Annotated in this window: 41 protein-coding genes; 20 read left to right on the forward strand and 21 right to left on the reverse strand. The window is 41.5% G+C overall.

From position 1 onward, the window contains the following. A partial coding sequence (locus I8751_RS18600; RefSeq protein WP_214440604.1) for a hypothetical protein occupies positions 1–247 on the forward strand: 247 nt, incomplete at its 5' end. Beyond that, complete coding sequence (locus tag I8751_RS18605; protein ID WP_214440605.1) at positions 213–2,555, forward strand: glycoside hydrolase family 31 protein; 2,343 nt, start codon at positions 213–215, stop codon at positions 2,553–2,555. The genes I8751_RS18600 and I8751_RS18605, both read left to right, overlap by 35 nt. Before the next feature lie 105 nt (positions 2,556–2,660). Here the strand turns inward: I8751_RS18605 and pgsA are convergent, their stop codons facing one another. Next, a complete protein-coding gene (gene pgsA, locus I8751_RS18610) occupies positions 2,661–3,188 on the reverse strand; it encodes a CDP-diacylglycerol--glycerol-3-phosphate 3-phosphatidyltransferase (protein WP_214440606.1) in 528 nt (175 codons plus the stop codon). Between the two features lie 95 nt (positions 3,189–3,283). On the opposite strand from pgsA, the gene I8751_RS18615 reads away from it, so the two are divergent. The 8 genes from I8751_RS18615 to I8751_RS18650 all read left to right on the forward strand — a co-directional run bounded on the left by I8751_RS18615 (position 3,284) and on the right by I8751_RS18650 (position 10,819). After that, on the forward strand, positions 3,284–4,720 hold the full coding sequence (locus tag I8751_RS18615) for an aspartate ammonia-lyase (RefSeq protein WP_214440607.1): 1,437 nt from the start codon (positions 3,284–3,286) through the stop codon (positions 4,718–4,720). Between the two features lie 72 nt (positions 4,721–4,792). After that, entirely contained in the window at positions 4,793–5,770 is a 978-nt protein-coding gene (locus I8751_RS18620) for a DUF362 domain-containing protein (protein ID WP_214440608.1), read from the forward strand. 1,090 nt (positions 5,771–6,860) lie between these two features. Continuing rightward, positions 6,861–7,049, forward strand: coding sequence for a hypothetical protein (locus I8751_RS18625; RefSeq protein ID WP_214440609.1), 189 nt, complete (start codon positions 6,861–6,863; stop codon positions 7,047–7,049). A 341-nt stretch (positions 7,050–7,390) separates the two neighbouring features. Beyond that, on the forward strand, positions 7,391–7,903 hold the full coding sequence (locus I8751_RS18630; protein WP_214440610.1) for an inorganic diphosphatase: 513 nt from the start codon (positions 7,391–7,393) through the stop codon (positions 7,901–7,903). A gap of 99 nt (positions 7,904–8,002) precedes the next feature. Beyond that, a complete protein-coding gene (gene panD / locus I8751_RS18635) occupies positions 8,003–8,431 on the forward strand; it encodes an aspartate 1-decarboxylase (RefSeq protein ID WP_214440611.1) in 429 nt (142 codons plus the stop codon). A gap of 174 nt (positions 8,432–8,605) precedes the next feature. Further along, positions 8,606–9,505 (forward strand): MBL fold metallo-hydrolase, encoded by a 900-nt coding sequence (locus tag I8751_RS18640; RefSeq protein WP_214440612.1) that lies wholly within the window; start codon positions 8,606–8,608, stop codon positions 9,503–9,505. A gap of 231 nt (positions 9,506–9,736) precedes the next feature. Next, complete coding sequence (locus tag I8751_RS18645) at positions 9,737–10,426, forward strand: SDR family NAD(P)-dependent oxidoreductase (protein WP_214440613.1); 690 nt, start codon at positions 9,737–9,739, stop codon at positions 10,424–10,426. A gap of 117 nt (positions 10,427–10,543) precedes the next feature. Continuing rightward, positions 10,544–10,819, forward strand: a complete 276-nt coding sequence (locus I8751_RS18650) for a BrnA antitoxin family protein (RefSeq protein WP_214440614.1) — start codon at positions 10,544–10,546, stop codon at positions 10,817–10,819. A gap of 232 nt (positions 10,820–11,051) precedes the next feature. On the opposite strand, the gene I8751_RS18655 is transcribed toward I8751_RS18650, so the two are convergent. From I8751_RS18655 to I8751_RS18695, 9 genes are all read right to left on the reverse strand, one after another. Further along, complete coding sequence (locus I8751_RS18655; RefSeq protein ID WP_214440615.1) at positions 11,052–12,122, reverse strand: anthranilate phosphoribosyltransferase family protein; 1,071 nt, start codon at positions 12,120–12,122, stop codon at positions 11,052–11,054. A gap of 56 nt (positions 12,123–12,178) precedes the next feature. Then, positions 12,179–13,111 carry a LysR family transcriptional regulator gene (locus I8751_RS18660; protein WP_214440616.1) on the reverse strand — a complete coding sequence of 311 codons (933 nt, stop codon included), beginning with the start codon at positions 13,109–13,111 and terminating at the stop codon, positions 12,179–12,181. 223 nt (positions 13,112–13,334) lie between these two features. Next, complete coding sequence (locus I8751_RS18665; protein ID WP_214440617.1) at positions 13,335–13,502, reverse strand: hypothetical protein; 168 nt, start codon at positions 13,500–13,502, stop codon at positions 13,335–13,337. Between the two features lie 103 nt (positions 13,503–13,605). Then, a complete protein-coding gene (locus I8751_RS18670; RefSeq protein WP_214440618.1) occupies positions 13,606–14,856 on the reverse strand; it encodes a ribulose bisphosphate carboxylase small subunit in 1,251 nt (416 codons plus the stop codon). Between the two features lie 240 nt (positions 14,857–15,096). Beyond that, positions 15,097–15,300, reverse strand: a complete 204-nt coding sequence (locus I8751_RS18675) for a type II toxin-antitoxin system HicB family antitoxin (RefSeq protein ID WP_214440619.1) — start codon at positions 15,298–15,300, stop codon at positions 15,097–15,099. Positions 15,301–15,410: 110 nt separating this feature from the next. Beyond that, positions 15,411–16,289 carry an NAD(P)-dependent oxidoreductase gene (locus I8751_RS18680; RefSeq protein WP_214440620.1) on the reverse strand — a complete coding sequence of 293 codons (879 nt, stop codon included), beginning with the start codon at positions 16,287–16,289 and terminating at the stop codon, positions 15,411–15,413. Between the two features lie 342 nt (positions 16,290–16,631). After that, positions 16,632–17,810 (reverse strand): class I SAM-dependent methyltransferase, encoded by a 1,179-nt coding sequence (locus I8751_RS18685; RefSeq protein WP_214440621.1) that lies wholly within the window; start codon positions 17,808–17,810, stop codon positions 16,632–16,634. Positions 17,811–17,826: 16 nt separating this feature from the next. Further along, complete coding sequence (locus I8751_RS18690) at positions 17,827–18,366, reverse strand: GAF domain-containing protein (protein ID WP_214440622.1); 540 nt, start codon at positions 18,364–18,366, stop codon at positions 17,827–17,829. A 633-nt stretch (positions 18,367–18,999) separates the two neighbouring features. Then, complete coding sequence (locus I8751_RS18695; RefSeq protein ID WP_214440623.1) at positions 19,000–20,184, reverse strand: NAD(P)H-quinone oxidoreductase subunit H; 1,185 nt, start codon at positions 20,182–20,184, stop codon at positions 19,000–19,002. Positions 20,185–20,542: 358 nt separating this feature from the next. Here I8751_RS18695 and rsmH point away from each other — a divergent pair, with 358 nt between their 5' ends. Next, positions 20,543–21,418, forward strand: a complete 876-nt coding sequence (gene rsmH / locus I8751_RS18700) for a 16S rRNA (cytosine(1402)-N(4))-methyltransferase RsmH (RefSeq protein WP_214440624.1) — start codon at positions 20,543–20,545, stop codon at positions 21,416–21,418. A gap of 347 nt (positions 21,419–21,765) precedes the next feature. Here rsmH and I8751_RS18705 read toward each other — a convergent pair whose 3' ends face one another. Further along, a complete protein-coding gene (locus tag I8751_RS18705) occupies positions 21,766–22,092 on the reverse strand; it encodes an antibiotic biosynthesis monooxygenase (protein ID WP_214440625.1) in 327 nt (108 codons plus the stop codon). 999 nt (positions 22,093–23,091) lie between these two features. Between I8751_RS18705 and I8751_RS18710 the strand changes: the two genes are divergently transcribed. From I8751_RS18710 to I8751_RS18730, 6 genes are all read left to right on the forward strand, one after another. After that, positions 23,092–26,799 carry a PAS domain S-box protein gene (locus tag I8751_RS18710; protein WP_318780346.1) on the forward strand — a complete coding sequence of 1,236 codons (3,708 nt, stop codon included), beginning with the start codon at positions 23,092–23,094 and terminating at the stop codon, positions 26,797–26,799. A 3-nt stretch (positions 26,800–26,802) separates the two neighbouring features. Then, positions 26,803–26,964: a response regulator gene (locus I8751_RS30275; RefSeq protein ID WP_318780347.1), complete on the forward strand. Its 162-nt coding sequence runs from the start codon at positions 26,803–26,805 to the stop codon at positions 26,962–26,964. A 378-nt stretch (positions 26,965–27,342) separates the two neighbouring features. Then, the gene (locus I8751_RS18715) at positions 27,343–27,978 is read left to right on the forward strand and encodes a GerMN domain-containing protein (protein ID WP_214440626.1); all 636 of its coding nucleotides are present in this window, start codon (positions 27,343–27,345) and stop codon (positions 27,976–27,978) included. Between the two features lie 25 nt (positions 27,979–28,003). Continuing rightward, on the forward strand, positions 28,004–28,180 hold the full coding sequence (locus I8751_RS18720) for a hypothetical protein (RefSeq protein ID WP_214440627.1): 177 nt from the start codon (positions 28,004–28,006) through the stop codon (positions 28,178–28,180). 100 nt (positions 28,181–28,280) lie between these two features. Beyond that, the gene (locus I8751_RS18725) at positions 28,281–28,664 is read left to right on the forward strand and encodes a beta-lactamase hydrolase domain-containing protein (protein ID WP_214440628.1); all 384 of its coding nucleotides are present in this window, start codon (positions 28,281–28,283) and stop codon (positions 28,662–28,664) included. A gap of 108 nt (positions 28,665–28,772) precedes the next feature. Then, on the forward strand, positions 28,773–29,111 hold the full coding sequence (locus I8751_RS18730) for a late competence development ComFB family protein (protein WP_214440629.1): 339 nt from the start codon (positions 28,773–28,775) through the stop codon (positions 29,109–29,111). A 58-nt stretch (positions 29,112–29,169) separates the two neighbouring features. Here the strand turns inward: I8751_RS18730 and I8751_RS18735 are convergent, their stop codons facing one another. From I8751_RS18735 to I8751_RS18765, 7 genes are all read right to left on the reverse strand, one after another. Beyond that, entirely contained in the window at positions 29,170–30,666 is a 1,497-nt protein-coding gene (locus I8751_RS18735) for an HlyD family efflux transporter periplasmic adaptor subunit (RefSeq protein ID WP_214440630.1), read from the reverse strand. A 178-nt stretch (positions 30,667–30,844) separates the two neighbouring features. After that, positions 30,845–31,720 (reverse strand): SDR family oxidoreductase, encoded by an 876-nt coding sequence (locus I8751_RS18740; RefSeq protein WP_214440631.1) that lies wholly within the window; start codon positions 31,718–31,720, stop codon positions 30,845–30,847. 147 nt (positions 31,721–31,867) lie between these two features. Continuing rightward, positions 31,868–32,296 (reverse strand): GNAT family N-acetyltransferase, encoded by a 429-nt coding sequence (locus tag I8751_RS18745; RefSeq protein WP_214440632.1) that lies wholly within the window; start codon positions 32,294–32,296, stop codon positions 31,868–31,870. A 186-nt stretch (positions 32,297–32,482) separates the two neighbouring features. Then, positions 32,483–33,019: a hypothetical protein gene (locus I8751_RS18750; protein WP_214440633.1), complete on the reverse strand. Its 537-nt coding sequence runs from the start codon at positions 33,017–33,019 to the stop codon at positions 32,483–32,485. A 117-nt stretch (positions 33,020–33,136) separates the two neighbouring features. Beyond that, entirely contained in the window at positions 33,137–33,604 is a 468-nt protein-coding gene (locus tag I8751_RS18755; protein ID WP_214440634.1) for a MarR family winged helix-turn-helix transcriptional regulator, read from the reverse strand. A gap of 188 nt (positions 33,605–33,792) precedes the next feature. Continuing rightward, positions 33,793–35,505, reverse strand: coding sequence for a diflavin flavoprotein (locus I8751_RS18760; protein WP_214440635.1), 1,713 nt, complete (start codon positions 35,503–35,505; stop codon positions 33,793–33,795). Positions 35,506–35,800: 295 nt separating this feature from the next. Beyond that, positions 35,801–37,525, reverse strand: coding sequence for a diflavin flavoprotein (locus I8751_RS18765; RefSeq protein ID WP_214440636.1), 1,725 nt, complete (start codon positions 37,523–37,525; stop codon positions 35,801–35,803). 97 nt (positions 37,526–37,622) lie between these two features. On the opposite strand from I8751_RS18765, the gene I8751_RS18770 reads away from it, so the two are divergent. After that, entirely contained in the window at positions 37,623–38,462 is an 840-nt protein-coding gene (locus I8751_RS18770) for a pantothenate kinase (protein ID WP_404800440.1), read from the forward strand. A gap of 340 nt (positions 38,463–38,802) precedes the next feature. Here I8751_RS18770 and I8751_RS18775 read toward each other — a convergent pair whose 3' ends face one another. Beyond that, complete coding sequence (locus tag I8751_RS18775; protein ID WP_214440638.1) at positions 38,803–39,618, reverse strand: alpha/beta fold hydrolase; 816 nt, start codon at positions 39,616–39,618, stop codon at positions 38,803–38,805. A gap of 106 nt (positions 39,619–39,724) precedes the next feature. Beyond that, a complete protein-coding gene (locus tag I8751_RS18780) occupies positions 39,725–40,219 on the reverse strand; it encodes an NUDIX domain-containing protein (RefSeq protein WP_214440639.1) in 495 nt (164 codons plus the stop codon). A gap of 1,268 nt (positions 40,220–41,487) precedes the next feature. On the opposite strand from I8751_RS18780, the gene I8751_RS18785 reads away from it, so the two are divergent. Then, positions 41,488–42,369, forward strand: a complete 882-nt coding sequence (locus I8751_RS18785; protein ID WP_214440640.1) for an SDR family oxidoreductase — start codon at positions 41,488–41,490, stop codon at positions 42,367–42,369. A gap of 110 nt (positions 42,370–42,479) precedes the next feature. Then, positions 42,480–43,010: a cysteine hydrolase family protein gene (locus tag I8751_RS18790; protein WP_225894241.1), complete on the forward strand. Its 531-nt coding sequence runs from the start codon at positions 42,480–42,482 to the stop codon at positions 43,008–43,010. 93 nt (positions 43,011–43,103) lie between these two features. On the opposite strand, the gene argH is transcribed toward I8751_RS18790, so the two are convergent. Next, positions 43,104–44,492 (reverse strand): argininosuccinate lyase, encoded by a 1,389-nt coding sequence (gene argH, locus I8751_RS18795; RefSeq protein WP_214440645.1) that lies wholly within the window; start codon positions 44,490–44,492, stop codon positions 43,104–43,106. Between the last annotated feature and the right edge of the window lie 55 nt (positions 44,493–44,547).

Below are 44,547 nucleotides of genomic sequence, written 5' to 3' on the forward strand. Positions count from 1 at the left end.
GTTTTTAATACTCGCCCGTGAGTCTTTGATACTCGCTCACGAGTCTTTGATATTCACCCATGAGTCTGGGACAACCAGAAACAAGTCAACAAATTTAAAACCTTCTTCCCCAATGCCCAATGCCCAATACCCTATACCTAAAGATACAAGCTTTTTGTCACTAGTTTATGTGAATCTCAATTGGGAAAATACTTGTCTTTCAATCAGGGGTTATGCCGCAATATTTCGGACAGCTACACACAACTGAAGCGCCTTGGTCAATTTTGGGGGCGGTACAAGCAATACAACAAGATGAGCGCCGTATTATTTTGAACTGTGGCGACCCTTGTTTGAGCATTACTGTGTTAGCACCGAACTTAATTCGGGTACGGATGACACCAACTGGGGAATTTTTACCTAGGCGATCGTGGGCTGTGGCGCAGGCGGATGCAGAATGGCCTACTGTGCCGTTTGAAGTGCGAGAAACAGCAGAAACTATAGAAATTACAACCGAGCAACTGTGTATTGTCGTATCTCGTGATCCTTGTCGTATCCAGTGCTTCGACTCAACAGGAAAACCCTTTGCTCAAGATGCAGATTTAGGAATGGGGTGGCGGAGTGGTGCTATTGCTGGATGGAAAAAAATTGAAACTGATGAACATTTTTATGGCTTTGGTGAACCTACTGGCTTGCTCGATCAGCGATCAAAAGTGAGAACTAATTGGACATCTGATGCCCTAGATTACGGTATCACGACCGATAGTATGTATCAGGCGATTCCTTTTTTTATCGCCTTGCGTCCTGGATTGGGGTATGGGCTGTTCTTCAATACGACTTTTTGGAGCCGATTTGATCTGGGCGCACAGCAACCTGGAGTTTGGCAGATGGAAACTCAAGGAAGTGAACTAGATTATTACATTATTTATGGGACAGAACCTGCAAAAATTCTGCAAACTTACACCCAGTTAACCGGAAGGATGCCTTTACCACCGCGATGGTCACTAGGTTATCACCAGTGTCGTTGGAGTTATGAGTCACAAGATATTATCCGCGAACTGGCAGAGGAATTTCGTCAGCGCCGTATTCCCTGTGATGTGATTCATTTCGATATTGACTATATGAACGGCTACCGGGTTTTTACCTGGAGTCCCAAGCGATTTGCTAACCCTCAAAAATTAATACACAATCTGAAGCAAGATGGTTTCAAAGTAACGACAATTATCGATCCAGGGGTCAAGTACGAGCCAGAAGCAGATTACAAAGTTTTTGACGAAGGATTAAAAAACGACTATTTTATCCGCAAAACGAATGGTCAGCTATTTCATGGCTATGTGTGGCCTGACAAAGCTGTCTTTCCCGATTTCCTGCGTCCTGAAGTCAGAAATTGGTGGGGAAGTTGGCAAAGCAGTTTAACTGACATCGGTGTTGCTGGTATCTGGAACGACATGAATGAACCCGCCCTTGATGACCGTCCATTCGGCGACCCTGGTAACAAGATTTCCTTTCCCCTTGATGCTCCCCAGGGGCCAACTGATGAAAGAACTACCCATGCAGAAACTCATAATTTGTATGGGCTAATGATGGCACAAGCATCTTATCAAGGAACTGAAAAATCTCGTCCCACAGAACGCTCTTTTGTTCTCACACGGTCTGGATACGCTGGTATTCAGCGCTGGTCAGCAGTATGGACAGGAGACAATCAATCTCTGTGGGAACACCTGGAAATGTCTTTATCGATGCTTTGTAACTTGGGTTTATCAGGCGTGGCTTTCGTAGGAAGTGATATTGGGGGGTTTGCAGGTAACGCTACAGCTGAACTATTTGCTCGTTGGATGCAGGTGGGAATACTTTACCCTTTGATGCGGGGACACTCAGCATTAACTACAGCCCAGCATGAACCTTGGGTGTTTGGCGATCGCGTTGAAAAAATTTGCCGCGAGTACATCGAACTTCGTTACCAACTACTACCGTACATTTACACTCTCTTTTGGTCAGCTGCAACCACGGGTTCACCAATTCTGCGTCCTTTACTTTATCATTTCCCCAACGATCCCAAGACCTTTACTCTTTCTGACCAAGTAATGCTTGGTTCTTCATTACTCGCAGCACCAATTTACCGTCCAGGTGTTGAACACCGCGCCGTATACTTGCCTGAAGGTGACTGGTATGACTGGTGGAGTGGCAAGACTTTTACAGGCCCAACTCACATCTTGGCTGATGCACCCCTTGAACGAATGCCATTGTATGTCCGTGCTGGCTCAATTATTCCAATGGCACCCGTAATGCAATATGTAGATGAACGTCCTTTAGACCAAATGAGGTTGCGGATTTGGATGGGTACAGGCGAGTTTACCTTGTATGAAGATGATGGTCATAGCTTTGAGTACAAAACGGGAGCTTTTTGCACAACAACTTACCGCGTTAACTCAACAGGACAGCAAACTATCGTGGAAATTGGAGCAAGGGAAGGTGACTTTTCACCTGCAACGCGTGAAATCATTGTGGAATTAGTAGGAGTTGGAGAGCAGAGTTTTGTTGATGATGGGACTGCACGTCAATTAACTTTCTCAATTTAGTAGGCTGTCATTGCTATCTATAGCGGATTTGCCTGTGTTTAAGAATTTCCCAGAAGTAAACGAACCACAGAGGCGCTGAGAACACAGAGGAAAGAGAAGAGAGGTTTATTTTCCAGATTCAACTGTACTCACTTTTGGTGGCAAAAGATAAATGCCTCCAGATATTAAAGTTAGAGCAACGGAAATCCAAAAAGCAGTTACAGCTAAAGTTTGCCAGACTTCTGGTAGAGGTGCAATTAAAAGGGCGATCGCAATTATTTGACTAACCGTTTTGAGTTTTCCCCAAATATTTGCCCCTGTAATCGTTGTTTGATTCACCCGCCAACCAGCGATCGCTAACTCCCGCGCTAAAATCAAAAACACTCCCCAAGCCGGAACTCGCCCTAATTCAATCAACACCATTAACGGTGCGAGTACCAAAAATTTATCTACCAAGGGATCAAGAAATTTGCCTAAGTCACTAACTTGATTCAGTTTCCGTGCTAAATAACCGTCTAACCAATCAGTCAACGCAGCCACCAGAAAAATCGCCAAACACACCCATCTGGCCTGCGATGTAGGGTTGTACAAACCGTAAAGCAGAAACGGTACACCGAGTAAGCGAGAGAAAGTAATCCAATTTGGTAAAGTCATTTGCAAAAACTTTGCGCCTTTGCGCCTTTGCGTGAGACTATTCTTATCACACCGTGGGATGATCTGTTTCTTGAGAAGATCTAAAACCCAATTCTATGACGCAACAAACAAATTCTCAATTCCGCATCGAACGCGATTCAATGGGCGATCGCCAAATTCCTAGTAGCGCTTATTACGGTATCCAAACCCTGCGGGCAACAGAAAACTTCCCCATTAGTGGTATTAAGCCCTTACCCACTTACGTAGATGCTTGCTTAATCATCAAAAAAGCTACAGCAATTGTGAATGGGGACTTGAATTGCATTCCCCAAGATATTAGTCAAGCAATTGTGCAAGCAGCTGATGAAATTTTGGCTGGAAAATTACGTGATCAATTTGTCGTCGATGTCTACCAAGCTGGTGCTGGGACTTCACACCACATGAATGTCAACGAAGTTTTAGCAAATCGGGCTTTAGAACTGCTGGGTGACGAAAAAGGCAACTACAAACGCGTTAGCCCTAATGACCATGTTAACTATGGGCAGTCTACTAATGATGTAATTCCTACAGCAATTCGCATTGGTGGCTTATTGGCACTTTCTCAGACATTACACCCAGCTTTGTCAGAAGCGATCGCAGCTTTAGAAAACAAAGCCGCAGAATTTCAAGATATTGTTAAATCTGGCAGAACTCATTTGCAAGACGCTGTACCTGTACGCTTGGGTGAGAATTTTCGGGCTTGGGCGCAAATCTTATCAGAACACCAAAACCGCATTTATACAGCCTCTGGAGATTTGATGGTGCTGGGTTTGGGAGGTAGTGCAGCGGGTACTGGAATGAATACTCATCCCCGATATCGCGCCCGTGTAGTAGAAGTAATTTCAGAATTAATTGCATCTCCCTTAGAACCTGCACCCCATCTTATGGCAGCTATGCAGAGTATGGCCCCTTTCGTCAACGTTTCCGGGGCTTTACGCAACTTGGCACAGGACTTAGTGAAAATTTCTCATGATTTGCGTTTAATGGACTCTGGCCCCAAAACTGGTTTGAAAGAAATTCAACTACCACCAGTACAACCAGGTTCTTCGATTATGCCAGGGAAATATAACCCGGTGATGGCAGAGATGACATCAATGGTGTGTTTTCAGGTAATGGGTTATGACAGTGCGATCGCTCTTGCCGCCCAAGCAGGACAATTAGAACTAAATGTAATGATGCCACTGATTGCCTATAACTTGATTCACAGTATCGAAATTTTGGGTAATACCACCGCCGCCCTTACAGAACGTTGCATTAAAGGAATTACCGCCAACCGAGAACGGTGTTTAGCTTATGCTGAAGGCAGTTTAGCTTTGGTAACTGCACTTAATACTCACATTGGTTATCTCAACGCCGCCGCTGTGGCCAAAGAATCTTTAGAAACTGGTAAATCCTTACGCCAGGTTGTTCTAGAACGTGGACTCATGAGTGAGGCGGAATTAGCCACTGTGTTAAATCTAGAACAGATGAGTGGTATCTTACCCCTCATGGCAGAATCGGGAACAGTGGATTAAAACATAATAGGAAGATAGAAGAAGAAAGAAATTTTACTTTCTCCTATCTTCACTATCCGTAACTTATTATCCATGCAGACTCAAAACCCATCTGTCAGTTTAATCAGGGCCACTTCCTACGAACGAGATGCTTTGCGGGAATCTTTAGTCACACTGCTAGAACCTTTCGGGGGGATAGCTGGATTTGTGAAAAAAGGCGATCGCGTCTTGCTCAAACCTAATCTACTCACAGGTTCACGTCCTACTAAAGAGTGTACTACCCGCCCCGAATTGGTTTATGAAGTTGCTCAGATGGTCATTGAAGCTGGTGGCCAGCCATTTTTGGGAGATAGTCCAGCTTTTGGGAGTGCTAAGGGGGTAGCCTTAGCAAATGGTTATCAGCCTCTTCTACAAGAACTAAATCTGCCGATTATCGAGTTTCACGGCAAACGTTACCAAACTGTAAATGAAGATTTTAACCACTTGCTGCTATGCAAAGAAGCTATGGAAGCAGATGTAGTGATTAACCTGCCTAAAGTCAAATCCCATGTACAGTTGACTTTAACATTAGGGGTAAAAAATTTGTTTGGTTGCGTTCCCGGCAAAATGAAAGCTTGGTGGCACATGGAAGCCGGCAAAGATGCCAACCGATTTGGTGAAATGTTAGTAGAAACTGCCAAGGCAATTAACCCAAACTTGACTATTTTAGACGGCATCATTGGTCATGAAGGTAACGGGCCTAGTGGCGGTGAACCTCGTTCTTTGGGTGTTCTGGCAGCAGCAGCAAACGTATTTGCCTTAGATAGAGCAATGCTAGAAATTCTTCAAGTTCCACCCCATCAAGTCCCTACTGTTGCAGCTTCCCAACGCCTTGGGGTTTGTCCAGAACTGACTGCTATTGAATTTCCTAACTTATCTCCTGACTTACTCCAAATAGAAGATTGGTTATTACCAGACAAGTTAATGCCAATTGATTTTGCAATGCCCCGTGTGATTAAATCCACGTTTAAACATCTTTATATCCGTTTTCTCAAAGAACCCATGAGTGCTTATGGTAATACCAATTCGTAATTCGTAATTCGTAATTCGTAATTCGTAATTAAGAAAGCCAGTTCTGATACGGGTTTCGGAATTTGAATGTGTTGCCGGATTTTAGAGAAATAAACAGTAATTTGTGTTGAAATTACAATTGGTAATGAGTGCAAACTCTGCTACAAAAATCTTAAAATCAACGTGAGTTCGATGAACCTCTCCCTCTCCGAAACGGAAAGGTAGGAGCAACGAAAAATTTAGCTTTTTGCTCCCCTCTCCGTGTCGGAGAGGAGTTGGGGGAGAGGTCAAATAAGACTTGTCGAACTCACGTTAAAATCAGCAGAATAAGTTATAAGTACCCTCCGATTGCTTCTCTAGACCGCCCCTATATAGTGGCGGTTTTCCATTAGTTAATTTTTTGTTAAATTTTTATTTTGTTTTTTTTGCATCAAACTTCTTTAGTCAAAGCAAATATACTCTACCTATATGTAGATTGACAAAAAGAAAGTAATAACACTAAAGCCTAATAATTTGGATTTTGAAGTATTTTTTAGTGCTATCACTGAATAAATAGTATTGCATCTCGTTAACCTCTCTGTATTTATAGATGCAAGTTTATGGTTGCAAAAATCATGGTTGGCCAGTGCTTATTGATTCCTAATATTTTTAGTGTAACTCCTGCTACATTGTTCAAAAAAACTGGTATCTTTCAGTAAATTTTCGGCATGTATCTCAGGTATTAGGAACAACCTAGATCGCTAAAACTAGCTTACAAAAAGGATTTTAAGATGTTATAATAAAACCAAATTACCCTGATATCGGTTAGTAATTGATTTATGCTCAGATGAAAAAATGTAATTTCTACTGCTGTTTCTTAATCTTTGCTTAACTTAAAGATTATGCATTTCAGCAAGGAATCGTAACATATTAGTCACCTGGTCAAATCCGAAATGTTTAACCGTAACTTTGTATCAAGACTATCTAGTAAAAACTGCTATTATGACACTTGTCAAACTGGTTTATATTCTTGACTGCAACATAGTTGATAGTCAAAAAATAGCTAGAATAGCATCAACACTCTCTTCTGGAGAGTAAACCTACAAGTGATTGTGACAAATTTCAATTTTGTATGAATTCAAATAGCCAGTCTGCCAACCCTGCCTCTACATATTCCCATCGTTTGGCAGACGTTGTGGGAACAGCGATCGCTCTACTAACTTTGACGTTACCAGTGTTTGTCATTGCCCACTATTCTTCAAGCAATGCTCCATACAATCAGCCATCCCTAACCTACAGATTGCCCAAAGGTGGAAAATAAACAATAGTTGAAAACTACATTTCACCAGCAAGCTAGCTCCAAAAAAGGAGAAACAACATTTTGAGCTAAATCTGTGCAACTTCCCTCCTGGTTCCAAGACTTAACTTATGAGCATAATTCCCTCTTATAGCTGAGGAATTATCCACCGAAATATTTAACAAAAAAGCGTTGCTAAAAAACCTTGCAGCGCTTTTTTGTTGTTTATTTCAATTCACACTTACTCGAAGGTTGAAGGTCTTTTACGCGAATACCTTGGGAAGAAGTCCACCTTGGCCCTAAAATTCTACACGGGGAGCCAAACTGAGTGCGCCCACTATTCACTGTTAGCTGAGGATTTTTTTGTGGACTTATCCCGTATTCCTGCCCAACCCAAACCAGGTATAATCAACGTTTTGATTGAAATCCCAGGCGGGAGTAAAAATAAATATGAGTATGACAAGGATCTGCAAGCTTTCGCCGTAGATCGTGTACTTTATTCTTCGGTACAATACCCGTACGATTATGGGTTTGTGCCTAACACGTTGGCTGATGATGGCGATCCCTTAGATGGTATGGTCATTATTGACGAGCCAACCTTTCCAGGCTGTGTTATAGCTGCACGACCAATCGGCTTTCTAGAGATGATTGACGGTGGCGATCGCGACGAAAAAATTCTTTGTGTTCCTGACAAAGATCCACGTTACGCTCAAGTAAAATCTCTGAAAGACCTAGCACCACACCGCTTAGACGAAATTGCTGAATTTTTCCGTAGTTATAAAAATTTGGAAAAAAAAGTAACTGAAATTCGTGGCTGGCAAGAGGTTGAGCAGGTCAAGGTCTTAGTAGAAAAGTCCATCAAAGCCTTTAAAGCATAATGAGAGAGTGAGGAGTTAGAAGTTATGAGTTACAGATTTTTATTTTTAGCTCTTAACTTTCAACTCCTAACTATTAACTGTTGATTACCCCAAAACCAAATGCAGCGCACTCTTCTTTTGGCAAAGATTCACAACTGCACCCTCACGGGGGCGAATATTAATTATGTGGGTAGTATTAGTATTGATCAAATCTTGTTAGATAAAGCTGGCATCTTACCTTATGAGCAAGTGCAAGTAGTGAATAATGCCAATGGTGAACGGTTTATTACTTATGCGATCCCGGCTCCAGCTCATTCGGGAGTCATTGAGCTAAATGGAGCTGCGGCACGTCTAGGCATTATGGGCGATCGCTTGATTATAATGGCTTACGGGCAGTTCACTCCGGAAGAGTTAAAAAGTTACTCTCCCACAGTAGTCATTGTGGACGAAAACAACCGACCTTTGGAAGTGCGACACTACGATGACCTGCTCAATGAAAAAGATGGGAAAGGGGGAAGGGGAAAAAGGGAAAAGGAACCCCATACTTAAAAGCAGGAGCCACTGCGATCTTGTTGTTTTCCAACAAAGAACAAGTAGCATGGCGAAATAATTTATCCATTGATGCCTATTGTTTATACCTTGTGGGAAAAGCTTTTTCTTGCTTCCTTTACCCCTTCCCCTTTACCCTTTTCCCTTCTTCGGTAAGGTCTAATTTCAAAGAAAATGTCAAATTTAGAGCTGTCAGGTTCCCAGAGCTACGTAACAGAAAAGCCAATTACTCCGCTAAGTAGTCCAGCGGATAATTTTCTAGTGCAATTTTGGGGTGTACGGGGCTTGATTCCTACCCCAGGTAGTATTGCCAACCGCTATGGTGGTAATACTGCCTGTGTAGAAATGCATATAGCCAACAAACACTTGATTTTTGATGGAGGTACTGGTTTACGCATACTGGGTAAAACCTGGCAGCAACTAGAAAAGCCACTAGAAGCCCATCTATTCTTTACTAACTCCCAATCAAATCGCATTCAAGGTTTTCCCTTTTTTGCGCCTGCATTTGTTGCCGAAAATTGTTTCCACATTTATGGGATCGCTGCTTCTAATAGTGCTTCGATTAAACAATGCTTGTATGATCAGATGCTCCAGCCGCACTTTCCTTATCCGTTGCAGGTGATGCAATCACAATTGCAGTTCTACAATTTAACTCCGGGTCATGAAGTGAAGTTAGATGAGATCACGATTACCACAGCATTGATCAATCAAACTCAGCGCTCAGTTGGCTATCGTGTCACTTGGCAAGAATATAGCGTTGCATATATTACAGATTTACACAAAAATATCGATGAGGTAGAAAGAGAAAGCATTTTAGAAATGATTCAAGGCGTTGATTTGTTAATTGCTAATGCTACCTACATTCCCCCAACGTCCCACAAACATGAATCTGGGGATTTGCACTGGCAAACTGCTGTGGATTTAGCTCAGAGTGCTGGCGTGCAGCGGTTAGTTATCTCTCATCACCACCCAGACGACGAGGATGATTTTCTTGACAAGGTTCAAATTGAAGTGCAATCTGTCTTTCCTAAAGCCTTACTAGCCTGTGAAGGTTTGATATTATCGGTTGTTTAGCCAAGCAAATTTAGTAAAATTCTGCATGACTCGGCATTGAACAGGGAAATTAAGTGCTATTCGAGTATAATTTAATGAAAAATTGTGACTATAATTTCGGTGGCCTGGAAATAGCGATCACGTAGCAGATCCAAAAGAGCATCGCTGATTTGTACCGAAAAATATAATTGTAATTCTGTATAAAATAGTTATATTTCATCGGTGAGCCGATTCAGCTATGGAGTTTACGGAATGAATCAAGAAGAGAAGAAAAGACTTGTAGTAATTGGTGCAAGCCGTGGAATCGGTGCCGCTGTTGCCAAGCACTTTTCGAGTAGAGGACACGAGATTTTTTCAGTTTCCAGAAGCACACCGGCCGCAGGAACGTGGATAAAGGCAGATGTTTCAAATCCTAATGGCATCGCAGCTGTTAAAGAAGGTATTGGAACTGAGAGTGTTGACGCGCTATTGTTTATGGGCGGAGTATGGGAAGGCGGTGCATTTACTGATGACTATGATTTTCTTAAAAGCTCAGACCAAGAAACCAGATTTGTGATCAGTGTGAACATGATCGCGCCAATTGAAATTACTAGGAAGCTATCAGAAAACTTGGTAAAGGGGAAAAATCCCAGGGCGATATATATTGGCTCGGTTTCCGGGTTGGATAACTGTGCTTCGGCTGAGGTTGCAAATACCGCATCCAAGTTTGGCTTGAGAGGAGCAGTGCAGTCGCTAAGGCTAGCATTTCGGGATAAAAAGATTGGATTTACAGTCATTAACCCCGGAAATGTTGCAACTGACGAGGTAATGCTGGACATTAAAGAAGGGCGGTTTCCTCCGCAAACTCCAATTCCGCTGTCCGACATTATATCCAGTATCGAGTGGATTTTGAGTTTATCGTCAGATGTTGATGTTCAAGATCTGAATTTACATCAGCGATAAACGCTCTAACCAAGCGTTGCAGTGGACAAGCGGCTGAATGTAGCATTATGGCGTAAGATCCTCAGTTGGGACAGTAGCTTTGTACCCGTATTATTTCTGCAAGAAAAGCAACGAAATATGAACAACGAATCTACTTCGAGCAACTCTCAAACTGATTGGCAGCGATTGGATGCTATGAAGGATGAAGATATTGATTTATCAGACTGTCCGGAGATTACACCAGAAATGTTTGCTAAAGCAGTAGTGCGACGGGGTTTACCTGTTACAAAAGCCAAGGCTCAAGTTACCCTCCGCATCGATAGCGATGTATTAGAGTGGTTTAAGTCTCAAGGACGGGGCTATCAAACGCAGATTAATCAGTTGTTACGAGCTTATATGGAAGCGCGTCAATAGTCCGCCTTGCTTGTATTGTGTGTTATGCCAACTTGCGGCAAAATTACAATCGGTTGGATCGGACTGTACAGCCTTCAGTGGGGATGTAAAGGTTGGTTACAGACGCTCAACCTCAACCGGAACGTTAGACCTCAATCCTTTTAGGTGGGGGCGTAGCATTCTGTGAATTAATTATGATTGCATGATTAATTGAGATACACTTTCACACCTCACATTATATTGATGTTACGACTTACACTTGCTGAAACACTGTATCGGCCGAAGAGTTTACTACTTGTCTGAGTTCTTGGAGTTTTTGATTTACCGCACCACTAGTTAATAATTCTCCTGCTTTAGCTATACCCGATCGCATATCCAAACAAATACCACTGCGCCAAAGATAAAAACCACCATTCCACAAGGCTGTTTGCAATAATTCACTGGGTTTACCACTTAAAACTCCCTGGATTTGCGTCAGTAGTTCTTCAGTAGTTCCTAGGGGTACATTCTTAGTAATAAAGCCGTAATCATGGGGTGAGAGAAGCAACCTTTCTATCTCTGGTGGTGCTTTAGATAAAGCAATAATCGCAGTGCGATCGCGGGGTAAATCGCCACTCCCTTCTAATCCCTTCACTAAGGTAAATTTTGTTACTCCTAGTAGCCCCAAAGCGACTTGGAACATAGCTTCTGTGGGTGGATGGACAAACCCAGGAATAACATGAGCATCCCCAGCATAAGGACACCAAATTAGTTCCATCGTTGCTAAAGGTGGACGCTTGCCAAGTTGGTCGCGGTACTCCCAAATAGCTTGAGTTAAAGGAAAATGCTTAGGTGTATAAACAAAGCCAATTCCTGTTTGCTCAAATATCTGCTGAGTTTTTGCCAGTGGCAAAGCAGTCCAATCAACACCTAATCCTTGCCAAACTTCTACCAAGGGTAAACCGTACTTTGTCGGTAGGCGATCGCCACCATGCATTATCACTGGTTGTCCAGCGGCGGCTAGAAGTAAAGCCGTGACTGGAGCAATTGGTGCAGTGCGTGTTCTGCCATCATAAGGTATACCCAAAACTATCACTGGACGCTCAGAAGAAATTGGTTGCAGTTTTGGCCCTAGGTCATCATAGGCATCCAACATTCCGGCTAACTCTTCCCCTGTGGGACGTTTGATGCGGTGAGCAATCAAAAATGCCCCGATTTGGGCTGGAGTTGCTTCACCCAGCAGCATCATTTTAGTAGCGGTGGCTGCTTCAGCACGAGTTAAATTTTCTCCTGTGTGGTTTCCACTACCTACTTTTTTTAGCAATTCCCTAAATACATTGCTCATAAAAATCAATAGTCAACAGTCCAAATATTGACTGTGGAATTTTGATTAATCATACTTTACGAAGCCGATCGCTGCTGCTGAAATTGCGGTGGAATATTTTCCTTTACAAGTTGCCAAAAGTGCTGAATAGGAGGAATCTGAAGACGGTCTTGAGTTGTCACCATAACTACCCGACGAGTCAAGCTAGAATTATCAGGCGCAGTAGCTAGGGGACGAACTGCCAAAGTGGGATCATGAAGTGCTTCCATCAATGCTGAATGAGGTAGCAAGGCCACTAGTTCGCCTTGACGCACCACTCCCCTAAAAGCATCTAGGGTATTGACTTCTAAAGCTGCTTGCAGTGTAGCTTCCAGCCGTTCAAATTTATCTTGTACTAAGCGTTGCATCCCATAACCATCTTTAAAGACCACTTGCGGGTAACGAACTAATTCCGACCAAGGAATACGTTCATATTGGGCTAGGGGATGATTGGCTGCTGTTAGGACTTCTATCGGTTCATCATAGAGAACTTCTACCACCATCTCTCTGCTAGTGGTTAAAAAGCGATTATTCATTACAATTGCCAAATCCACCAATCCATCTTTGAGGACTTTTAAGGCGCGATCGCTACCCAAGGATGTAATTCGTAATTGCACATCTGGATAATCACGACAAAATGTTTGCAACACTGGTGGTAGGTAAGAAGCACATAACGAGTGAATCGCGGCAATGCATAGTTCTGGCTGCTTGCCGGCGATTAAATCTGTTAATTCTTGTGTAGCAGTTTCCCACTCTTGACAAATTTTGCGGGCACGAGGTAGCAAACGCTCACCCCCCAGTGTCAATTTGGCATGATTAGTTCGATGAAAAAGTTCTACCCCCACATCGGCTTCTAATGATTGGATTTGGCGACTAATGGTCGATTGGGTAACATTACATTTTTGGGCTGCTTGTTGAAAGCTGCCAGTGTCAGCGATCGCGAGGAAGGCTTGCAACTGCTCTAGTCGCATGTTTATGTAGCCTGAATTACATTTATGGCTTTCATTAAGTTAACGGTTTTATCAACATAATTTGGTAGAGTTTGATACAAGTTTTTTGGAAATTGGAAATTGGGCATGGGGAAAGGGGAAGGTGGGGCCCCCTTTGAGGATAAGGGGCAGGGTTAAAGAGTTGGTTTTTTCATCCTTTACCCTTTAACCCCTTCAGGGTGACGCTCCTGCGTCGCTAATGCTGCTAAGATCGCCAGTCGCTCATGGGGAGCCACTGCGGTGGACGGGTTCCCAAGGCACTCCGTTGGGCGGCTATGCCGACTTGAAGGAAGTGCCGCCGGCATAAAGCAAGTGGCGTGGAAACCCCCTTGGCGCTAGCCTCTCCCTTTGGCAGAAGACCGCGCTGGCTCACCTTTTCCCCTCTTGCTGCTCCCCTGCTCTCCTGCTTCTTTCCTAGCCCCAAACCCCTTTTCTCCACCTGTACTACATACAATCAAGCAGTGTTATGTCGGCTCCTAATTTTTCCCATTCGGTCGCTGAATAATCGTTTCGACTATCCGCCGCTTGGCTTTGGGATCAATTCCGACTAAGCGCACATATTCGCCGCTATATTCAGCTAGATGTGATTCTAAAGTAGATACAGCATCAGACTCAGCATCGATATGAATAGTACCGCAACTAGCCCATGAACCTGTGCGGAAGCGGCGCTCATCTACATGTTCAAAAGTAACTTTGTGACCTTGGGCTAAAATTTGCCGGATTTGTTCTTGAGTTTCTAGGGTAACGTGGGTACTAGAAGCTTCTTGTTTATGCGATCCATTAGTTGACGGTTTACTAGCTGGTGTTACAGCGGCGGTAGGTGGTGCTGGTTGAGAATTTTTGCCTCGATTCAGACGATTGTATTCATCAACTAATTGGGAAGTTTCCACCCGTTGTTGTTCACCAACCATTAATTTACCAGCCTCAATTAAGTGAGATAGATTGAAATTTGGCTTTTTAAATGCTGGTGGCCCTTCTAAGCTATTGACTACACGCAAAGATACGCGCTCAAAACCTATTTGATGAATAAAGTCACGAATTTGCTCATCATAAATGCGCGATCGCAAAGCACTAAAGAAGTCAACAGATTGATTGACAAAAGTATCAACTAACTGTTCAATTTCCCGTTGTGGAAGTCCATCTGGTTCAAAAATCCCCTTAACAATTCCCACCTTGTCATCTCGGTCGGGTTGCCAATAAAATTTTTCCATTCGACCATCACGAATTAACGGGGCGTAGAGGGTGGAAAAATCATTGCCTGTAACAATAATCGGTACACGATGTAAAGGAGTTGAGTCGTAGCTTCCAGGTAACTGTACATCTGTAGGATTATCGGCAATATTCATCAGTGTGGCATTCACCAACTGCGTGTTTACAGTATATTGAGTGCCTTCGTCAAAGCGTCCTGCACCCGCATCTAAATCGTTAATCATCAGTACACACATTTTGCCGCGCACTTTGATGAGTTCCGCAGTCTCACGATAGCGCAGACGAATTAAACGTGCTGGGTCTCCTGCATCTGGACTTTCTAATTCACCACCAGATATGTGAGTGACCTCGATACCCATTCTCTCAAAGACTAATTCACATTGAAAAGATTTTCCCTCACCTTTACGCCCATGAACCCCCAAAATCAAGGGGACTCGCACACCAGGAAGATTTAAAAAGTTTTTGGTGATGTGAACAGCAAGTTTGTCTAAAAAGCGAGGAGCGATATAGTAACCCATGAAATTATTAATTAGCTAGCACTGCTTAAAACAATGTTAAGTTTTTTTGGTTACTAATGTTTATTCATCTTTTGGTAGAGAAAGCATACTATTACTTAACTGTGGTATAAAAAATTTACATCTTTATCTTAATTAAACTAATAGCTTTTATTACTTAATAATACGCACAATCAAGTCAATTAAAAATTATTATTTCTTCTAATTTTTAATTTATAATCTTTAATTTTTAATTAAAACTGGTCATCCCACAGTAACCTCGCGGGATATTGCTCCTGGTGATAATTGAATTGGATCGGCTTCCAGATATAATTGAATTGCCTCACGGATATTTTCTAAAGCTTCTTCTTCCGTATCACCAGCCGATGTACAACCAAGTAATTCGGGACACCAAGCAGCCCATTCTCCGGTTTCTCGATCGGGTTCTAGAATTACTCGCCACTTCATAGTAAATATGCTTCCTGGGGATTTATTTGATAGTTATAGCTATTTTTGAGATTAGTTGTAATTTGAAGCATCTGTATAAAAAACTAAAAAACTATTTTTCTCCCCACTCCCTACTCCCCGCTTGAATCTCCCCAGTCGTTAATCACAGAAAATAGTGATGAATAATCATCATTTCCAAATGACACTTTCATCGCTGTATGAAGAATTTGCCGTATAGCTTCAATACTACTGAGATCTAAACCAAGAGATTTCGCTTCTGTAATAAATAAATCTGTATCTTTGAGCAAATGTTTTGTCGGAAAATTAGGATTGGTGTAATTGCCATCCAGCATCCGTTGCAGTTTTTTGTCAAATGTAGGCGCATACAATGAACTATCACGCAGGACTTGCATAAACAAATCTATATCAACTCCCTGACGCTGAATAAAAGCCAGACTGAGAGCAAAGCTAGTTGTGAGAGAACCAATAAGTTGATTAAGAGCTAATTTTAGTGCAGCAGCAGTTCCTACTGGCCCTACAAGTAAAGGTTCTGAGTCAAAATTTTGTAGTAATTCTAAATGGCGTTGATATTGTTCTAGTTCAGCACCCACCATCACAATTAGTTTGCCAGTTTTGGCTTCTGGAATGCTACCCAGTACAGGCGCTTCTATATACTCACCACCACCACCAACTACTGCGTCTCTAATGTCTTGGCTTTCTGTGGGAGTAATGGTTCCCATTTGAATAATTGTGCGCCCTTCTAAAGTTCGCCAAGAAGTATCTGAAAGCAAAACATGATAAATTGCAGCAGCATTAGTGAGCATTAAAATAATGCAATCAGCAGCACGAATTGCATGGCGGGGATGTGTGACAACTTCCGCGCCAGCTGCTTGCAGTGGTGCTAATTTTTCTGGGGTGCGGTTGTAAGCAACTACCTCTATATTGGCCGCTAACAATCTTTGGGCCATTGGTAGTCCCATGAGTCCAGTTCCCAGAAATGCCACCTTCATTGTTCAAGTTCCTTTGGTACAGCGTAGGCGAAGTCCATCTTAGACATCGCGTTTCCATTCTTTGATTGTTAGTTGCTCAGGAAGTTGAGATCTTTTAGACTAAAAAATCTCAACTTCTCACTCTTTAACTCTAGCGATTAACCACCTGCGGCAAAAGTCGCCATAATCACAACTGAAAGTAAAATACCAGGGGTAAGTAGTGTAACTAGTAATAAAAGTTCGTGAGCTGTCATAATTATTACTTTCCTAGTGTCTTTAACTGCACAGTAATCAATGTCATGCTAATCCATATCAGATAGATACAGCATTGTTAAATATACTTTTAACTTTTCACACTTACCTTTACTCTGGCACAGTTAATCCTTTCAGCAATTGAGAATTTTCTTTTTCATTAAGTCCTTTGCTTTGAACTAGGACTCCAAAACCGCCCAATCCCATAGGGTCTAACAGTTGGTGTAGTGATTCCCGTCGTCGCAGTAAATCGGAGATGGGTAGTTTTTGATGCGAGATGGCAGCGATGCGATCGCCCAAACCCAAAGCCATCAAAAATAAACCCTGTTGCGTAAACCCGACTTTTTCTAAATCATACCCCTTACCCGATCGCTCTAAAGCTGTAAAATCAACATGGGCGGTGATGTCTTGCTGACCAATGTTGATATAGGGGTTGTTGTGGTAACGATGCTGATAATAGCACTGTAGCGTTCCTTGCGATCGCCTGGGATTATAATAACGACTGGCAGGGTAGCCATAATCAATTGTTAGCACATACCCTCTGTGCAAGCGGTCTGCTACTATACCCAACCAATCAACAGCAGCTAAATTAATTTCACTACGATAGCCATCTGCATAAACACTTTGCGACAAATCAACGCCCACTAGATCCAAATATTGTGTTAATTGCGGTGTAGATGGTTCCCCTGTGACTTCCACAATCCTGGGAACAGAAGCAGAAAATACTTCTTGGGTTGTCACATAAACTTCTTGCAGTTTCCCCGCTTCTAAGATGAATTGATGCACTGGTAACGCATCTACTAATTCATTAGAAAAAAAGCAGCCAGTAATTGAATTAGTTGGTATTTCCTCTAAATTGTACCAACGTACAGAAAAACCTTGTAAACGCTGCTGCTGTTCTTGCCTTAATGCTGGGGATTTCTCCACAATTAAATACTCCAGCGCTGCTAAAAAATTTGGGTGGTGCAGTTTAATACATTCGAGGATATGCAACGCCAGCAGTCCTTGTCCTGCTCCCATTTCTACCAGAAAAAAGGGTACAGGTTGCCCTAAAATCTCCCACATTTGGACAAATTGTGCCGCCAGTAATTCGCCAAAATCAGCGCCGAGATTAGAAGAAGTGAAAAAATCACCACTTTTAAACCCAATTTTGACTGCATTGCTGGAATAGTAGCCGTGTTCAGGGTGATATAGCGCCATGTCCATGTATTCAGCAAAAGTAATTCGCCTTTGAGGACTGACTGCAATGCGATTAGTTATGGCTGCACACAGCGCGGGATTGGAATCCATTTAAAAATTTTAAAGTTTAACTTTCTAAAATATTAGAATCTGTTGCCAAAGTTTGTGCTGCTGTTTGCATCAGTTCTACATCTGATTGTGACCAAGAACAAGGGGTTTGACAGTGATGAGCTACTAGTAATCCCCATAATCCTTTGGGTATCAAAATTGGTACAGCCAAATTAGCACGAACCTGGATACTACGGAGAAAATCTCGATGACATGGATGAATTGCTTCTAATTCAATATCAGCGATCGCTCTGACTCGTCCAGCCAAGTATAAAGCAGCATACTCATCATTAAAACAATTATCTGCACCAGTTGAACCTAATATAGAAAATTTATCATCACTTAAAGATTCAAAAGTTACCTGTCCTTGCCATTGCCAGTAAAAGTAATATAAAACCACGCGATCAACTTGAAGCGACTCTCTTAGTTGATTCGTTGTTTGGCGAATTAATGCATCCCGGTGCATTTTTTTTATCAGGCTATTAAGGACTCTTTGTAAACCCTGTTCAGTACGTCCATTCGGGCTTGGATCAAATTCTGAGTGGGGATGAATTTGCACAGTTTTAAATTTTACGACTAGGTAAATGCTGCCGGATTTATATAGTAATTTATTACACTTTATTTAAATACATTTTTGTATTGATAGCAGCAATTCAATTTTAACAAAACACAATACTATCCAACCTCTTGGTAAATTTTAAATAAATTCTTAATAAGTTGCAAGTTTTAATTAATCTGTACTAGAGAGGATACCAAATTATAAATTTAGTGTTAAAAATATTAGAATTTTATAGATAATATGTATCTTGAGTTTTTTATAGCATAAATTATTTATTGCGATCTAATCTGCAAGGTTTCATCAAATCACAAGTCAGTTTGTATTCAGAGTTACAGAAAATCATTAGTAAATATAGTTCAGATAAGACCAAAACACTTGTAGAGACGGCGATTTATCGCGTCTCAAAAACTCTAACGCAATTCGCAATTAAAGAACTTAGATGCAGCAAAGTTTTCAGGGTTTACATCTGTATAAGATTTTTCCTGAAATGGTATTACATTAGATAGATATTTTGGCGTTGCTGATTTCATGTATGAAAATGATTCTGCATGATATTAAAATTCTTGTAGAGACGTTGCATTGCAACATCTCTACATCTGGATTTATACCGCAATTCAGCAACGCCGATATTTTCTACCTATCCACAGACCCCATAATCACGTCAACGCTGCCGAGAATCACTACAATATCCGCAACTTTCATCCCCCGCAGTAATTCAGGGACAATCTGGAGATTGTTGAAATCCGCCGGGCGAATTTTCCACCGCCAAGGGAAGACGTTATCATCGCCAACTAGATAAATTCCTAGTTCACCTTTACCGCTTTCGACACGGGAGTAGATTTCACCTTTGGGCATCTTAAAGGTAGGCGAAACTTTCTTACCAATGTACTGATAATCAAATCCATCCCACTCTGATTTTTTACCAGCAGCTAGGCGCTTGGCTTCCAGGTTTTCGTAGGGGCCTCCAGGTAGCCCTTTGATGGCTTGGCGAATAATTTTGACAGATTCGCGCATTTCTCGCATCCGCACCACATAACGGGCAAAGCAATCACCAGCGGTTTCCCAATGCACATCCCAGTCAAAATCGTCGTAGCATTCATAATGGTCTACTTTCCGTAGATCCCATTTCACCCCAGAGGCGCGTAACATTGGCCCAGACAATCCCCAGTTAATCGCTTGTTCGCGAGTAATAGTGCCAATGCCTTCAATACGCCGCCGGAAAATCGGGTTATTAGTAACCAAACGTTCGTATTCATCAATTTTAGGCAACAAGTAGTCGCAAAAGTCTAAACACTTATCTACCCAACCATAAGGCAAATCAGCAGCCACGCCACCAACGCGGAAATAGTTGTTGTTCACCATCCGGTAGCCTGTGGCGGCTTCCCACAAATCGTAAATCATCTCCCGTTCCCGGAACTGGTAGAAGAAGGGAGTTTGAGCGCCCACATCAGCCAGGAATGGGCCAAACCACAGCAAGTGATTAGCGATGCGGTTCAATTCCAGCATGATCACGCGGATGTAGCTGGCGCGTTTAGGGACAGCTACACCTGCCAATTTTTCTGGGGCGTTGACAGTGACAGCTTCGTTGAACATTCCCGCTGCATAGTCCCAGCGACTAACGTAGGGGACATACATAACATTAGTGCGATTCTCGGCGATTTTTTCCATTCCCCGGTGGAGGTAGCCGATGACCGGTTCACAATCAATGACATCTTCGCCATCTAAAGTAACAATTAGCCGCAGAACCCCGTGCATTGAGGGATGGTGTGGCCCCATATTCAGCACCATAGGTTCAGTGCGGGTTTCTAGTCTTGCCATAAATTCCGTGTTCTCCAATTGTGAAAATTTTGACTTGAACCGCGTAGATGCCAACCAGACCCAATTTATGAAGAAGGGGAAAGGGGAAAAAGCGAGTGAAATGGTGGACAGATTTTCCGACTTGTAGCAACTGCCATCAAGTGGGGTTGCGACCTAATTCATTCCTTTAACCTTTAACCTTTACCCCTCTTTTTTATAGTGTCTGCCAAAATCAGGTTTTTAAGGACAATATTTTTCGGGAAACAGCCCTACATGTATTGCCCTTACAGGAGTATGTTGGAGAGGGGGTGGCAGCAAAGGGATTTTATTTGATGTTTCATTTTGTTTCACTTCTTCAACTATTATATGGAAGCTAGATATGCAAGGAATTGAGGCACAGGAATTTTTTCATGTGCCAGTCTTAAGCGGGGAAGTCATTGAGGGTTTGGCAGTGCGTCCCGGCGGATATTATTTAGATGCAACAGTAGGCGGCGGTGGTCATAGTCGCCTGATCTTAGAAGCTGCTGCAAATGTGCGGCTGATGGCGGTTGACCAAGATGAGGATGCTTTAGCAGCGGCACAGCAGCACTTAGCTGAGTATGGAGAACGGGTACAATTTAACTACAGCAATTTTGCGAAATATAAATTTACTCCTAACACTTTTGACGGCATCCTCGCTGATTTAGGAGTGAGTTCTTACCATTTAGACCAGCCAGAACGGGGTTTTAGCTTTCGCCACACAGCAAATTTGGATATGCGAATGGATCGGGGGCGATCGCTCACGGCAGCCGATGTGATCAATGATTGGGATGAAGCAGAATTAGCAGAAATTTTCTTTAAATACGGTGAAGAACGATTATCAAGACGGATTGCGAGGCGGATTGTAGAAAAACGTCCGTTTCACACCACTACAGAACTAGCAGAGGCGATCACTTATGCTGTTCCCCCAAAATACCGTTATGGCAGGATTCACCCTGCTACACGTGTTTTTCAAGCATTACGAATTGCCGTCAACGACGAGTTAAAAGCCTTAGAAACCTTCTTGGATCAAGCCACAAACGCTCTAGTTCCAGGTGGCAGAATTGCCATCATCAGTTTTCACAGCCTAGAAGACCGCATTGTCAAGCATGGTTTACGAAATTTACCTTTAATGAAAGTCTTGACCAAAAAGCCAATCACTGCACAAGAAGAGGAAATTGCTCATAACCCGCGATCGCGCTCTGCCAAACTCAGAATAGCAGAGAAAATCGAGTAAGAAAGCAATTTGGTTAAGTTTTGAGTGAATTTAGTCTAGAATTTATTCCACAGCAAATCCCGATAATTGGCGCATTTTAGGGGTATGGAAACCGATGACCGAACAATTCGCAATTCGCAATTCGCAATTCGCAATTGAATCTTTCTGCTACTTTGCGAATAGATGTATTTCTCGCTTCGTAAACGCTAATAATTTTCTCCCGCAGATCTACTGAGTAGGGTTTAATCTGATTTTTTACCTTTATATTTTTAACTACTGTACCAAACCGTTACACAAAGTGCTGTATCGAGAATTAATTCTTTGATGATCGCAGAGTTAAGACTTGGCACTAACTAGCAACTAATTTTTTATGATTCTTCTATTGGTTTAATTTCACAAACTAGTTCATATACCACAGTCTCTGGTGGCTCAGTAAACAAGGGCATCATCTTTTTCAAGATACTTTGATATGCCTCGTTTTGATTGGCTGTCATTTCTTCTACACTTTCCCAAAAAATGACCGATATACCTTTATCAGTTCCTGGTTCTTGTAGCAGATATGCGCCTTTAAAGCCATTGGTATAAGTTAATACAGCTTCTTCATAAAGCTTTTTTGCTGTTTCAAACTTACCCGGTTTGAATTCTCCAATCGCAACATGAGCGAATTTATGTCTGAGAAAATCTTGAAAATCCATTGTTTTTGACTCCGTATTCAAGTATATTATCAGGCGCTACTACTAATAGTATTAGTGCATTAATTGGTTTTAGTTTTAATTTTGACATATAAATATAGCAGCTTTGCGATGGCGTACCTGCCCGCCGTAGGCGATCGCTACTATTTCACTGTTTATGCACTTATTATGAGCAAACATACGGACTAGCTAGCAATTATCTAGGAATTCATTTCATTTAAAATTCGCTGTTAATCGATAATTTACCTTTTCTATAGCAATACAATCACTAAAAGCCAATCTTAAAAAGAATTATCGAAAGTAATTGAAACGTAATATTTAGCTTATTTAACTTCGATTTTTCAACTGAAAACTCGGAAACTTCTCATTATTTACGATTTATTCGTACTTTTCCGGCTTATTGCCACTATGGCATCACAATTATAAAAACTTATCTAAATTACCTGCTAGTAGTACTTGATTTTCACTAGCAGCAATCTTTAAATATACCATATTTAATGATCTCACCTCAGTCATCTAGATGATGACCTTTAAGTAAAAAATAGTAAAACTAGTATTTAATATCACTTAATTACTCACTATTTATTCAAGATAGTTGAAGCATAAATACTTATAATTACAAGGATAAATTATATAATTAGCAGTTAACTGTATGAATAAAAAAGCACATTTTTAATTTAGCGATCGCTATCCCAAAAAATAATTGCATTTATTTCGTCAAAACAGGCCTGTCAAAACCATGAATTAAGGTAATCTTTTTAGATAACAGCTCATCCATTACTCATTTGACAATAGAATGAGTTTGACAAGTACAAATTTTTATCAACCTCCCAGGTTGCATAATCATTTAGTTGATAACCGATGAATCGTGTTTCATGATCCTGAAATCCGCAATATTCATCAATAAATTTGATTTATACCGTATTAAATCTTAGCAACCGCTGATTGCCAACAGTTTTCTCACTTTAACTTTCGCTATATCGTTCTGATGTCGATAAGATAATGAGAATTGACGAATTAACTATGCGATTCCACGATCAGCTGATTGACTTACCTAATTTATATGATGTTATTGATTATTCTCCACTAACGATTAGTCCTGATAATTATGCAATCGATGCTGTTATCTTGATGAATCAGGAACGAAGTCATAGTTTATCACTGAACAGTTTTAATTCATCGTTAAATTCCAGCAGATGGGATTACCATGAAACTAACTGTATTTTGGTTGCGGAAGCAGGACATCTCTTAGGAATATTCACAATAAGAGATGTCATGAGAATCACAGCAAGTGGTGTAGATTTATCCCAGGTGAAGATGGCTGAAGTTATGACACAGCCCGTTATGAGTATGACGCGATCGCCTGATCAAGATATATTCACAGCTTTATCACTATTGCGTCAATATCAGGTTCACCATCTGCCAATTTTGGACGATGAAAGACAATTAATAGGAATAGTCACTGAAACTAGTCTGTTGCAAGCCTTTGATTTCATGAAAATGTACGGCGTTGTTTCAGCTCTACAGCAACACTTACAAAATCCTAATCATGATTTTGGGCAAGTGAATCAGCAAATAGAAGAAGTACGTTGCCAAACTTACAATTATTTAAAAGAATGGATTGATGCCCAATCTGCTGAAGTCATGCAAGTTAACCAAGAACTTCAGCAAACCCTCGAAGAACTCCAGGTAGCAGAAGAAAAACTACGCCAACAAAACGAAGAACTGGCTAGTACCCGCGAGACATTAGAATTGGAGTGCCAGCGTTACCAAGATTTGTTTGAATTTGCTCCAGATGGTTACTTAGTGACAGATGTTCATGGCGTGATTCAAGAGGCTAATAGTGCCGCAGCAACTCTACTTTCTGTGCGTCAAAACTATTTGATAGGCAAACCCTTAGTTTTGTTTGTTGCTGAGCAAGGCCGTCATCAATTTATCAACCAACTGCGTAATTTCCAAGATAAACAAGAAGCAGAAATTGACATACAGCCACGAGAGGGCGAACCTTTTGTTGCTGAGATCAAGGTAGCTAGTGTTTACAACTCACATGGTCAGCGGGTCAGTTTGCAATGGTTGATTAGTAACATTAGTAAACTTAAACAGGCAGAAAAGGTATTACGCCAAGCATCTGAAGAATTAGAACAAAGGGTGATAGAACGCACAGCAGAACTTGTCGTTGCTAACCAGCGGTTGCGACAAGAAATTATTGATCGCCAACGCACCGAACAAGCATTACAGCAAAGTGAAAATCTCTATCGCCAGTTAGTTGAAAGTCAAACTGACTTGATTATTCGTATAGATTTGCAGGGGCGGGTTAATTTTGCCAATATGGTGACGTGCGAAACATTAGGTTGGCAATTGCATGAGTTGCGCGGTCAGTCGTTGTTTGAGTTTTTTCCTCCAAATGAATTGCCACAAGCAATAGAAAATCTGAGAGTTTCAGCATTGTCAGCTAATTACTTGACGATTAGTGAACAACGTCTATTGACTGTTAACGGTTTTCGTTGGTTTCAATGGAACTTTGCTGCAATTCAAAATGAAGCAGGAGAGGTAGTTGAAATTCAGGGGGTAGGCAGAGATATCACCGATCGCAAGCAAATAGAAGAAGCGCTGCAAAAGAGTGAGGAGAAGTTCCGCCTGTTTGCAGACAACGCTCACGCAGTCATCTGGATAGAAAACTCAGACCCAGAGGAAGTCCTATATGTTAATCAGGCTTATGAAAGAATTTGGGGTCGTTCTTGCCAAAGTCTGTACAACCAGCCTAGCTCCTGGATGGATTCTGTTCATCCAGAAGACCGCGATCGCCTCATGGCAAAACTTCAGCAACATGATGATGGTGACTCTGCTAGTTTAGAATATCGAATTTTGCGACCCGATGGCTCAGTGCGCTGGATCTGGTCTCGTTACTTTGCCATGCACAATGAACAAGGAAATATTTACGCCTATGGTGGCATTGCCGAAGATATCACCGAACGCAAGCAAACAGAAGAGTCACTGCGAAGCAACGAAGAACGACTGAGTTTAGCTTTAGAAGCAGCCAACATGGGGATATGGGACTGTAATCTTGTCACCAATGAATCAGTTTGGTCTGCTAATAATGGGCCATTATATGGTTTACCTAGCGGTACTCTATGTCCAAGCATTGAAGACTACCTGAATAATTTTGTCTATCCAGAAGACCGCGAAGTTGTGGCTCGCTACCTTGACGAAGGAACTGGCTCTAAACTGGAATTTCGTGTTGTCTGGCCCGATGGCAGCATCCACTGGTTAAGTGCCAAAGGTCAGATTTGCTATGACGAAGTAGGTCAGCCAATACGCATGATTGGTACAACTAAGGAGATCAGCGATCGCAAACAAGCAGAACAGCAAATCCGCGAACAAGCAGCCCTACTTGATGTTGCCACCGATGCGATTTTAGTACGAGATTTCCAAACCAAAATTTTATTCTGGAGTCAAGGTGCAGAGCGTTTGTATGGTTGGTCTTCAAATGAGGCACTGGGTAAAGATCCCCAAGAGCTTTTTTACAGAGACACTTTAGCTAAATTAGAAGCGGCTATGAAAACTGTAACTGAGCTTGGCTCATGGCAAGGTGAGTTACGTAAAGTGACCAAATCTGGACAGGACATTATCGTAGAAAGCCGATGGACATTAGTGCGTGATGCCGCTGGGCAGCCTCATTCAATTCTTAGTGTTGATACTGACATCACCCAAAAAAAGCAACTCGAAGAACAGTTTTTTCGTACTCAACGATTAGAAAGTCTTGGCAATCTGGCAGGTGGTATTTCCCACGACTTGAATAATATTTTGACACCGATTTTGGCAGCAGCTCAACTACTACAAACAAAATTCACTCAAGATCAAGAGCGCTCTCATCACCTACTCACAATCATAGAAAGCAATGCCAAGCGCGGAGCTGCTTTAGTCAAGCAAGTGCTGTCATTTGCACGAGGATGCAAAGGAGAGCGCACAATAGTTCAAATCAAGCATCTAATTGCAGAAATTGCCCAAATTGCCAAGCATACATTTCCCAAATCTATCCAATTTGCTATTAATTTACCAGAAAACCTGTGGGCTATCTCTGGTGATGTCACACAACTGCATCAAGTGCTAATGAACTTAGTAGTCAATGCTCGTGATGCCATGCCAGATGGCGGTATTGTTACAATATCTGCGGAAAACTTATTTATTGATCAAGCCTATGCAACAATGAATCTCAATGCCAAAGTTGGGCATTACATTGTTGTGACTGTTGCAGATACTGGAATTGGTATGCCAGCAGTAATATTAAATAAAATTTTCGATCCATTTTTTACCACTAAAGACACTAATACAGGTACAGGATTAGGTCTTTCAACCGTGCTTGGCATTGTTAAAAGCCACGATGGTTTTATAAATGTGTCTAGCAAAGTTGGTAAAGGCAGCGAATTTAAATTATTTTTACCAGCAGTAGAGGCTACCCAACCCCTAAATATAGACGACATGGAATCGCCTACAGGAGATGGGGAATTAATTTTAGTTGTAGATGATGAAGCCCAAATTCTAGAGATTACAACCATCACCTTAGAAGACTACAACTATAAAACTCTCGCTGCTAGTAATGGCATTGAAGCGATCGCACTTTATGCCCAGCATAAGCATAATATTAGTGCAGTCTTAATGGATATGATGATGCCAGAGATGGATGGAATGACCGCCATCCTCACCTTATAAAAAATGAACCCACAAGTTAAAATCATTGCTTGCAGTGGACTTAATCCCAATGAAGCATTAACAGCAGAAGCTTGTAATAGTGTTCAGCTAGTTTTGTTAAAGCCCTTCACTGCTCAAGAATTATTGCACAGCTTACACCACATACTCAAAATTCGTAATTCGTAATTCGTAATTTGTAATTTGTAATATTCAAAATACCGTTCAATATAAGCCCAAAAGCTTCATGTAGAGATGGGATTTATCGCGTCTGATAAGACTTTCTGCACGGGTTTCAGACATTTGTTATGGGTATTTTTCCCTTTACCCTTCTTGTCGCGGTCTGTGTTGGTGATTTCCTCACAAGTTCCTCAAATTGTTTAACTAAATTGAGAGTATAGACAACGTTAGCAATAGTTGAATCTAATTGCTGGCTAAGTTTATTTTCTATAGGTCAGCCAAAACTGATCTAATTTCTCTCCTGACAGAGTACAGCAATGCTTACGGCAAAATGGACTGTTCAAAAAACATCTATTTCTGTAGTTAAGCAATTTGCAGGAGCTAACTATGAGAACCCAACGCTATCTTCAAGTTTACCGAGAAGCGATCGCCATTTCTATCTTAGTTGGATTAGCGATCGTTGGAGGAACCTCTTGGTGGACTTGGCATCAGACAAAACCTATTTCAACAAAATCTATTCCAACAGTAATTGCTTCTGAACAAGGAGATAAATTTAATCCTAAACCAACATCACAAGTTACACATCTAGAACCACACACTTACTGGTTACGAGTTGATAACGGTCAGATTCACCTAACACCTCAACCTGTTGCTATTAAAGAGGGCGTAACATCAGAAATAGCTTTAAGAGAAGCACTTAATAATCTCCTGACGGAACCGAAAACTTCCGAATTGAGTACAACAATTCCCCCAGGAACAAAATTACTAAGTCTGCGGGTAACGAAAGCAGGAATTTATATAGATTTATCGAGAGAATTTAGTCAAGGTGGTGGCACTACCTCAATGAGTTATCGGGTAGCACAGGTAATTTATACTGCCACTAGTATTGACCCTACAGCTAAAGTTTTTCTCTCAATTGCTGGAGAACCAGTTGATATAGATCATCCACTAGGTGGCGAAGGGTTAATTCTCAGACAACCAATCACTCGCCGAGAATTTGTGGAAGATTTTTCCATTTTTTAAATTTAACTAACAAGGAGACAATTTTATGTCTATCTCTGCAAAATTCCGACAAATCATGCAATCAATTCAACAATTAACTTCACAAATCATTGATTATATCTTAAGCGCATTCGCTAGAATTTTTGCACCCAGAGATGATAATTATCCGCCAACAGGCACTCAACCCTTTGAAGGCGATCCTCCACGGAAAAAACATTATTAATTAAAGTTAAGAGGGGCGACTAAATACGTCGCCCAAAGTAGCATTTTATGTAGGTTAGTAAGCCTGTGAATTATCACTTATGATTTGACAAATAAATAAAATGAATACGATTAGGAAGATTAACAATGAATTAGCGATCGCTGGACAAATTACACCAGATCAGTTGCAACAAATTGCTGATGATGGTTATAAGTCAGTACTTAATCTGCGTTCATTAGATGAAAAAGACTTGTTAGAGGATGAGCAGGATAAAGTTGAATTCTTAGGCTTATTCTATGTTAGTCTTCCTATCAAATCTGAAGAAATTAATCATCAAGCTGCACTTCAGGTATTTAAGATAATTGCTGAGCTACCTAAACCTGTTTTGATCCATTGTGATAATTCTATACGTTCAGCAGCCATAGTATTATTGTACATTGCTACCAAACAAGGAATTACATTTGAAACAGCATTTCAGCAAACAATCAAGCTAGGTTTGCTATAGCTAGCATAAATAATTTGATTTCTAATTATATAAAAAAATAGATTTTATATAAAAAGAAATTTAATATTCATAATTTAACCAAATTTTTAAATATAAGGGAGTATAAAAATGTCTAAAACTCTCATTAATATAACAATACCAGTGGTTATTAAAGAGATAGAAGATGTTTTAGTAACTTATCCACATCATCCATATCAAGAAACTTTTGCACATCCTGATTTCAGGCAAAGTTTAATGGCTTATTTTCTCAACAAAATTCCCAATCAATATATAACAGTGGATGAGGAAAAAAAATATTTCTATACACATTTAGAAAATTCATTGCATATAGAAGCGATAATCCATCAGGGAATAGAGGAAATTTTATGTGAACAAGCACAGGAAATTAACCGTCATATTCCCGAAGTCGTTGATCCTAGACGTGTAGCATCATCTTGGTTTGGTTAAAGGGTAAAGGATCAAAAACCAAACCCTTACACAGTTTGGTTTTTCCACCTCGTTCTACTTACCTGACTGAAAAAGCCTCACTAAATCGACGAGTAATCGGCTCAATGATGAAGGTTAAAACCGACTTTTTACGAGTAACAATTTCACCATTAGCAGCCATCCCTGGAGTAAATGCAACTTCTTGACCCCTGACATTAACTGAATGTTTACTCAGTTCGATTCTGGTGGGAAAAACTAAGCCTAATTCTTTATCGACAATGGCATTTGGGCTAATTTGCACGACTTCACCATTTATAGTGCCAAATTCTTGAAAAGGGAAAGTTGCCATTTTGACCTTTGCTTTCATACCCTCACGAATAAAGCCAATATCTCTGTTGAGGACTTTAACCTCTAACAGCATTTCTTCCCCTTCTGGCAAAATTGACAGCAACTCTTCACCTGCTTGTACTGGGCCTTTAGTTGCCTTGATTTTGTAAATCGTGCCTGCAACAGGAGCCTTAATTGTTTCCCCATCTTTTTGTTTTCTTGCCTGCTCTAGTTGACCAGAAACGTTAGTCAGCTCTTCTTTGCGCTTGTTTATCTGGGTCAAAATTTCACTTTGGCGTTCCGAGGCTAAACGTTGCGCCTGATTCAAAGCGGCTTGATAGGCTTGTTCAGCTTGGCGAATTTCTTGCGCTTGAGCAGCAATATCTTTTTGTAGAGATTCTACTCTGTCTTGAACCTCTGTGACTTTATTCTGGGCATTAATGATCTCATCTTTGGCCCTAGTGATTTCTGTGTTTGCACGATTTAATCTTTCTTGAGCATCCAGATAATCAATTCTAGGTACTGCGCCGGGAGTAACTAGGGTGCGTAGATTTTCTTCTCTATTTTGAGCGATCGCTAGGCCATTTTCCACTTTACCCAAGATATTTTCTGCATTTGCCAAATTACCTTTGGCATTAACAAAACTAGTTTTAGCGTTGACTTGATTTTCTTGTAACCGCTTGAGACGCACTTTCGCCTGAGCAATCAGCGATAGTTGGCGATTTGCTTCTGCTTCTGCTGCACCTTGACGCGCTTGGTAATCTTTGAGCCGTGAACTTAAAAGTTCATCTTGCAGTTTTGTACCAGCAGTTTTCACCCCAGCGCGTTCTGCTTCTAAACGCTGTAAGTCTTCTTGAATCAACTTGGTAGATTGAGCCAAGCGGGTAACATCCGTTTGTTGCAAATCGGGGTCACGTTGAATTAATACTTGATCTTTGGTGACGCGATCGCCTTCTTTGACCTTGACAGTTAAAATTGAGCCATTACCTATAGATGTCACTGGTCGCACTTGTGTAGAAGCAATTAATTCCCCAGGTGCGGTTGCTACTTCATCTATTTCAGAAAAATTTGCCCAGGCGATCGCTCCAAATACCACTAGACTTAAAGTTCCCGCTAAAAATCTCGTGTACAGCGGTGGTAATTCTTGTACTGCCTTACCCAATTCGTAAGACAATTGGTCTTCTGGTTTAGCGAATTGCTGTTTTGTCTGACGTGATTGAGCAGCATTTGCAGCTAAGGAATATTTCATAAAATTTTAGATTTTAGATTTATTGGGTGTTCAGTAGTTAGTGTTAAATTCATCCCACCCCTTGAAGGGGCAGGATTTCGCATCAGTAGTCAGTTGTTTTTACTACTGACCACTGACCACTGACTACTGACAGCTTTCGGCGGCAGGGCGTGTTGCATACAACTAACCACTGACTAATTCAAACTGCTAGATAGCGCCTTAAAAAGCTTTCCAAAGTTTCCAGTTGGAAATTGAAAATCTTCTCTAAGTTGGCTATCTCTTCTTTTGTACAGAAGAACTCATTCGACAACAATGTACGATAGGTTCCCAGAGCTTTTTGTGCTTGGGGATCAAATAAACCAAAGGCACTCCGTAATCCATCAACCACAAATAGAGGTGAGTTAATTACTATCGGGTCTTTGTTAAAGATGCGACTAAAAATCCGGGGAATATCCTCACGTAATAAAATTTCCGGCCCTCCAACTGGTAATATTTGGTTAAGAGCGCCTTCAAGTGTGATTGAATCCACCACCATTTTTGCCAAGTCATCTGTACTCACAATCGAGGTACGGTTTTTGGGATCGCCAATGAGCAGATACAACCCTGTTTCCCGAAATCGTTCTGCCAATGGCAGCAAGTTCGATGCTAATCCAGCTGGACGTAAAATAGTGTAATTTAAGCCACTAGCTGCCAAATATCGCTCTACAGCTCGTTTGGCTTTGAATACAGGGGCATCTTCATACCCACGTTCAGCCCCTAGTACAGATATAAATACAAAGTGCTGTACTCCATTGGCTTTTGCCTGGTTAATGAGTTCAATGTTAGCGCGGTAATCCAAGGATAGGGCATCACCATCAGAACCGTGGGCGCTGATAATATATTGCACACCCCGACAAGCTTTTTCAATATCCTTTTCCAGCTGCAAATCACCAATGAAGATGTCTGCTCCTCGGTGTTCTAACTCGCCATAACGCGAAGTGAGGCGGACAAAGGCCCGCACCAAATTTTCTTTTTGGCGAAGGAGTCGCACAACTTTGCGACCTATTCCTCCTGTTGCTCCAGTTACCAGAAACATAAGGATTAAAGATTATGATTTTCACTTATACCCTAATCTAAAATCTTCAATCTCAAATTTCAAATTCGACAATTATTAGGGTATGGGACTTGTGGTAATAGCAGATTTATCGCGTCTGAGAAGACCAATTATCTACACCAATAACTCTTAACTATTTTTCGTCATTTCCATAAAACGATCTGGATTCTTGAGTTCAGTAAAGCCAAATTTTCGGTACAACTCATGTGCATCTTGGGTTGCAAGCAACCAACGACGTAATCCCTGCAATTCAGGGTAGGAAACTATCGTTTCTATCAGCCACTTACCTAAACCTTGCCCTCGAAAAGGCTCCAAAACAAATACATCAGCGACATAGGCAAATGTGGCATAGTCTGTTGTGAGGCGGGCAAAGCCAATTTGTTGCTTTCCTTTATATAAGCCGAATACAAGGGAATTTTGAATAGATGTCTGTAAAACCTCAAACGTTAATCCTTTTGCCCAGTAAGAATTTGCGAGAAATTGATGTATGACGTTCAGGTCTAGCTTACTGACATCTGTACTGATTGAATATTCTCCTTGCAACCATTCTCGAATCATAAAAATTGATAAATCTAAAGTTGATATTCGAGATGTTACGGTATTTTCAAGAAAGCTTTAAGAGCAGTTTTATACTTATTTGTCAACCGTTTGAAAACTAAACCACCTTGCTGAATTTGGGCTGCTCCTGTTAACGCAATATTAGCCAATACATAATTATTCAACACGTTAAGTATTAGGTAAAAGCTAACTGGCGGGCGCTGAATTCGTCTGCTCTTGCGCTTTGACAGTTCGCCTACCCCACGGTTTTAGCAGAGAAACTGCAATAATCACCACCAAACAGACAACCTGCACAATCGTTCCTACAAGAACTCCCTTCGCATCAAAGTTATAGAGGGGATTTTCTAATGCTTGAAGTCGTTGAGTTTCAGAGATGGCGGTTGTGGCATTTGCCCAAGGGAACAGCCAAAACGTCCCAAAAACGATGAGGGCTACCGTAGCAATCCATTTCGCAATCACCCAGTAGTGCTTGAAAAAGCCCCAAATTGTCAACCAACATAATAACGTCCCAGTGAATAGAGAACCAATCGCAGCAGGAATCACTACGTAATCATCAAGTAGATTGATCGCTGAATTAAGCGCTTGTAAAACTTCTGCACTGGCTGAATGCTGATTTCTCAACGCCAGCAAGAACATGCTCAACACCGTTCCCGTCCAGAGCGCAGCGAATGCAACATGAGCGGATAGCAGCCAATTTTTTTGCTTTATACCAAGTCTAAGCATAAAATTCTCCTTCAATGACCGCAGACCCAATTGCTTTGAGCCTGCGGTTTTATAATTAATATATTTATAGTCAATATATTAAGTAATTGCAAGGGGTTGTATGGACTCATTTTTGATCTAGGAGGCATTAGCAATGATGCGATCTAGGAGGGATGAGACTTTCTCTCGATCTGCTTGGGTCATTCCTGCTAAGGCTCGATCTATAGTTTGCTCTCCAATTACAGGCAAGACCTCTTTCAGTTCCTCCCCGGCGGAAGTCAACCAGATTCTCACTATCCGCCGATCTGTGGCATCTCGTTCTCGCTGCACTAGTTTGCGCTCTTCCATCCGGTCTACAACACCCGTCAGGGTTGCCCCTAATTGTCCGAGCTTTTCGGCAATTCCAGAAGTAGATAGCCCATCTTCCTCCCATAAGCAGCACAGCACCAGATAGTGGAAGGGGGTGAGTTTATAGGGTTCTAATCTTTCCAAAAAGTCACGGTACATCAGTTGTGACGCTAATTTGAGCTTGTACCCAACGTTGTAGGGCGCAAGCGCATGTCGCCATTTCTCGATGAACTCAAGCTTGGCTGAGGGAGTGGGCATGGACTACTGTTATTTAATGTACTGATATTCACTATATATAATAATGCTTCAAAAGAAACTCATGTACTCCCCCACCTGAGCGATACGTCCACTTCACACTAGTACAAACCTATTGCAAATTCTTTCTTACTTGCATTCCATTTTATAGAAGAACAACGTCAAAAACTGCTACAACATGTCCAACATATCTAATAATGAGTTCCCGTTTTGCGTTGATGGACGGCTGTGACACCATCTTGATTTAACACTTTGCCATTATCCACAGTTGCATAAATTAGCCAGTGGTCGCCAGATTCCATACGGGTTTGTACGGTGCATTCTAGATAAGCTAAAGCATCATTAAGTACGGGAATACCATTTGGGGTTGACTCAGCAGCCACATCAGCAAATCGGTCTTCTCCTGGGCCAAAGGGTTTGAGAAAGTGCTTCATTAAACCCAGGTGATTGCCTTCTTGAAGGACATTAAGGACGAATTTGTTTTCTGAGTGCATCAATAGTTCTAATGCGCGGTCTTTGGCAACGGCTATGGTTAAACCAGGAGGATTAAAGCTGGCCTGAGCAACCCAAGATGCTAGCATGGCACTGGAGATATCGCCTTGTTTGGCTGTGACAACGCACAGTGAACCAACAATCCTGCCCACAGCTTGTTCTACAGTCGTAGCAGGAACACTTTGCGATCGCACTTTTTTCGCTTTTTTGAGTGCTTGGGCAAAGTCGGTTCCGGCTTCTTCACATAACTGTAAGGTGACATCGTTAGGTTTGAATTTGACGCGGATGGGGTCAAAACCAAATCGATAGCCAGCATCTTTGAGTTTGCCTTCAATCAAATCAACTGCTTCACCACTCCAGCCAAAAGAACCAAAAACCCCAGCGAGTTTATTGTTAGTAGCAGTAGATAACACAATCCCTAAAGCTGTTTGCACAGGTGTGGGTGCATGGCCGCCAAGGGTAGGGGAACCGATGACAAAACCAGAGGCTTTTTCTACAGCCGCGCGTATATCTTCTGGTTCTGTAAATTCACAGTTAATCGATTCTACAGCAACGCCAGCTTTTGTAATGCCACGAGCGATCGCCTGGGCTAAAGTAGCAGTATTGCCATAAGCTGAAGCATAAATTAACGCTACTGTAGCATCAGCAGATTTTTGCTGTTGAGTCCATTCTCGGTAAGCTTTGGTCAGTTCAATTAAACCGTAGCGTACTAAAGGCCCGTGTCCGGTGGCATACATTCTTACAGGTAAATCGGCAAGTTTATCTAGGGCAGTTTCCACTTGACGGGCATGGGGAGCCATGAGGCAATCGAAATAATAGCGCCGATCTTCAGTATATATTTCCCAACCTTCATCAAATACCTGATCGCCACAAACATGGACTCCAAATAACTTATCTGAGTAGAGTATTTCTGTTTGAGAATCATAAGTACAAAGTTGGTCTGCATAGCGGGGGTTGGGAGTAGGAACAAATTGCAAACAATGTCCCTTGCCTAAATCTAGGGTTTCTTCCCCACGCATTACCATAACTGGTAAATTAGGATTTTCTAAAGCCCCCCGCAAATTTATCGCCCCAGGATTAGAACAAACAAAGGTAATCTGCGGTGCAATTTCTAACAAAGCTTTTAATGTTGCGGCGCGGTTGGGATTGACGTGCCCCAAAATTACATAATCTAGGGTTTTAATATCAAAACGCTGTTGTAACGCTTCTAAATAAATTTGCGTAAATGTTTCCCCTGGCGGATCAATCAGGGCAGTTTTATCGCCTTCTATTAAATAAGAATTGGCAGTTGTACCCTTGGCTAGAGCATATTCAATTTCAAATCTGAGTCTAGCCCAACTGCGCGATCGCAGTACTCTGGTATCTGTAGCAACAGGGAAAACTTGAACATCACGGGGTTTATTTTGTGGCATAGCTGTTTAGTGAATGGGGCATGGGGAAGAAGGGTAAAGGGGAAGGGGGAAAGGTGGGTAAGAATATTGGCAAAAAAACCCCTCGGCGGTTTGTCTTTGGCGTTCCCGTTCGCGTAGCGTCTCCGTAAGGAGAAGGGTAGCCGTCGCTCCGACTTCTCTCTGTGTTCTCTGCGACTCTGCGGTTTAAAAGTAATTTATTTAACCACAGAGATGCTGAGATCGCTGAGAAAAAACAAGAGATTTTTTGAGTCACCTTGAAAGGGCTACCCCCTAGCCCCTAGTCCCTCAACCCTTTCTAATAGTGATTACCAACTTTACGATGGTGAACTGCTGTGAGTGCATCTGGCTTACTCACCCGTCCGGCGTAAACGTTGCTGTATACCGCCCAGTGGTCGTTGCAGTCCATGCGGCTAACGACTTCGCACTCCATGTAAGCGAGGGCATCGGTGAGGATGGGCGCTCCATTTTCGGCTGGCTGGGTTCTCACACCTTCAAAACGATCAGCACCGGGGACGAATCGCTTCAAAAAGTGTCTCATGAGTTTTTGGTAATTACCTTCTTCTAAGACATTAAGAACGAAACGATCGCCTACTTGCATGAGTGATTCAATTGCCCGATCTTTCGCTACTGCAATGGAAAATCCTAGGGGTTTAAAGCTGGCTTGGCTGACCCAAGAAGCTAGCATGGCGCTGGAGACATCGCCTTTTTTAGCGGTGATAATATACAATCCGCCGCTGATTCTACCTAAAGCTTTATCTAGGTCTGCACCTAGAGATTTCATGGCTTTGATGCTGCGATCGCGTGTTACCCATTGTCCTAAGTCGGTTCCGGCTTCTTCGCACTGTTTGTAGGTGTTTTCTGTGGGTGTTTGTTTAATCCGAATTGAGGGGAAACCTTCTATTAAACCCAAATTGCGGAATTTACTCAGCAAAGGATCTATCGGTTCATCATCGCCACCGCCAGTTTCAAATATGCCTATGGCTTGCTTTTCTTTTGCAGATCCTAAAACGGTGCTGAGGGCAGCTTGGATACTAGCAGCGCCTGAAAGCGGTGGCATTCCTACCACAATTCCGGTACAACGACTAACTAATTCCCGTAGTTCTTGTAAATCTACTTCTGCTCCCAAGTCGATAATTTCCACGGCGACATCAGTTTTACTAATACCATTAGCGATCGCTTGGGCTAGGCGATCGCTATAGCCATATTCTGAAACATAAAAGATGCCAACTACTGTTTCCGCCTTGGTTTGTTTTTGGCTCCAAGTGCGGTAGCGTCCAATTAGTTCTTCAACGTTGTGGGATAATAACGGCCCGTGACCTGTGGCAACCATGTCGATGGCTTTTAATTCTGCCATACGCTTGAGGGCAGACAAGACTGAGCGCGCATTTGGCCCCATCAAACAGTCGTAATAATATCGAAAATCTGCTTCGATCGCCTTTAAGTCGTCATCAAAAGTACTTTCTGAGCAATAGTGCAACCCAAAAGCATCGCAGGTGAACAAAATTTTGGTTTTGTGGTCAAAACTAAAGATGGTATCTGGCCAATGTAAATTGGGGGCAATGACAAATTCAAATTCATGACCGTTGCCTAAATCCAAGCGATCGCCATTTTTAACAATCCGCCGTTTAAATGGCTGATGCACAAAATCTTCCAGAAACTGAATTGCTACTTTAGAACCGACAACCGTGATTTCGGGAGCCATAGACAGCAAATCTTTCACTAAGCCGCTATGGTCTGGCTCTGTGTGACTGATAATCAAATAATCAATCTCAGTGGGTTGGATTAATCCGGTCAGGGTATCAAAATATAGTTGACGGAACTTTTCATGAGAAGTATCAACTAAGGCAGTTTGCTCACCCCGTATGAGAAATGAGTTGTAAGTGGTACCATTTTGCAGACCAAACTCAATATCGAAGCGATCGCGATCCCAGTCTAGAGAGCGAATTGCTGTTGTTTGTTGAGCAATTTCTACAGTCTGTATGGTGAGCCGTTTTTCAGTTCTTTCGGTGAGCGCTACCATAACTCCCCTCCTTAGCATGATGAGTATTTCTCTGGCTTTATTGTTACATGTCTTGATTGTTAAGTTTTATTAAAAAGTTTATGGCTGACTTAAAGAAATTAAAAGTGTGAAATCACAGAAGCGCATCGAAAATATTTGGTTAGCTTTAGAAATTGGCAATTCCCGGTTGCATTGGGCGTTATTTAAAGGTGAAACCCTTGATTTGACTTGGGATACAGAACATGTCCCTAAGTCAGTCATACAGCAGATAGCTCAATGTCACACACTGGATGATTGGCCGACAACAGTTTTTCCATTCAGTCAACAAAAGGAAATTGTTCTAGAAACTTCTACTCATCCTCCCATCTTCATAGCTTCCGTGGTTCCTAGTCAAACGAAACTTTGGCAAATTTACCCCAATGTTGAGATTATTACCTTAGATCAAGTACCCCTTTTAGGCATGTACCCTACATTAGGGATTGACCGCGCCTTGGCTTTGTGGGGTGCTGGGAAAATTTGGGGTCTCCCGATGCTGGTAATTGATGCTGGAACAACTCTGACTTTTACAGGTGCAGATATCAACCAGTGTTTAGTTGGTGGCGCAATTTTGCCAGGATTAGGCTTGCAGTTCTCAACTTTAGGTCAAAAAACAGGGCAATTACCAATCGTAGAGACAAAAGTTATTACGTCTCTACCTCCACGTTTTGCACTCAATACACCAGAAGCAATTCAAAGTGGAGTAATTTATACATTAATAGCAGGAATAAAAGATTTTATTGAAGCGTGGTGGAGTTTATTTCCTAAAGGAAAGATTGCGGTAAAAGGAGGCGATCACACTTTATTAATTAATTATTTCCAAGCTTTATATCCTGAAATAGCAGCCAGTCTGATTGTGGAACCAAATTTAATTTTTTGGGGAATGCGAGAAATAGTAATGGAGAATAGCAAATATAAGTAGGGTCATATTGCTAGACACTCATGCTCTGAGTACAGTAACGCATCCAAAATCTGAATAATTTAAGTAGAACGGCGTGAAAAATTCAATGTTTGTAGTGAGTTAGCGCGGTCTTCTCCCAAAGGGAGAGGCTAGCGCCAAGGGAGTTTCCCCCATGAGCGACTAACGAACCCGTAGGGTAAGGACTTTAGTCCTAAGAAAAGGGCTAAAGCCCTTACTACGAGATAAATTTAGCTAACTTTATATTAGTTAACATAATTTGATTTATTTTCACCGACTTACTTAGTTTAATTATCCATAACTTGCTATTCTTTAAGAATTAAAATACTTTTTTCCATATCAATTACCAATTTTCCTTTATAAAATCCTGAATATCTCCAGCCACAAAACCAGCATAAGATTCTGGTAAATCATCTCCGGCGTGAGCAATCATTTTAAACTCAGCTTGAGGAATTAGTTGAGCGTAAGTTTGACTTTTAGCTAATATATCTGATGTCTCTTGACCGCCTTGTAAAATCAAAGCTGGAACTTCCATTAAATGCAATCGATTCTGTAATAATTCCACCTTAATTTCTTGGTACTGCCGTTGAAATAGTAACTTACAAGCTGTTGGATATCGTAGAAGCAAATGACGTAACTGTAAATTTTGTTCAAATTTTTCGTACCAAGCCAATCGTTTAGCTAAAGGGCGAAGCAATCGCAACAATTTCAATACTAGCGGTGGATATTTCACTAACTTTTGCATTTTTTGCCAATTATTTTCCTGTCTTTCTATCTCTACCCCCTCTGGCGCTAACAGTACTAAACCACTAACTTGATCTGCATACTTCAAGGCGTAACTAGCTGCAATCCAACCCCCAATAGAATGTCCTACTAAATAAACTTTTTCCAATTTCAAAGCTTTTAAAAATTCAGCTATACACTCTACCTGCAAATCGATCGAGTAATGAATATTCGGATTTTCTGATTCGCCAAACCCTAATAAATCTGGTGCGAAACAATGGAAATTTTGAGATAGTGTTTCCATCACCAATAACCATTGACTACTATCTTTCCAAGCACCATGTAAAAAGATTACAGGAATGCCTTCACCGGCTTCACGCCAGAATAATAGCCCTTGAGAAATTTTCCTCCGGGAGTTCCGAAATAGCGTTTGCATCTTATATTTAAGAGTTAATTTTTAGAGAATTAGTCAATTATCAACTGTCAATAATCATTGCTTATGTACAACTGGGCAAATGACAAATAACAAATGATAAAATACTTTATGCCAATGTTGTCAAACCATTTAAATAATCTTGTAATTGTCGAGAGTGGTCATGAGACATTTGTTCTGGAGGTAGAGAATTAGCAAAGAAAGCCTGGATTTCCATAACTTCTAAAGTATCCTGAACCGCCATTGTGCCCTGAACTTGTGCTTCCACTGCAACACAAATCGAATGGATTCTCGGATCACGATCTGGTGCAGAGTAAACTCCAACCAAACGTTTAATTTCTACTAACTCCAGTCCAGTTTCCTCCATCAATTCTCGGCGGACTGTGTTCGGAATATCCTCTCCCCAGTCCACCATCCCTCCTGGTAGTGCCCAGCAGCCATCGTCGCGCCGTCGGATTAGGACAATTCGACCATCAGGTAATATAGGGATAATACTAGTGCCAGTAATGGGATGACGGAAGATAATACCCAGTACCGTTTGTCCAACGCGCCATAAGCTACGTGTGGATTGGACAGCTGCCGCAAAAAAAGCAAGAATGTTCAATCTTAAAATGTCTGTATTGTATTATCTAAATTCCATACCATTCGCATCTACTCAACCACTAAAAAAGCTGAGATTTGTGTGACACAAATATGCTGATGATTTGGGATTTTATTCTAACGATTTTTGTATAATATATCAATCTTATCGTTGTTTTAAATAAAATTATTTGTATTCAAATACACATAAAGTTTTCTTATAGTATTTGTCTATAGATATTTTAGATTGACTCTAGCATAAATCTGAATTTAAAAGTAATAATAAATACTACTTTTGAAACACCAATTTAGGTTGTAACTTTTGTTAAAATCTTGTTAAGATATCTAAAAATACTAATTTTTTCAGTATGAACAAGATTTACGGATGAAATATAATTGGTAATGCCAATTTTTTTCTAAAGTGAATTTTTACCAAAGATCTATAATTACTGCAAAGACTTAATTGTATAAAATACATAGTCAATAGTAAAAATTTTCAGGCATAAAAGTTGATGAGTGCATTGCAGGGAAAATATTTTCTAGATTACTTACTAAGTAACGTACTAATTTTTATTCCTGGTAATTTAGTATAGAAACACTTTTGTTTGAAGAAAAGGTTCTAAATTACTATTGACATAAATAAGCTAAATACGGTAGACTAGTATACTGTTCAAATATATAGACTGTTAAACTAGGCTAAAACTATATCAATAACATCAGTAGCTGATATTGCCTACGTGATGCCTAGTTGTCACTTTTTTGTTGTTTATTAATGAGGTGAACATGGCTAAGCGCCGTAACCCGAAAAAAGAAAAGGCGCTACGGAACCAGGCATATGCCAGAAAGTTTCGTAAACGAACTACGACAGGAAGAATGCAAAGAAGGTTCCAACAAAGACCACCGAAGAGTGAGGAAGAAGAAGGAGCAGCAGCAGCTGACACTGAATAAGTTTCTTACTTAAATTCTTATTCTTTGGGTGTTTAGGGCGTACAGATGTACGCCCTTATTTATTGGGAACTAAGCATTAGGCAAGAATTAAGAGTCATTAGTTGTGTCACTTCAGTCGTTATTGACACTCTCACCTTCAAGGCAAAGCCTTGGAAGGGAGATTCTTGTTTCATCCCCACTTATCTAGATTAGTGTTACCACATCAAAGATAGAGATGTGATATAGATAACTCAAGGCGAGGAGTTTTACGCATCACGTTTCATAATAATGCCACGCATGATGCGGCTGTTTGAACACTGACTGTATCCCAAATTTTAAAGATTTCTTTAGCCAAGGAGAACTTTGATGACAATTCTTGTAACTGGCGCAACCGGAAATATTGGCAGTGAGGTAGTTCAGTATCTCCTTGAACGGAAAGCTTTAATTCGAGGACTAGTACGCGACCCCAAAAAGGCAACTAACCTAGCACAGCAAGGAGTAGAACTGGCAATCGGTGACTTATCACAGCCTGAAACTCTGGACGCAGCTTTGCAAGGTATCGAAAAAGCATTTTTAGTGTTGCCTAATTTGCCTAATCAAGTAGAACTAGAATGCGCGTTCATTGATGCTGCAAAACAAGCAGGCACACAACAAATTGTAAAACTTTCAGTGATGGGGGCAGGTGAATTGCCGAGTACATTTCAGAAATGGCATCGCCAGATTGAAGAACATTTAGAGCAGTCAGGGATAGCATGGACGCACCTCCGCCCGAATATGTTGATGCAAAATATGCGTTGGTTTGCTCAAACGATCGCACAAAGTGGATCAATTTACAATTGCGTTGGAGATACCAAAATCTCTCATGTTGATGCTCGTGATGTGGCTGCCGTTGCGGGGGTTTGTTTAACTGAACCAGGACATGAAAACAAGAGTTATATTTTGACTGGATCTCAAGCGATTACATTTAATGAAATCGCGGACATTTTTGCAAAAGCACTGGGTCGAACTGTGGCGTATATTGATCTTCCACCCGCAGATCTGAAAGCTGCGCGACTCGCCAATGGAGAACCAGAATGGTATTTAGACGCTGAGTTAGAGTTATTTAATTGTTGGAAACAGGGTGCGGGGTCTGCTGTAACTGACACGATCGCAACTGTGACTCGTCATCCTGCTACCACTTATGAAGAGTTCGCTCAATACTACGCTCAAACACGTGGTCAAGATTTCTTTGCAACTGTTAGGGGTTAATTATGCAAACCGCTTTCGGGCTTAATATTCCCATGACTCTAGAGGATGTGTGTAATCCTCAGAAAATGGCACTTTTGGTTTACGATATGCAGGTCGGGATCGCTCAATAATTGCCCAATGGTGCTGCGTTCATTCAGCAGGTAAAGACAGTTATCGAAGCAGCACGATCTCATCAAATGCGGATTTTTTTCTCGCGTCATACTACATTACCAATTGAAGTTGCTGGAGTCTCGCAACTCAAAGGCGCGATGGCTTTACAGCGAGTAGCGAATGTTGCACAAGTCCAACCGAACTTTCTGCGTGATTCTTCAACCCATGCTATTATCCCAGAACTGAAGCCTCTGCCATCAGAAGTGGCATTTGACAAACTCACAATGTCAGCATTTGTTGGATCATATCTTGATTTAGCCTTGCGTGATGCCCGCATTGAAGCAGTTGCGATCGCCGGAGCAGTTCTGGAATTTGGGATCGAACCCACAGTTCGCCATGCGGCTGATTTAGGCTATGTTCCGGTCTTGATTCAAGATGCGTGCTACTCTTTCTCTGAGCAAAACCGAGAGCGAACGCTGGAGAACCTCCAGTCAGTTGGTCTAATAACAGATATTGACAAATTTAGTCAAACGCTGATTAGTAGCTTGTAATTAGTGCTTTAACGCTAAAGTGCTAATTACAAACTTTAATTTATTCATGTCTAAATTAAAACATTGGGGAAAATTTTCCCTTGTCCCCTAGTCTTACTGTTGAGCAATTTGAGTGCGGGCGGCTAGGAGTGCTTTTCTTACTTGTGCAAAGCCCGTACCACCGTAACTGTTACGCGCCGCAACAACTTGATAAGGGGATATAGCTTCGTAAATATCTACTGCAAATGCTGGATGTAGTTGTTGCCACTCCTCTAAGGTCAAATCTTTCAGAAGTTTACCTGCGGCAATACTGGTTTTTACAACTTTACCCACGAGATTATAAGCTTCCCGGAAAGGAACTCCCCTTGCTGCCAGATAATCTGCCACATCTGTAGCATTTGAAAAGTCTTCCGCCACGGCTGCTGCTAAACGCTGGGTGCGAAATTCTAGGCCTTCCGCCAGCAAAATTGTCATTGCTTCTAAACAGGCTTTGACTGTGTTCACGCTGTCAAATAAACCTTCTTTGTCTTCTTGTAGGTCTTTGTTATATGCCAGAGGTAGCCCCTTCATAATTACCAGCATTGCCTGGAGATGACCAAATATACGCCCGGTTTTTCCTCGGATCAATTCTGGCACATCGGGGTTTTTCTTTTGAGGCATAATGCTGGAACCAGTGGAACAGCTATCTTTGAGGGTAACAAAGCGAAATTCTTCTGATGACCAGAGAATGATTTCTTCACTCAGACGGCTGAGGTGAACCATGATTAAGCTAGCAGCGCAGAGAAACTCGATCGCAAAGTCGCGATCGCTCACTCCATCTAAGCTATTTTCATAAACACGATCAAAATTTAATAATTCGGCTGTGTAATGGCGATCAATCGGGAAAGTAGTTCCAGCTAAAGCACCGCACCCCAAAGGTGAAATGTTCACTCTGCGGTAAACATCCCCCAAGCGTTCCCAGTCACGTTGTGCCATCTGAAAATATGCCAAAAGATGATGAGCCAAACTCAGAGGTTGGGCACGTTGTAAATGGGTGTAGCCAGGAATCAAAGTTTCAATATGCTGTTCGGCTATATCTACTAAGACACCTTGAAATTCCCGCAATTGCTGTTTAATTTGTTGAATTTGATCGCGGAGGTATAGTCGAGTATCTGTACCCACTTGGTCATTACGCGATCGCGCCGTATGTAATTTCTTACCAATATCGCCGACAATTTCTGTTAACCGTCGTTCTACCGCAAAATGAACATCTTCGGCATCAATACCAGGGTGAAATTTGCCTTGGTGATATTCTTGGCGAATTTGTTCTAACCCTGCAACGAGTTTCTCTCCTTCGGTTGCAGAAATAATACCCGTGTGAGCCAACATTTTGGCATGAGCTTGAGAACCAGTCAGGTCGTATTCTATTAATTCAATATCAAAACCGATACTGGCATTAAAACGAGCGATCGCCGGATGCAGCGCTGATTCAAACCGCTGACTCCAAGTTTGTTCTTTGGTCATAAATTTATTAGGGAATGGGGAATAGGGCATGGGGCATGGGGAAGAAGGGGTAAGG

The organism is Atlanticothrix silvestris CENA357 (assembly GCF_016056295.1).
Classification (GTDB): domain Bacteria; phylum Cyanobacteriota; class Cyanobacteriia; order Cyanobacteriales; family Nostocaceae; genus Atlanticothrix; species Atlanticothrix silvestris.

Coding starts and splice junctions, on each gene's coding strand:
- I8751_RS18605 (WP_214440605.1), top strand. CDS start 213: ATGCCGCAATATTTCGGACAGCTACACACAACTGAAGCGCCTTGGTCA.
- pgsA (WP_214440606.1), bottom strand. CDS start 3,188: ATGACTTTACCAAATTGGATTACTTTCTCTCGCTTACTCGGTGTACCG.
- I8751_RS18615 (WP_214440607.1), top strand. CDS start 3,284: ATGACGCAACAAACAAATTCTCAATTCCGCATCGAACGCGATTCAATG.
- I8751_RS18620 (WP_214440608.1), top strand. CDS start 4,793: ATGCAGACTCAAAACCCATCTGTCAGTTTAATCAGGGCCACTTCCTAC.
- I8751_RS18625 (WP_214440609.1), top strand. CDS start 6,861: ATGAATTCAAATAGCCAGTCTGCCAACCCTGCCTCTACATATTCCCAT.
- panD (WP_214440611.1), top strand. CDS start 8,003: ATGCAGCGCACTCTTCTTTTGGCAAAGATTCACAACTGCACCCTCACG.
- I8751_RS18640 (WP_214440612.1), top strand. CDS start 8,606: ATGTCAAATTTAGAGCTGTCAGGTTCCCAGAGCTACGTAACAGAAAAG.
- I8751_RS18645 (WP_214440613.1), top strand. CDS start 9,737: ATGAATCAAGAAGAGAAGAAAAGACTTGTAGTAATTGGTGCAAGCCGT.
- I8751_RS18650 (WP_214440614.1), top strand. CDS start 10,544: ATGAACAACGAATCTACTTCGAGCAACTCTCAAACTGATTGGCAGCGA.
- I8751_RS18655 (WP_214440615.1), bottom strand. CDS start 12,122: ATGAGCAATGTATTTAGGGAATTGCTAAAAAAAGTAGGTAGTGGAAAC.
- I8751_RS18660 (WP_214440616.1), bottom strand. CDS start 13,111: ATGCGACTAGAGCAGTTGCAAGCCTTCCTCGCGATCGCTGACACTGGC.
- I8751_RS18670 (WP_214440618.1), bottom strand. CDS start 14,856: ATGGGTTACTATATCGCTCCTCGCTTTTTAGACAAACTTGCTGTTCAC.
- I8751_RS18675 (WP_214440619.1), bottom strand. CDS start 15,300: ATGAAGTGGCGAGTAATTCTAGAACCCGATCGAGAAACCGGAGAATGG.
- I8751_RS18680 (WP_214440620.1), bottom strand. CDS start 16,289: ATGAAGGTGGCATTTCTGGGAACTGGACTCATGGGACTACCAATGGCC.
- I8751_RS18685 (WP_214440621.1), bottom strand. CDS start 17,810: ATGGATTCCAATCCCGCGCTGTGTGCAGCCATAACTAATCGCATTGCA.
- I8751_RS18695 (WP_214440623.1), bottom strand. CDS start 20,184: ATGGCAAGACTAGAAACCCGCACTGAACCTATGGTGCTGAATATGGGG.
- rsmH (WP_214440624.1), top strand. CDS start 20,543: ATGCAAGGAATTGAGGCACAGGAATTTTTTCATGTGCCAGTCTTAAGC.
- I8751_RS18705 (WP_214440625.1), bottom strand. CDS start 22,092: ATGGATTTTCAAGATTTTCTCAGACATAAATTCGCTCATGTTGCGATT.
- I8751_RS18710 (WP_318780346.1), top strand. CDS start 23,092: ATGAGAATTGACGAATTAACTATGCGATTCCACGATCAGCTGATTGAC.
- I8751_RS30275 (WP_318780347.1), top strand. CDS start 26,803: ATGAACCCACAAGTTAAAATCATTGCTTGCAGTGGACTTAATCCCAAT.
- I8751_RS18715 (WP_214440626.1), top strand. CDS start 27,343: ATGAGAACCCAACGCTATCTTCAAGTTTACCGAGAAGCGATCGCCATT.
- I8751_RS18720 (WP_214440627.1), top strand. CDS start 28,004: ATGTCTATCTCTGCAAAATTCCGACAAATCATGCAATCAATTCAACAA.
- I8751_RS18725 (WP_214440628.1), top strand. CDS start 28,281: ATGAATACGATTAGGAAGATTAACAATGAATTAGCGATCGCTGGACAA.
- I8751_RS18730 (WP_214440629.1), top strand. CDS start 28,773: ATGTCTAAAACTCTCATTAATATAACAATACCAGTGGTTATTAAAGAG.
- I8751_RS18735 (WP_214440630.1), bottom strand. CDS start 30,666: ATGAAATATTCCTTAGCTGCAAATGCTGCTCAATCACGTCAGACAAAA.
- I8751_RS18740 (WP_214440631.1), bottom strand. CDS start 31,720: ATGTTTCTGGTAACTGGAGCAACAGGAGGAATAGGTCGCAAAGTTGTG.
- I8751_RS18745 (WP_214440632.1), bottom strand. CDS start 32,296: ATGATTCGAGAATGGTTGCAAGGAGAATATTCAATCAGTACAGATGTC.
- I8751_RS18750 (WP_214440633.1), bottom strand. CDS start 33,019: ATGCTTAGACTTGGTATAAAGCAAAAAAATTGGCTGCTATCCGCTCAT.
- I8751_RS18755 (WP_214440634.1), bottom strand. CDS start 33,604: ATGCCCACTCCCTCAGCCAAGCTTGAGTTCATCGAGAAATGGCGACAT.
- I8751_RS18760 (WP_214440635.1), bottom strand. CDS start 35,505: ATGCCACAAAATAAACCCCGTGATGTTCAAGTTTTCCCTGTTGCTACA.
- I8751_RS18765 (WP_214440636.1), bottom strand. CDS start 37,525: ATGGTAGCGCTCACCGAAAGAACTGAAAAACGGCTCACCATACAGACT.
- I8751_RS18775 (WP_214440638.1), bottom strand. CDS start 39,618: ATGCAAACGCTATTTCGGAACTCCCGGAGGAAAATTTCTCAAGGGCTA.
- I8751_RS18785 (WP_214440640.1), top strand. CDS start 41,488: ATGACAATTCTTGTAACTGGCGCAACCGGAAATATTGGCAGTGAGGTA.
- argH (WP_214440645.1), bottom strand. CDS start 44,492: ATGACCAAAGAACAAACTTGGAGTCAGCGGTTTGAATCAGCGCTGCAT.